Source organism: Shouchella oshimensis, from assembly GCF_002019765.1.
GTDB classification, from domain to species: domain Bacteria; phylum Bacillota; class Bacilli; order Bacillales; family Bacillaceae_D; genus Shouchella; species Shouchella oshimensis.
This window is the reverse complement of the sequence record NZ_KV917380.1, coordinates 2,992,167-3,049,837: the sequence shown is the minus strand read 5'-3', so window position 1 is coordinate 3,049,837 and position 57,671 is coordinate 2,992,167. Positions and strand designations below refer to the sequence as shown.

Below are 57,671 nucleotides of genomic sequence, written 5' to 3'. Positions count from 1 at the left end.
TGAGAGAAATGAAACGCTCTCCGTTCACCGTGCTTCTTATGATTGGTATGACTGTATTTTTTACACTTATTATAAGCGGTGCAGGTTCCTTTCAAATACATGTAATGGTTTACTCCGACTCGCTAGATGAAAACGGCGTGAACGAGCATGTGTCTCTATTAAATCGCAATTATGAACAGTATGTATTTGAAGGAACAAGTAGCCAAGAAGCAAATCGACTTTTACGTGCGCAAGATGTGGAGGCGGTTGTGGAGCTAGAAGCATCATCTTATGTCATTCATAGTGCTTTTGAGAATGCTCCGCTTATGTACATGGTTCAACCAGTACTTGAGTCCCACTATTTACAACAATATGTAGAACAGGCAGGGACAGCCAAAACGAATAAAGAAGTATTTGAATTTGAATCACAGGCAATGGAGGAATATACAGACGTAGATGAGCAGTTACGAAGTTTATTTGGCTTTACCCTTTTCTTTTCCTTCTTCACCATGGGCTTTACAATCTTAACAATTCTTGAATCAAAAGAGGATGGTGTATGGAATCGATTAATCTTAACATCTACCACGAAAACAGAACTCTATCTCGCCAATTTACTTGTTGCATGTATACTAACCTTTGCGCAAATTACCATTGTACTCGTTCTATTTGCGACGGTATTTAATGTAGATTTCTATGGAGGTTTTTGGTCACTCTTTCTTGTCATTATGCCTTATTTATTTGCAACAATGGCATTTGGAATCTTTATGAGTGGAATTGTCACGTCTTCGCAACAGTTAACGGCAGTCATTCCTTTGTTTAGCACGAGCTTTGCTATGTTAGGTGGGGTCTTTTGGCCATTAGACATTGTGGATTCAAAGTGGATGCTCGCATTGTCCTATGGTAGTCCACTTCGATATGGATTAGAAATGATGGCTGGTGCAACCTATGCTAATTGGTCAATAGAAGAATTTTTATTCCCTAGTGCGGTGCTTATTTTTATGGGTCTCGCATTTACTGGAATTGGTATTCGTTTGATGGAGAGGAAGTCTATATAAGAGAGAACCTGAACTTTTAAAAGTTCAGGTTTGTTTCTATTTGTATGATGAATACCTGAACGCTATTAATGTAAACACGGTGCGAGGCGAAGACACGGTCAGAGTCTCACGCCCTCGCCTCGCTCGTGCGTTACTTCTTTGGTAATGTTTTGAAAATTTCTCCACTTTCAAGTATGGTAACAAAGTCATCGATCCAATCATAATAGCCGTTTGCATGCTGGAGTTTTATTAAATCTATTTTAATCTGATCTGTTAAGTGCGGAGCTTTCTCTAAAAGCGAACGTAATTCCTGTTCCATTTCTACACTGGCTTTTCGGTTGCGTTCTATAGCCGTTCGCCACTGTTTTGTGAAAATAGCAATAAAAGAGCTATACCAATCGTCTTCTGATGTATAAAGATCTTTTCGTACACCCTTTTGCCACACCTTTCTGGCCATATTCGCTTCCGTAAGCTGGCGAATACTTGTGCTCATACTGGTCTTGCTCATACCTAAGTGATCACTCATTTCGTCGAGGGTTAGGGCATTCTCTTCAAATAGGAGTGCACCGTAAAGACGACCTGTGGATTCATTCATACCATATAGATGAAGGTTTGTGGATAGCTCATGGATGAATGTTTCACGTATATGTTGGAGTCGTTCATCTAAAGATGGCTCATAGTTTGTTGTCTCCATAATATTCCTCCAAAAGATTGATAAATAAAGTGTAACAAAATACAAAAAAAGAGAACACTAAGAGAAATGAGAGGATTTATTAGGATAATGGAGCATTTCAAAGGAAAGCTACGGTTAAATTCGTTTAATAAAAACTGTACAAACAATACTAACGGATAGAATGCTTTATTCAGTTTGATTAACATTTCAATTATAGGGTATAGTTACATAGTCATAAAGACGCAGGAATTGTATAAAGAGGTGGAAAATTTGTCGAAAATAAAGGTTGAGGGTTTGACTAAAGTGTTTGGCAAAAAACCTAAACGAGCCTTAGATATGTTAAAAGAAGGCAAGAAAAAACCTGAGATATTAGAAAAAACCGGATTGACCGTGGGGGTCGATTGCGCAAGTTTTGAAGTTGAAGATGGCGAAATTTTCGTAATAATGGGACTTTCTGGTAGTGGTAAATCAACGTTAGTACGACTTCTAAATCGATTAATTAATCCGACAGTCGGAAGCGTTATGGTTGATGGGGAAGACTTAGCGAAAATGGATCAGAAGAACCTTCGTGAAGTTCGACGTAAAAAAATGAGCATGGTCTTTCAAAAGTTTGGTCTGTTTCCGAACCGTACCATTCTAAGCAATGTCGAATATGGACTTGAAATACAAGGTATTCCAAAAGAAAAAAGAAAAGAGACAGCTCAAACATCCTTAGAACTAGTTGGATTAAAAGGATATGAAACAAGTTATCCTGATCAACTCTCTGGTGGTATGCAGCAACGTGTAGGTTTAGCACGAGCGCTCGCAAATGATCCAGATATTCTCTTAATGGATGAAGCGTTTTCGGCACTTGATCCACTTATTCGTAAAGATATGCAAGATGAATTACTTGACCTTCAAGAAAAAATGAATCGTACTATTATCTTTATTACACATGATTTGGATGAGGCGCTTAGAATTGGTGACCGCATCATGATTATGAAAGACGGTTCTGTTGTTCAGATTGGAACTCCCGAGGAGATTTTAACAAAGCCAGAAAACGAATACGTTGAGCGCTTTGTTGAAGATGTGGATCGTTCGAAAGTCTTTACTGCTGAAAATGTCATGATCCGTCCCGAAACGGTTAACCTTGAAAAAGACGGTCCTCGAGTGGCGCTGCAACGAATGAAGGATGCAGGTATCTCAAGTATTTACGTAACTAAGCGTAATCGAGATCTTGTTGGTATTATTCATGCCACTGATGTTTCTGAACTTATTAAGCAAAACGTAAACAGTGTAGAATCCATTATTATTGAAGATATTCCAAGTGTAGAAAAGGATACGCCTTTAAATGAATTAATGGACCGTTTAGCAGTGAGCGCTGTACCGCTTGTTGTTAAAGAAGAAAATAGATTAAAAGGTATTATTGTACGAAGCGCAGTTCTAGGTGCGTTATCAGGAAGTGAGGTCGATTTTAATGGATTTTCTACCCCGTCTGGAAGTAGGTGAATGGGTTGAGGTCATTGCCGACTGGTTAAATCGAAATGCAGATTGGTTTTTTAGTGCGATTGTCTTTTTAATTGGTCAATTAATTGATGGAATTTATTGGGTGATATCATTACCGCCTAGTTGGCTTTTTATTATCCTTATTGCTATTGCAACGTATCTGTTAAATCGAGGTAAGTGGGGACTCGTAGCCTTTGTAACCATCGGATTAGTCTTTATTGATAGCCTGAATTTTTGGAATGGAATGCTTGATACATTGTCCATCGTTCTCTCAGCAGGTGTCATTTCAGTCATTTTAGGAGTACCGTTAGGGATTTGGATGGCCAAAAAAGATAGTGTCGAAGCGTTTTTCAAGCCTATACTTGATTTCATGCAAACGATGCCCGCATTCGTATACTTAATACCAGCTGTAACATTTTTTGGTGTCGGAATGGTACCAGGGGTTGTGGCGTCTGTTATATTCGCGATGCCTCCAACTGTCCGAATGACTAATTTAGGGATTCGTCAAGTATCTACCGAGCTTATTGAAGCGTCAGAAGCGTTCGGTTCAACAAGTACACAGAAATTATTTAAAGTCCAATTGCCACTTGCAAAGGGAACAATTATGGCTGGAATAAACCAGACTGTAATGCTTGCTCTTTCTATGGTTGTTATTGCTGCGATGATTGGTGCGTCGGGTATTGGCCGAGATGTATATCGAGCTGTTGGTCAAAATGATATTGGAGCTGGATTTGAATCAGGGATTGCTATCGTAATCGTAGCCATTATTCTTGACCGATTAACACAAAGCTTTAATAAAAAGCAAGAAGTACGAGGTTGATGCGTAGGGGGAGGTTTCCCCCTTCACATAAATAGAGAAAACAAATTTGGAGGTCGATTGACGTATGAATTGGAAGCATATAGGAACGACAACAAGCCTTGCACTAGTTGTAACATTAGCTGCATGTGGTAGTGACGACAATGGTGATGGTAATACAGGTTCAGTTGAAGATGAAGCAGATATGCTATCGCAAGAAGAGATTGCTGAGAACTTAACAGCTATTACAGGGATTGAACCTGGAGCAGGTATCATGACTGCAACAGATGATGCGATTGAGCATTATAATTTAGATTTGGAATTAGATGTTTCAAGTAGCGCGGTTATGACACAACAACTTGCAAATCATATTGAAAATCATGATCCGATTGTTGTGACAGGCTGGTCGCCACACTGGAAGTTCGAATCATTTGACTTAAAATACTTAGACGATCCGGATAATATTTATGGGGATGCAGAGAATATTCATACCATTGCACGTCTAGGTTTGGAAGAGGACATGCCAGAAGCGCATCAAATTCTTACAAATTTCTTCTGGACACCAGAAGATATGGAAGCGGTCATGCTAGAAATTGAAGAAGGAGCAAGCCCAGAAGAAGCTGCACGTAATTGGGTAGATGAGAATCAAGAGACAGTTAGCGAGTGGACTAATGGCGTAGAGGAAGTAGATGGTCAATCCATTACTTTATCTCTTGTAAACTGGGATTCAGAAATTGCTTCTACGAATGTGATCGCTACCGTTCTGACTGATATGGGATTTGAAGCGAATTTAATGGATATGGAAGCACCATACATGTGGCAATCTCTTGCAACTGGTGATTCAGATGCCAGTGTAGCGGCTTGGTTACCTTTAACACATGGTCATTTCATTGAAGATTATGAAGGCGACTTAGAAGATCTAGGTGAAAACCTTGAAGGGACTAAAATCGGTCTTGTAGTGCCTGAATATATGGATATTGACTCTATTACAGATCTACCAACAAATGATTAAGTAAACATCTAAAAAGGCTATGCTTGAAACTAGAGGCATAGCCTTTTTTCTGTCTGTTTTTTTATGAGTTGTTTTCTGCTATACGTGAGTGGCTACCTTTTCTCGTTCTTCCTTAATCTTTACATGACCGGTATAGATAAAGTGTTAAATGAAGAAACTATCAAAAAGCGTCTCTGTATACGAAATTTAAGGAAGGAAGAGTTCATGTTTTTATTTATTGTATTGTTAACGGTCATACCTGCTACCATCGTTATTGTAGTGAGGCAATCAATTGTGGCAGAGAAAGTAATGGCCTTTTTAGCAGTGATTAGCATAATTGTTTTTGCGGCTATTACGATGCTGGCGATTCAACAAATTCTTCTTGATCAAACTGTCTTTATGACGTCTATTCATGGTGTGTTCTTAGACCCACTTTTTCTAACCTCTGGTGGCTACCTGTTGTTTTTCTTTGTGTATCGTTTAATGAATCATCTGCTGGAATGGTAACAGAATGATTTTTGAAAAGAAGAGGCTGGGACATAACGAAAAGTAGTATTTGAAAAGACGAATAGTCTAAAATATGCTGAGTAGCACCAGACACGTGCTGATCCCCCAGGAGTCTTCGGATTCTCCTTCCGCTAATGTTCATAGAAAACAAACGACGAACGTTCCTATTTTCAGGAATGTTCGTCATTTTGGTCTGTCTATCAACTTTTGTCCTAGCCTCCTTTTCCGAGTATTTTTATTTGTATTAAAGATCGTTCTTTGGTACAGTAAAGCTATGACGGATTAATAACATTTGGCTGTGTATGATTTTTCTTTTTTTCTAAGCATAATTCCATCCATTTAATAATACCAAAGAAAATAAGAATAAACCGGATAACGGTTAGTTGTTTAATGGGTTTTGCTGATAGTAAAAGGAACACCATTGTTAGGAAAAATGAAATAAGTGCAAACGGTTGATTCAATCTGTTAATCATAGTGAAAACCTCCAAAAAAAGTTGTGATAAAATGTCACAATTCAACATAAATTTTACCCATATATATGGTAAGATAAGTGAAAGATTGACAGACGAAATGAGTGATATAATGACGACTGAGCGAATACAACGATGGACGAAGACTAGGCTAAGAGAGCATCTAAGTGTCATTCGAGGTGAACGACCACCTACCTTAGTACTCAAACATGCCACTTATTTAAATTTTGCAAGGAGAAAATGGCTTGAAGCTAATATATGGATTGCTGATGATCAGATTGTATACGTTGGACAGGAAATGCCTGAGACTCTAGGCGATGCCGAAGTAGTAGACTGTACAGGTCAATTTATTGTTCCGGGCTATATTGAACATCACGCTCATCCATTTCAATTATATAATCCCCTTAGTTTAGCTCAATATGCATCCGAGCGTGGGACCACCACATTGATTAATGACAATCTGGTTTATTTTTTAAACTTAGAAAAAAAGAAAGCGCTTTCTTTGATTGAGAAACTAGATGAGCTGCCGACAACAATGTATTGGTGGACGAGATACGATTCTCAGTCAGAATTACTTAAAGATGACATGTTTTCAAATTCGAAAATTAAAGCATGGCTTGAGCATCATCTTGTTGTGCAAGGTGGAGAGCTTACATCCTGGCCTCAGGTATTACAAGGTGACGATACGATTTTACATTGGATGCAAGAGACGTCCCGTTTAAGAAAGCCAATAGAAGGGCATCTACCGGGAGCATCAGAGAAAACCCTTTCTCAAATGGCTTTATTAGGCGTTACTTGTGACCATGAGGCGATTACAGGTGAAGAAGTTGTTCGAAGACTAGATGTTGGGTATACAGTGTCGCTTCGTCATTCTTCTATACGACCAGATTTACCAAGACTGTTTGAAGAATTAAAAGAGCTTGATGTTGATTATTTTGGACGATGCTTGATGACAACCGATGGCTCGCCACCATCATTTTATGAAGAGGGTATCATGAATAAATGCATTCAGATTGCTATCGATGCAGGGATCAATCCAATTGATGCTTACGGAATGGCAACGTATTATGTAGCGCGCTATTATAATATCGACCATAAATTAGGAATGATTGGCCCTGGTCGCATTGCTCATTTGAACTTTTTGGCTGCAAAAGATGCGCCTACCCCTGTAAGTGTGCTTGCAAAAGGTCAGTGGATTTTACGCGATGGAGAAGCTGTTACGAAAGAAGCTCGTTTCCCATGGTCTGATTATGGAATTGCTCCCATCGAATTTAATTGGACGCTTTCTGAAAATGAACTTCATTTCTCCATGCCAATGGGCATTGAAATGACGAATGCTGTTATCCTAAAGCCGTACCAAACGATGCTAGAAACAGCTTCCACTGAGTTATCTACGGATCATGATGAATCCTTTTTTGCCATGATTGATAAAAAGGGGAAATGGCTTGTGACGACAACGCTTAAAGGGTTTTCCACATCTGTAATGGGATTAGCAAGTTCCTATTCTTATACTGGGGACGTTATCTTAATAGGCAAATCTCTTAAGGCGATGGTGCAAGCCTTTAATGAACTTAAAAAGCAAGGTGGAGGACTAATTCTTGTAGAAGAAGACCAAGTCATTGACCGAATTGAACTTCCTTTACTCGGAATGATGTCAGATAAACCGATGGACGTTATTATGAAACAAGAACAAAGCTTTACGAAGAAGCTAAGAGAACGTGGCTATAAACATGAAGATCCAATGTACAGTTTACAATTCTTTTCATCCACGCACTTACCTTATATTCGGGTTACACAGAAAGGGATTTACGATGTTCGAAAGAAAAGAATTTTATTTCCGGCAATAATGAGGTAAAATGAAACTACTTTGGTGCTTTACCACTTTAAAAAATAAGCGCATCGTAGAGAAGCACTTAACTCGAAAGGTGTGACGGTTGTTGCAGATTAATAAACTTAGAGGAAAAGAATTGGATCAATTGTTTCAAGCGATTCTTTCTTTAAAAGATGTTGAAGAAGCGTACGAGTTTTTTGACGATCTTTGTACGATTAATGAAATACAGTCGCTCGCTCAACGTCTTGAAGTAGCACGTATGCTAAGAGACGGTTATACGTATCATAAGATTGAAACTGAGACAGGAGCAAGTACTGCGACGATTTCGAGAGTCAAGCGTTGTTTAAATTATGGTAACGATGGCTATCGAATGACGTTAGATCGGATTGACGCTCAGGAGCTTGAAGAAACAAAGGATGTATAAGGATTAAACCGCAGGCAAAAGCCTGCGGTTTTTTGCTGTAGCAATAATCTTCCTAATTAGATTTCAAAAAAAAGATGGTACAACGTGTTGAGATTCGCTACAATAGTCGTTAAAAACAAAAGGAGCCCTTTATGAGTGAATCTACGTCTTTAAAAAACCAATTACGTGCAGCAAGCGGAGAGCAGGCATGTGACCTGCTTTTAGAAAATGCAACCATTGTTGATGTATATACGTGCACAACGTTTCAAGGCAATATTGCGATCACAGATGGTATGATTGTTGGAATTGGTGCGTACACAAATGGGAAGCAAGTAGTAGATGTTAAAGGAAAGTGGATCTGCCCAGGTCTTCTAGATGGGCATGTACATATTGAATCAGGGATGGTTCGTCCAGAAGAGTTAGCTAAGGTGCTCATTCCTAGAGGAATAACAACGATTATTGCCGATCCTCATGAAATTGCTAATGTTGGTGGAACAGATGCAGTACGCTATATGATTGAGGCTTCAAAAAATATTCCTCTAGACATAAAGATGATGATACCATCAAGTGTTCCTGCTGCATGGTTTGAAGAAAACGGCGCAACTCTTTCTAGTCATGATGTGGATGTCCTTTTACAAGAAGGCAACGTTTATGGACTAGGAGAAGTGATGGATTATCCAGCAGTTTGTTCAGGAGACGATGAAATGTTGAGAAAGATCTCCCTTGCAAAAACAGCAGGCTGTCCAATTGATGGGCACGGGTCAGGATTAGATGAAAAAGCGCTTAATGCCTATCGCGTTGTTGGGATTGAAAATGATCACGAAGCCATCACTGGGGAAGAGGCGCTTGAGCGAGTGAGGAAAGGCTTTTATGTCCTCATGCGAGAAGGAACAGCAACACGTGATATGGAAGCGATTTTGCCAGCTGTAACGCCATTTAATAGTAGGCGCTTTGCTTTTGCTACAGACGATAAGCATTTAGATGATTTAATAGAAGAGGGCAGCATTGATTTTAGTGTACGTAAAGCCATTGAGCTTGGTCTTAATCCGTTACAAGCGATACAGCTAGGCAGTTTAAATACTGCAGAATGCTTTCAATTACAAGACCGTGGTGCCATTGCTCCTGGGAAAAAGGCGACCTTTCTTGTTCTAAATGATTTGAATACGTTTGAGGTCAATAGTGTGTACGTTGAAGGTGAGAAAGTAGCGGAAAATGGAAACTTGCTGACCTCTTTGCGTCCCAACATAGAAGTTCCATCACAGCTGTTAAATAGTGTTCGTGTGAAGCCCTTTACAAAACAGGATCTTCAGTTGCCACTAAAAAACAGCAATGAGGCTACCATTATTGAAGCTTCTTTAACATCTATTGTGACGAAAAAAGTTGTTGAAAAAGTAGAAATAGAAAACAACTGCTTCAAACCAAACAAAAACCAGTTAAAGTTAGTTGTGATGGAACGTCATCATCAAAAAGGAACCATCGGGGTTGGAATTTGTAAAGGTATACCAATTCAAAGAGGCGCAATTGTTTCAACGGTTGCACATGATTCACATAACATTATTGCCTGTGGTGTTGATGATGACAGTCTTTACCATGCACTAAACCATATCGTGGACATTGGTGGCGGCATGGCAGTCGTAGACGGTGACCGTGTACTAGCAACCCTTCCACTTGCAATTGGAGGGTTGATGTCAACACAGCCTGCTAGCCAAGTGAAATGGGCGTTAAATCAACTACAAGGAGCGTTAACCGAAATAGGCTATCAAGAGAAGGTAGACCCTTTTCTAACGTTAGCTTTTCTAGCGTTACCTGTTATTCCTTCTATTAAGTTAACCTCTAAAGGATTGTTCGATGTTGAAGCGTTCACCTTTATTGATCAATAAGAGAATAAAAAAATAGTTCTCAAAAGCGAGAACTATTTTTAGGTTATTGCGGTAGTAATGTAAGGTGTTGATGAGATGATTGATAAGACGTAGGATTGGTTGATGTTACATGATACTCACCATTTACCCAAGCTTCTCGCTGGTTATGATACGAATCGCTAAAGACGTGACCAGATTGACCGGGACCGACCAGGTGATGTGTATTCTCTAGATCCTCTAAATCCATTACACCACGCCAGCCAGCTCCATTGGTGACTACGCCAGTATCCGTATGGTAGCTTGCTGCTTTTACGGTGATACGGCTTCCATCAACGGGTAATGGAGAACCGTTAAACAAATAATTTAAAGGAGATATGGCAGCAAGTGGGTGATTAAAAACAACTTGGTGAAACGCACCCCACTCCCAGTCATCAGGCGTTGTCCCTTGAAGTTCTGTTGCCCGCTCAACGGCTTGTTGAAAACTTTCGTAGGCAAGAGTTTCTAATCCACCTGCCTTTTCTATCCAAGGTCCAGGCTGACCTTCATTCGCTGCCCGAATCATTTCATCAACAATGTTTGCTCTTCCTTCGAACAGCCCGTAAAGGTCAGTTGGAATATCGTCATTAAATAGTTGCTTTGTCAGGCCATCCATCCAAAAATGGAACAAAAGTGGTCCTGGTTCTTCTTTACGGTCTTCACGATTCCACGATTGAAGCATTGTTAGAGCTTGTTGTTCAATGTCCGTTAAGTCGCTCATCTCAAGTGCTTCAATAAGAATAGGGACAAATTCTTCTGCCTGCAAGTTTACTACATCCATTTGCAAGTTCATCATATCTTCTGCTGTGTGTTCATTTGAAGCGTATAGGACGTCGATAATTCGTTGATGACGATAGGGTTGTGCCCATGTATGTGTAATGTGGTAAGGATAGTCTTCTCCAACAATTTGGTTATTTGCCGTTGAGATAATGCCTGATTCAGGATTTATAATTGTTGGAAGTTCATCCCAAGGAATGTAGCCTTTCCACTGGTATGTAGGGTCCCAACCTGGAACGGGTAGTAATGCATCGTCCTCATCGGGGCGAATCGGAATGAGGCCATTGGCTCGATAGGCAATTGTTCCATCCTTACTAGCAAACACAAAATTTTGCGCAGGGGCTTGAAAAGACGTTAGCGCATCAGCAAATGTATCCCAATTATTAGCTCGATTGAAATCGAGGACCGCTTGTAATTCGGTGGTTGCCTCGTGGGCTGTCCACCGCATAGAGAGCGCGTATTCTGCTCCCTCTTCAAAGGATGCATATTCTGATAGGAGAGGACCATTCTTGGTAATCGTGATTTCGTGTTCGTATGGCTCTTGATCTGCAACAAGAATGGTTTCGGTAATTACTTCTGCTTCGTACCACTCATCGTCATATAGAAACATGGACGGATGATCAGGATGACGTTGCTCGAAATAAAGTTGCTGGACATCAGGGCCCACATTCGTTACACCCCAAGCGATATCTTCATTTGAGCCGAGAATAATCCCAGGAACACCTGCAAAAATTACCCCTGTTACATTAACAGATGGAGATGTTAAGTGAGTTTCATACCAAATACTTGGTGTCGCTAACCCAAGATGCGGGTCATCCGCAAGGAGTGGCTTACCCGAAGCGGTTCGTTCACCAGCCAAAACCCAGTTGTTACTACCAGAAAAAGGATGGGGCAAGTAGTTTGTCGTTGTTGCAAAGGCCGTTTCAATATCGATAGGTACCGACCTAGCCAAGTCTAATATGACGGGTCCATCAGTTGGGTAAACAGGCATTAAATCAAGGGCCTCTTCTTCAGTTACATGCTGCGCCAACCAATATCTAAATGCTTGACCTTGCCAATTTCCGCTTAAGTCATAGGCCATATATTTGCCGATTGTTAAAGAATCTAATGGTTCCCACGGGGACGGCTCGTATCCAGCTAGCCGAAACTCAATAGGAAGTTCTCCATTATCAATAGCGCTCTTCATAAATGCATTTACCCCAGCTGCGTAGGCTTCTAAATAACTGTATGTTTCCTCATCATAGGCTGCCTCTGATGCTTCTGCTGCTCGCCGTAATCCAAATGTACGGAAGTAACGATCTTGGTCAAGCATGCTTTCGCCGATCACTTCTGCCAATTGACCAGATGCTTGTCTGCGACTAAGATCCATTTGAAACAAGCGATCTTGAGCCGTAACAAAACCTTGCGCGAAATAGAGGTCATGGTCATTTTTTGCTTCAACATGCGGAACGCCTTGATCATCTCGATAGACCGATACTTCTGCGGATAATCCATTTAGCTCTAATGAACCTGACTTTTGTGGAATAGGCTTTTGAATTTGCAGATAGGCCCAAATCACCACCGCTAGTGCGACAATGATCAACCCACCTAACGTAATAAAGATTGTTTTTTTCCAAGGAAACCGTTTTGGTTGTTTTGTTTTTATTGTTTCCATGTAACCCTCCCTTTTCTAAAGAAAACGCTTTCGATTATTCATTTCGAATCAATTCAGTAAACTCCTGCATATTCGTTGCGTTTTTTCCAGACTTCTTCATACTAAAGATACACTATGCTTGATAAAGGGGGAATACGTATCATTATTATTGAGAATGACAGGTTGCAAGTTGAAATTGCACATAAAGGAGCAGAGGTCCAGAAAGTTACTCAAAAGACCACAACTCAAAATAGAATGTGGTCAGGCGATCCAGCTTATTGGGGAAGAGTGTCGCCTATTTTATTTCCTATTGTAGGTGGATTAAAGAATGAAACGTATTCGTATAAAGGAAAGTCGTATACCCTTCCTCGACACGGATTTTTAAGAGATCAAGTATTTGTGACTCATTCGCTATCAAAAACAAAAGCTCGCTTTCACTTTGAATCCTCCGGGCAGTTTGCACACGTGTATCCATTTGAATTTACTGTTTATATCGACTATGAGTTGCATGAAAATACCTTGCATATTCAATGGCGCGTAGTCAATAATTCCGAAGAAGAAATGTTGTTTTCAATTGGGGGACATCCAGCATTTTCACTCCCAATGGAAGAAAATACGAATCTAGAAGACCATGTTCTGACATTGCGATCAGAAAAAGAGGTCACGTCGTATCAATTAACAGACGGCTTATTAAAAGAGGTTGAAGCATTACCTCAGTCGCTTTCACTTGTGCCACGTTGGTTTAAAGACGATGCACTTGTTTACAAGGGAATTCAAACTGTGGAAATTCTTGTGAAGGAAGAGACAAAACTACGTGTTGATCTTCACGGTGCCCCTTATGTTGGTATCTGGTCCCCTTATAAAGAACAAGATCAAGAGCTTGCATTTATTTGTATTGAGCCTTGGTACGGGATTGCTGATAAATGGGATGCTAGTGGAAATTTAGAAGATAAAGAAGGGATTCAGCGAATTAATGCCAATGAATCGTTTAAGGAAGGTTATACGATCCATTTTTGAAGAATAAACAAAGCTTCTCGCTTTATGAGAAGCTTCCTCCATTACCGTTGTTCTGCTAAAGTACTTGTTTTGCCTGCTTTCATAACCATACCAGGCAGGGGCTTAGGGAACCAGTTTTGGATCATCTGAGCTGTTTGAATAAGACGATCAAGGTCTACACCTGTTTCTACACCCATCTCGTGAAACATATGAACCATATCTTCGGTACAAACATTTCCTACTGCCAGTGGAGCGTATGGACAACCTCCTAGACCACCAACTGAAGCATCAAAGTGACGAACGCCAGCCTCGTATCCAGCAAGGGTGTTGGCTAGAGCTAAACCACGCGTATTATGAAAATGGAGACCGAGGTTTAATTCGCTTCCAAACTCATCATACAATGAAGCGACTCGTTTTTTCACCATAGAAGGGTTTGCCATACCAGTTGTATCTCCGAGGACAATTTTACTTGCACCTGCTGTTAAAAAATGCTCAACCATCTTTAAGAGAGGCGATAAAGGAATCATTCCAGTAAACGGGCAGCCAAAGGACGTGGCAAGAATGGCCGTCACTGGCTTCAACTGTTGTGCTTCTTTAATACGGGGCAGTAGATCTTCTAATCCTTCTTGAACCGATCGTTTTGCGTTTTTTAAATTAAATGCATCACTGACAGCAATGGATGTGTGTAAATGGGTAATAGAGGTCATCATGGCACGATCAATACCGCGACTATTAAGAGCAAGTCCAGCTACTTGAATACGAGAAGGTCGATTCCATTGGTCCAGAATCGCTTCCGCATCAGCCATCGCAGGAACGAGCTTTGGATGCACAAAAGAAACCGCTTCCAATTTATCAAGACCCGAATCGACTAAGTGTTCAAGCATCCCGATCTTTTGTTCCGTTGTTAATAGAGTCTTTTCATTCTGTAATCCGTCACGAACACCAACTTCAAAGATTTCAATCATATAAGCAGCTCCTTCATGAATAGACTAGACTAAAAAGAGGGCTATAGGCAATGCCCTCCAATTTAAGCTTGCATAAACAGGTAGCGAAAAAAAGTGACCGCTGCAATAAATCCAATTCCGATTAAATAAATAATCGCCAGCCTGCGCTCACGTGAATCTGACGTTTTAAGCGCATGTAAAATTAAAAGAGCTGCTAAAACGATATTTAAGAGCGATACAATGAAAAAAGGGAAAATACTTTGGTAAAGATTTTGTGACGCGATCCCTACTAGATTTACTAGTGCAACAAGAATGAAAATCCACATGTAAATCATCATTACGAGGGAAGGTCTTTCTTTCTTTTGATTAGTCGTCATTAGGAAGCCTTCCTTTCAATACATGTCTGTCGTATGAACATACGACATAATGAGTATATAGAGAAATAATAAAGAGGGAAAAAGGAAATTGCATGTTCAAACGAGAAAAGAATAAGAAAGAATAAATGTTTCTTATCAACAAATGATTTCTCCTTAAGAGCAGGCGCTCCCTCTTTTGCAAGTGTAGCATATGCTACTACTTTTATGCCTATATTTTAAAGTGATAATCCTTACAATATCTTAACCTTTTATTAAACTGAACAACATGGTTGGCTCATATACTAAAAGTAAGAAAGATAAAGGAGGGTTAAACGATGGAAGAAAAAATGCATAATGAAACAGGCGAAAATTTAGTTGTGGGTGCTCTATGGGCTCTGCTAATGAGTATACCTTTATGGATTGGTATTGCGTACGTCAGTTACAAGCTTTTTCTTTCGTTTTCCTAATGAATGTTCAGAAAAAAATGGTAAATAAAATGAATCAATCACCTTAAAAGGGTAAACAAAGACGAGATTTCTTGTTTTTTGTTTACCCTTTTCTCATAATGATGTATGATAATGATTATCAATAGAATGTAGCAAGTGGAAGAGGAAAATGATCGTATGGGGAGACAATCAGCCGTAACAACTTTAGAAAAAGCAAAAGCGCGCTCAAAACCTAGTCACGCATTCCTTGTGATCGGTCTTGGTCTTGTTCTTTTAACTGTTGCACTGGTTTTTTCCATTTCGTTCGGTGCTGCTAATATAAGTGTTGGGACAATTTGGGATGCAATTACAGCATTTAATCCAACACGAACGGAACATCAAATTATTTACGATATTCGTATACCGAGAGCGTTAGGAGCAGCGTTAGTTGGGAGCTTCTTAGCTGTATCAGGAGCGATTATGCAAGGCATGACGCGAAATCCTCTAGGGGAGCCTTCCATCATGGGTGTAATGGATGGCGCAGCCCTTGCTATTGCCATTATGTTTGCATTTAGTGCAAGTATTTCCGGCACAAGCTTAATGGTGGCAGCGTTTATTGGGGCTGGAGCAGGGGCAGCATTTGTCTTTTTCATTGGTTCCTTTGCCCGAGGCGGACTGACGCCGGCTAAGCTTGCCCTTGCTGGTGTTACAGTTGGAGCCTTTTTAAGTGCAATCTCTTCTGGTATTGCGATTCACTTTAATGTCGCTCAAGATATTAGTTTTTGGTTTGCCGGTGGTTTAGCTGGCATGTCATGGTCAAATTTACAAATGATTGTCCCAGTCGCCATTGGAGGGTTAACCCTTGCTTTAATCCTTTCTCGCTCTGTCACCGTATTAAGTCTAGGAGAAGATGTAGCAAAAGGGTTAGGGCAACGCATTCGCCTCATTAAAACCCTAGGTGTCATTGTTGTGTTATTGCTCACAGGTGCTGGTGTAGCAGTGGCAGGTGCGATTGGGTTTATAGGATTAGTGATACCACATATCACAAGAGGTTTAGTTGGCGTTGATTATCGCTACATTATCCCTTGCTCCGCCGTTCTTGGTGCATTGTTACTGGTGTTAGCCGATTTAGCTGCACGAATGATTAATGCACCGTTTGAAACACCAGTCGGGGCAATGACAGCTTTGATTGGCGTTCCATTCTTCCTGTATCTCGCTAGACGTGACGGGAGGAAATTATAAATGAATGCATTAGTAAAAAAGCCAGCCTTTAAGGTTGTTACCCTTATCTTACTTATTTTTTTAACGTTTATCGCTTCTTTACAAACAGGAGCCATTCAAATTCAGCCTGTAGATGTTCTACGTACATTAGTCGGCCTTGGTTCAGAACGAGATGCCCTTATTTTATTCGAATTCCGACTACCTCGAATGGTTATTGCGCTTCTCGTTGGAGCGGCATTAGCTGTATCAGGAGCTATTTTACAAAGTATTTCTCAGAATGAATTAGCTGATCCTGGGATTCTTGGAATTAATACAGGTGCAGGACTCGCTGTCGTCATTTTCATTTACTTTTTTCAAGGCTCTTTGTCAGGGGTGAGTCAGCTTACCATTTTTATTATGCCGCTTTTCGCTTTTATTGGAGCGGCGTTTGCTGCCTTTTTAATTTATGTATTTGCTTGGAAAAAAGGTATTACACCAGTTCGGCTTATTTTAGTTGGTATTGCTGTTAACGCTGCATTCAGTGCCCTTCTTATCGTCATACAATTGAGGATGGCACCGAATGATTTTATGCAAGCAACGATTTGGCTTACAGGTAGTATTTGGGGATCAACGTGGTCATATGTGCTAACGATTTTACCTTGGTTACTCATTTTAGTCCCTCTAGCTGTTTATAAAGCGAGAACATTAAATGTCATGCAGGTGGGAACCGAATCTGCCATATCATTAGGGGTGTCAATGGAAAAAGAAAGACGTTTGTTACTAATCCTTGCAGTAGCACTAGCAGCCATATCTGTTGCAGTAGCAGGAGGAATCGCCTTTCTAGGGTTAGTTGCCCCACACATTGCGCGTAAGTTAGTTGGGCCCCAGCATCAAATAATGATCCCTACAGCGACTCTTGTTGGAGCGTTCATTTTATTGGCAGCTGATATGATTGGGCGAAATGTGTTAGCACCTTCTGAGATTCCAGTTGGCATTGTCATTGCGATTATTGGTGCACCGTACTTTTTATATCTTTTAATGAGAACACCTTAGGAGGGGAAAACGATTGTCACGATTAACTACTGAACAACTTTCCATTGGATATGAGAAACGAGAAATTGTACGTGATCTCCATTTGAATATACCAGATGGGAAAATAACAACGATTATTGGGCCAAATGGTTGTGGGAAGTCTACCATCTTAAAAACAATTGCTCGCATCTTACAAGCTTCAAAAGGGGCTGTTTATTTAGATGGAAAGTCCATTCATAAGCAGTCCACAAAAGAGATTGCGAAGAAGATGGCCGTGTTACCTCAGTCGCCTGAAGCGCCAAGCGGGTTAACCGTAGAAGAGTTAGTCGCCTATGGTCGTTATCCCCACCAAAAAGGTTTCGGTCAATTAACAGATTACGATAAAGAGTTAATTCGTTGGGCGCTAGAGCAAACGAATATGGAAGAATTCGCAGACCGTTCCATTGAAGCACTGTCTGGAGGACAACGTCAGCGTGTGTGGATTGCGATGGCCCTCGCACAAGAAACAGATATTCTTCTTTTGGACGAACCAACGACGTATTTGGATTTAGCACACCAGCTTGAAGTATTACAAGTTTTGGAGCGTTTAAATCAAGAACAGAATCGGACAATCGTTATGGTTATTCATGATTTAAATCATGCGGCTCGATTTGCAGACTATATGGTTAGTATTCGTTCAGGTGAAATAGTAAAAGAAGGAACACCTGAAGAGGTAATGAATACGAAAGTGTTAAAAGATGTTTTTCAGATTGATGCCAGTATTGTCGCAGACCCCCGCACAGGAAAACCAGTTTGTTTAACGTATGATCTTCTTCAGAAAGAAGCCACGTTAAAGCAAGCAGACAAGATTCCTGCGTTCGCTTAATCCTTTTATTTACAGCTTATCAACCGTTGGTAAGCTGTTTTTGATTTCAATTAGAGAAAGAAAGAGTAAAATAGCTACGCTTCTGTTGTTTTTTTGAAAAAACCATTTTAATCGCTCATAATAAGTTTGTGATTAGCTAGAGATTGATTTAAGGAGGTGCGTATGAGTCTAGCAAGATCGTTTTTAATCGTGACATTGGGATTAACTCTAACCATCACTTTTTTAACGGGTGTATTATCTCCAGCGAATGCAACGATCATTATAGCAGTCTACCTTGTTGCGTCCTTACTCGAAGCACTTCACTTTGGACAGACAAGAAAAGTGAGCCGAAGTATAGCAACCGTTTCCTACGTTATGCTTGTGGTTTCCTCTATCCTATTGTTTCTTCTTTACTTTTCTTAGACCGATGGTGTACAAGACTACAGAATGAAGATTGATAATTGAAAAAAATCAATTTGAATGCTAAGCTCTAGTAAGTAAAGGAGGAGAGCAGAATGATTCGTTTCCAAATGTGAAAAGGCTGATTGAATGTGTTTTTATATAGGCCAACTTGCTCGAAAAACACATTCAGGAGGAATAAAAAATGAATAAATATATGAACTGGACTAGTCTTACTGAAAAACAAAAGGAACTGCAATTCTCTGGGAGTATCCATGTACGTAAGAATGGTACAAATCTAATTTCAGATGGATTCGGTCATGCAATCCGTTCAGAACAAATAAAAAATCAACCACAGACTCGTTTTTCCATTGCGTCTGGTAGCAAAATCTTTACGTCTATTGCTATTTGTAAGCTAGTGGAAGAAGGAAAACTCACATTCGACACAACTATCAAAAACTGCTTACGTGTGGCACTACCATATTTCGACGACGCGATCACCATCCATCATCTTTTAACCCATACATCAGGAATTCCAGACTACTTTGATGAAGATAAAATGGATGACTATGAGGAGCTTTGGGAGACATTCCCTATGTATCAAGTTCGTTCTCCAAAAGACTTCCTACCCATGTTTCAGTTAGAGAAAATGCAAGATAAAGTTGGTCGTACTTTTAAGTACAATAACACAGGCTATATTCTCTTAGGTCTCGTTGTTGAGGCAATAAGTGGAATGGATTTCGATGCCTATATTGCTAAAACGATTTTCACGAAAATCGGTATGACTAATTCAGGCTATTTTTCAGTGGATGAACTTCCTGAGAATGTGGCATGTGGCTATATTGAGAAACCTGATGGAGCAGTGAAAACAAATGTGTTTTCTCTACCTGCTAAAGGCGGACCAGACGGTGGGGCCTATGTGACTGCACATGATATGGGCATTTTTTGGGAAGCGCTCATGAATGGTGAACTGTTATCAGCTGAAATGATGCGGAATTTTATGGCTCCTCAAGAGCCTGTTGATGAGGACATATTCTATGGCTATATCGGATATATGGAATCAAATGAACAGGGAGTCGTTAAGTTTATACAAATGGGCTATGATCCAGGTGTTAATTATCGGTCAGTCTATTATCCAGAGCACGATCTGATCATTATTGTTTGTTCGAATCAATCAGAAGGTGCGTATGAAATGCTTAAAGAGTTGGAGCGTATAACTGTAAACGAGATATGAGTAAATAGAGGCTGGGACAAAAGTAGATAGACAGACCAAAATGACGAACATTCCTGAAAATAGGAACGTTCGTCGTTTATTTTATATGAACATTAGCGAAGGATTCTCCTGTAGCGGTGCTATTCAGCATATTTTAGACTATTCGTCTTTTCAAATACTACTTTTGGTTATGTCCCAGCCTCTATTTTTCTTCAATTAAAACGTTGATGAAATTTTTACAACAGTAGAGACAAAAAAAGAAATAGAAATGCATTGACAATGATAATGATATTCGTTATCATTTAGGTAGAACGTGACACATACACGTCTAGTTAATAGACCCCTTTTGGACCCTTGCAAAGCCTAATGCAGGGGTTTTTTGCTGTTTGAAACGGCTATTTTTTAGTAAGCACATGAATAATGAAACAGTGGGTAATCCTAATCCCATGATGCTAAAAAAGGGGCCTAAACTGATGATTACCGATGATGAACGATTTATTTTTGAGAGAGAATTAGCGCAGCTTGAATTGGAAAAGCAAAGCAACCAGCTCAATGAACGCTATAAAATGTATATAGATGAACAAATCGAGTTGTTAGAGAGTGTAATCTATGGAGATGAAAAAGAATAACTAGAGGCAACCTTCAATTAGCGAAGTGCCTTAGAAAACGGAAAAGCTCTTCTTCTGCTTAAATGCAAATACGAAAGAGCTTTTTTAAATGAAATAAATTCCGTTATTTTCACGCAATGGATACACGACATGCGTGTCTAACTTTGTTATAATAATGTGCAGAACGAACGTGCGTATTTGTGCTCGTTAAAGGGAGGCACGCGTGAATAACGATGATGAATAACATAAATGAGTGGTCGCATGTATTTAAGCTTGACCCTAATAAAGAATTAACAATAGATCATTTAGAGCGTTTATGTGAATCAGGAACCGACGCAGTGATTGTCGGTGGCACTGACGGTGTGACGTTAGATAATACATTAGAATTACTTGTACAAGTGCGACGATATCCGATAACCGTTGCACTGGAAGTCTCGAATATGGATTCCATTACGCCTGGGTTTGATTATTATTTGATTCCAACGGTTTTAAATAGCCGCAATCCCAACTGGATTATTGGTCAACATCACCAGGCGATGAAGGAGTATGGTGAATTAATTGATTGGGATACGTTCATTCCTGAGGGGTATTGTGTACTGAATCCAAATGCTAAGGTAGCAGAGTTGACTGATGCTACTACTGACTTGTCTGTGGAGGATGTAACGGCTTATGCAAGACTGGCAGAAAACATGTTACACTTGCCGTTCTTCTATATAGAATATAGTGGACAGAAAGGTTCTGTTGATGTGGTGAAGGAAGCGAAAGCAGCCCTCTCTTCAACAAAACTAATTTATGGCGGTGGAATTGAAAACGCTGAAGAGGCAAAGCAATATGCGCAGTATGCTGATGTAACAGTTGTCGGTAACGCTATTTATACAAATTTTAAAGAAGCAATAAAGACAGTAAAAGCAGTAAAAGGTGGTGCTTCATAAATGCAAGAGACGATCATTGAACGAATGTTAGAAGGTCTAAACCCAGAACAACGAAAAGCGGTTGTGCACACAGATGGCCCAGTCTTACTTATGGCTGGAGCTGGTAGTGGAAAGACGCGTGTCTTAACACACCGAATTAGCTATTTGTTACGTCACAATCAAACGCCTCCATGGGCAGTGCTTGCCTTAACGTTTACGAATAAAGCAGCACGAGAAATGAAAGATCGAGTTGCACAATTAGTTGGTCCAATTGCTGAAGATATTTGGATTTCCACTTTTCACTCCATGTGTGTTCGTATTTTAAGAAGAGACATTGACCGGATTGGTTACAACCGTAACTTTTCAATTCTAGATTCGTCAGATCAACTTTCTGTTATTAAGCAAATTTTAAAAGCACAGAACATTGACACCAAAAAGTTTGATCCTAAAGCAATACTTAGCATCATTTCTAGTGCGAAAAACGAGCTAAAATCTGCGAAAGCTTTCGCGAAAACAGCTGAGGGCATGTTTGATCAAGTAGCCGCAGACGTCTATCTAGAATTTGAAAAGCGCTTAAAAGTAAACAATGCGTTAGACTTTGATGATTTAATTATGAAGACAATTGAATTGTTCAGCGATGTGCCTGAAGTCCTCGAATTTTATCAACGAAAATTCCAATACATTCATGTTGATGAGTATCAAGATACAAATAAAGCGCAATATAAGCTTATAAAGCTAATGGGCGACCGTCTACAGAATATTTGTGTTGTCGGTGATTCCGATCAGTCAATTTATAAATGGCGAGGAGCGGATATTCAGAATATCCTCTCATTTGAAAAAGACTACCCAGATGCAACGGTCATTATGCTGGAGCAAAACTATCGTTCCACAAAAACGATCTTGCAAGCTGCTAATAAAGTAATTGGAAATAACGGGAACCGGAAGCCGAAAAACCTTTGGACTGAAAATGACCAAGGGGAAAAGATAACTGTTTATGAAGCGGCATCTGAGCAAGCCGAGGCACAATTTGTTGTGGAGAAAATAAAAGAAACAGCGGCAAAAGAGTCAAGTTTTTCTTATGCTGATGTGGCCATTCTTTACCGAACGAACGCCCAATCTCGAATTATTGAGGAATTCTTCATTAAATCGAATCTAGAGTACACGATTGTCGGCGGGACAAAGTTCTATGATCGTAAAGAAATTAAAGATGTTCTTGCTTATCTACGATTAGTGTCTAATCCAGAAGAAGATATTAGTTTAGCGCGAATCGTTAATGTGCCGAAAAGAGGAATTGGGGCAACAACGGTAGATAAAATTGCTGCCTACGCAACTCAAAATGGCTTATCGATGTATCGAGCTTTGGCTGAAATTGATCATATTGGTGTAACCGCTCGGGCTAAAACAAAACTGGTTGAATTTCGTGATCAAGTGAGTGGTTGGGTGCAACAACAAGATTATCTGTCGGTAACAGAACTAGTTGAAGAATTACTAGACAAAGTAGGTTACCGAGATATGTTAAAAGCAGAACAAACGATTGAAGCCCAATCACGTTTAGAGAATATTGATGAGTTTATTTCCGTTACGCAGGAATTTGAAAAGCGTAGCGAGGAAAAAGACTTAGTTTCTTTTCTAACAGACTTAGCACTAGTAGCCGATATTGACCAACTTGATGATGACAAGGTGGAAGCTCCGAAAGAGGCTATCACGCTTATGACTCTTCATTCAGCTAAAGGGCTAGAATTCCCTTATGTGTTTCTAATTGGAATGGAAGAAGGCATTTTTCCTCACAATCGTTCATTATTTGATGATGAAGAAATGGAAGAAGAACGACGTTTAGCATATGTAGGAATAACGAGAGCTGAAAAAGAATTGTATGTAACGAGTGCAAAAATGAGAACATTATACGGACGAACCAATACGAATCCATCGTCACGTTTTATAGCAGAAATTCCAGAAGATTGTAAGGAACCCTACGGTGTGCCTGTCTGGAATAGAGGGAATCAACAAGGGAGTAGCGCAGCTTCTATGGCTGCAAAGCGAACAAGTGCTATGTCTTCAAGAATGACAAATACAGGCGGAGACAGCTTTCAATGGGCTGTTGGTGATAAAGCGTCTCACAAAAAATGGGGCGTCGGTACAGTTGTTAGTATAAAAGGAGAGGGAGACTCAGTCGAACTTGATATTGCGTTTACACCTCCTACAGGCATTAAACGATTGTTCGCTAAGTTTGCCCCGATTACGAAAGTATAAGGTAAAGGAGATACATGAATGGACAAGCAACAAGCTGAGGGCAAGATGAAAGAGTTGAAAGAACAATTAGAGGAGTATGGCTACCATTACTATGTCCTCGATCAACCGAAAGTTCCAGATGCAGAATACGATCGTTTACTTCAGGAGTTAGTTCATCTAGAGGAAGCGTACCCTGAGTTAGCAACTGACGATTCACCTACGATGCGTATTGGGGGAGAACCCGCATCTGCATTTAAAAAAGTAACCCATCGTGTCCCGATGATGAGCTTGTCTAACGCGTTTTCAGCCGATGATTTACGTAGCTTTGACCGACGTGTGCGTCAAGCAGTTGGTGAGCAAGTTTCGTATGTGTGCGAGTTGAAGTTTGATGGTTTGGCGATCTCTCTAACGTATGAAAACGGTTCGCTTGTACGAGGTGCAACAAGAGGAGATGGAACTACAGGAGAAGAGATTACAAGCAATTTGCGCACCATCCCTTCTATCCCATTACGGTTAAAAAAGCCTGTTTCGATTGAGGTTCGTGGCGAAGCCTATATGCCAAAACAATCGTTTGAGCGCTTAAATGAAGCGAAGGAACAAGCTGGAGAAGAAAAATTTGCGAATCCCAGAAATGCGGCAGCTGGATCATTACGACAGCTTGATCCTAAGATTGCGGCTAAACGGAATTTAGCTATGTTTGCTTATTCCATTGGTGAATTACGTGGTCAAACGATTACGAGTCATCATCAAGGGTTGGCGTTGTTAGATGATTTAGGTTTTAAAGTGAATAAAGAAGCGACAGTATGTGAAACCATTGATGAAGTGATAGCATTTACGGAAAAATGGGTTGAAAATCGTCATGAACTCCCTTACGAAATTGATGGGATCGTCATTAAAGTGAATGATCTTGCTCAACACGAAACGTTGGGCTTTACAGCTAAAAGCCCACGCTGGGCAACAGCATACAAATTTCCGGCAGAGGAAGTAATGACCACATTACACAAGATTGAATTGAACGTAGGACGAACAGGGGTTGTAACGCCAACAGCTGTTCTCGAGCCCGTTGTCGTTGCTGGGACAACCGTAAAGCGGGCATCCCTCCACAACGAAGATTTAATTCGGGAAAAAGATGTTAAGCTCGGCGATACGGTGATCGTAAAAAAAGCAGGCGACATTATTCCTGAAGTCGTTGCGGTTATAACAGAAAAGCGTACTGGAAAAGAAATTGATTTTCATATGCCTACAGAATGTCCTGAATGCGATAGCGAACTAGATCGGATTGAAGGAGAAGTAGCGTTGCGCTGTTTGAATCCGAAATGTCCAGCTCAAATTCGAGAAGGGCTTATTCATTTCGTTTCAAGAAATGCCATGAATATTGATGGTTTAGGTGAAAAAGTGATTAGCCAGCTGTTCTCTCATCAATTAATTGCAGATGTAGCCGATCTTTATACGTTAGATCGTGACGAACTACTTGCACTAGAACGAATGGGTGAAAAATCTGTGGACAATTTACTCGACGCTATCCACCGGTCAAAAGACAACTCACTTGAGCGTTTATTATTTGGCTTAGGGATACGCTTTGTTGGCGCGAAAGCAGCCAAAACACTTGCATTGGCGTTTGATTCAATGGATCGCCTTCGTCAAGCTTCTGTGGATGAGCTTTTAAGCATTAATGAAATTGGCGAAAAAATGGCGGATTCAATTGTGTCTTATTTTGATAAACCGGAAGTAGATGAGTTGCTTGAAAAATTGAAGCAAGCGGAAGTGAATATGCAGTATACAGGTGCAAGACCAGTGTTAGAGCAAAGCGACCATGAATCGCCATTTAGTGGGAAGACGATTGTTTTAACAGGTAAATTAAGTCATTGGAATCGTAAAGAAGCCCAAGAAAAAATCGAAGCACTAGGTGGTACTGTAACAGGCAGTGTTAGTAAAAAAACAGATATTGTTATTGCTGGAGAAGATGCTGGTTCAAAGCAGAAAAAGGCAGAAAGTCTTGGCATTACCATTTGGACAGAAGCTGAATTTGTGCAAACTATGGAAGATTTAGATTGAGAAAGGGGTACGTTCAATGAAACGTTGGGGGATCATTGGGCTAAGCACCATGCTTTTAGCAGGCTGTACGATTTTCGGAGGAAATGATGGGGCGGAGCAAGATGTACCAGAAGTGGAGATAACGGATGATTCACTGAGCGTTATACCGCCTGTTGCTTCAGAAGAAAATCATTATTCAAGTGTGTTAAAGGATGGTGCCTATCTACATGGAGAAACACGAGGGTACGGAGTAAACACAATGAATCGTAGTAATTTAGATTGGTTTGAATTAGGGTTAGAAGAAATTGCAAAGGATACGTTTGATCCAGGTTCCTACTATTTTCAGGAGGGACAACATCTAACAAGGGGAACTGTTGTAAACTGGATTAACCGCTATAGTGATACCAATCCAGATGGTTTAAATCCAGAGCTAGGAGTGGATGATGAAGAGGTAGATTTACAAGAATCTATCGATGCTCGTAAGCAAAACCCACTTATTTTAAGAAATATTCTAGAGCATAATTATATGCAGCCAAGCGAGAATGGTACGTATGAGACAGAGGGCATCGTCATTGGTTTAGCGCTCTATAGTGTCTATTCCTTTACGTATGAAGGGACACCTGATTCTCAAGAGATCTCTGCAAGCCAACAGGAACAAGCTGGAAAAGAAGCAGCTGAACAAATTGTGGAACGCTTGCGTAATGGTGCGAGTGCGCTAGAAGAAGATATTCAAGATGTCCCGATTGTTTTTGCTTTATTTGACGATAAACCGAGCAACAACCTTAATGCTGGGAATTTCTTTATGAAAGGCGTATTTGAACCAGGACAAGAGGGGGAGTGGACTGACATTAATGAAACCCATATCCACTTTCCATCTACTGACGCAAACAATGATTACCAATACGACGCGGATCGGTTTTCTAAATTCCAATCAGACATTCAAGGATTCTTTGAAAATCATGTTGGAGTTGTCGGAAAGGCTCGGTATGAAGAGAACCGTTTAGCCAAACTAGTCGTTAACATTAATATTCAATACAAAGGAAAAGCAGAGGTTGTAGCGCTGACCCAGTTTGCAGCTTCTAAAGCAGAAGAATACTTTGAAGAAGTACCGATAGACATTGAAATATCGTCGATGTCGGGTGTGATTGAAGGCATTGTATCTTATTACCCTGATCGAGATCCGTTTATTTACGTGACAAACTAAAAGTGGACCAGTTCTTAAATGAGCTGGCTACTTATCTGTATTTTATTTTCGGAATTTTCATTTCTTATGTTGGGGGTATTTAAATGAATCCGCTACTACGTCATTTACCAGAAGAAATCTATACAGATCGATTACGAATTCGTGTTCCCCAAAAGGGAGATGGTGATACGGTTTATGCAAGTATACAACGTTCAAAAGAAGAGTTAAAAAAATGGCTTCCGTTTGCTATGAAGGAACAGACAGCTGCAGAGGTGGAACAAAATTTACGTGAAGCATATGCAAAATTTCTTCTAAGGCAAGACATTCGATTACTCCTTTTTGAAAAAAGCAGTGGCGCATTCGTAGGTTCCTCTGGACTGCATCAATTAGACTGGGATGTTCCAAAATGTGAAATTGGCTATTGGATTGATTCTCATAAAAGTGGATATGGATTCGTAACAGAAGCAGTCGAGGCAATTACAGCGTATGCTTTTACTCATATTCAAGCAAAACGGGTGTGTATTCGCTGTGACTCAGCGAATCAAAACAGTCGTGCAGTTGCTGTACGAGCAGGCTTTCAACTGGAAGGTATCTTAAAAAATGATGAGTGGTCTGTTGACAAAACCATGCTAACAGATACGGCTATTTATGCAAAAACAGTAGAATAGGGGGGCTTTCATCGATGGAAGTGTTTTTTCACTACAATTGGCAAGTTCGTAAAGAATGGATGAATTGGTGTGAACAATTAAGCCAAGAAACATTTCTAAAAGAGCGAATTGGTGGTGTTGGGAGTTTTGCCAAAACGTTACACCATATTATTGATGTAGAGTGGAGCTGGATTAGACGATTGGAATGTAAGCCAGATCCAGAAGCAACTTTATCACAGGAAACAACACTTCAAGACATACGACAACTTCAGCAAATGTACCAGTATGATGTGCAAGCATTTGTTAAACGTTGGTCGCCTTCATATGAAAATCGGTTATTTGATGATGGGCATCCGCCACTCGATACGTGGGGAGTCATTATGCGGCATATTATTGCCCATGAAATTCATCATATTGGCCAACTGTCGATATGGGCAAGAGAACTTGACTTAAAGCCAATTTCGGCAAATGTCATTGGAAGAAAACTTAGTTGATCCATTCAAGCATGACAATGATTTTACTTGTCAAGCTCTTTCTATCGCACAAATTGGTTGGGCGATGTTGTAATTTGGGAAGGGTAATATCGTCATTGTAGATTAATGATAGGGCTTTACTTCCCAAGGTGGCGGTTTGCTAAGATGCACATTTAATTTATAGGCAAAGGCTTGTGCTGTTTCATAGGAATCGAAAATGAGTGGTTGTTGATTACTAGATCTTAATAGAACTGTGACCGAGTTGTTTGACGTTCGTTCCAGTCGGTACATACATACCTCCTTTTTTTGCTTTTCTACTTAACGTTACTTTCATAAAGTATCGCAGAAAAACTGGCAGAAAGATAGCGTTTTCAGAAATATTGTGAAATTTTTAAGGTGATGCTTTGTTGCTTGAGTGTGTTGAATTTGGTATTATTAATCATATTGTCAAAAGTTCGTTTTGGAGGTGCCGTTATGTCTAGAATTTCACAAGAACAAGTTAAACACGTCGCTCATCTTGCGCGTTTATCCATAACAGAAGAAGAAGCAGAGCGTTTTCAGGGGCAGTTAGAAGCTATTATTACTGCCGCAGAGCAGTTAAATGAAGTTGATACAGAAGGTGTTATCCCTACAACCCATGTGCTAACGATGCATAACGTTATGCGTGAGGATAAGCCAGTTGAAGGGTTAAAAGTAGAAGAAGTGTTAAAAAATGCGCCAGATCACGAAGGCGGACAAGTCCGTGTTCCTTCAGTGTTTTAGTGGTTGTTTAAGAGGAGGACAAGCATGTCATTATTTGATCATTCAATAAAAGAGCTGCATCATAAGTTAGCAGCAAAAGAAATTAATGTGAGTGACCTTGTTGATACGTCGTACAAGCGTATTGGAGAAGTAGACGATAAGGTTAAAGCGTTTCTAACGTTAGATGAAGAACGAGCTCGCACTTTAGCGAAGCAATTAGATGAAGTGGATGCGTCTGCAAAAGATGTATTGTTCGGAATGCCAATTGGAATTAAGGATAATATCGTTACAAAAGACTTACGTACAACATGTTCAAGTAAAATGCTAGAAAACTTTAACCCGATTTACGATGCAACTGTCATGAACAAGCTAAGAGCGGCTGAGACCATTACAATCGGAAAAATTAATATGGATGAGTTTGCGATGGGTTCTTCAAATGAAAACTCAGCGTTCCAAACAACAGCAAATCCTTGGAATACAGACTATGTTCCTGGTGGATCAAGTGGGGGCTCAGCAGCTGCTGTAGCTGCTGGTGAAGTACCATTTTCTCTTGGTTCTGATACAGGTGGTTCGATTCGTCAGCCTGCAGCATATTGTGGAGTTGTTGGTTTAAAACCTACATATGGTCGTGTATCAAGGTATGGTTTAGTTGCGTTTGCATCTTCCCTTGATCAAATTGGTCCAATTACGCGTTCTGTAGAGGACAATGCATATTTGTTTGAAGCAATTGCTGGTCACTGCCCTTCTGATTCTACGTCTGCACAGTTACCGGTTCCTCCGTACCATGAGTCTCTAACTGGTGATATTAAAGGTTTGCGAATCGCAGTGCCGTCTGAATATCTTGGAGAAGGTGTCGATCCAGATGTACGTCAATCGGTACTTGATGCGCTAGCTGTCTTAGAAAAAGAAGGTGCCATATGGGAAGAAGTTTCCTTACCGCACTCGAAGTATGCTCTTGCTGCGTATTATGTGATTGCATCTTCCGAAGCTTCTGCCAACCTTGCTCGTTTTGATGGTGTTCGGTATGGTTATCGTGCTGAAGGAGCTAAAGACTTACTCGACCTTTATAAGAAGACGCGCTCTGAAGGGTTTGGAGATGAAGTGAAGCGTAGAATCATGCTTGGTACATTCGCATTAAGCTCAGGTTACTACGACGCTTATTATAAAAAAGCACAGCAAGTTCGTACACTTATCAAGAAAGATTTTGATGAAGTGTTTGCTTCTTACGATGTTGTTATTGGTCCGACTACACCTACACCTGCATTCCGAATTGGTGATCAATTAAATGATCCAATGACGATGTATGCGAACGATATTTTAACCATTCCTGTTAACCTTTCTGGTGTACCAGCATTATCGGTTCCATGTGGATTTAAAGATGGTTTACCGCTAGGCTTACAAATTATTGGTAAGCACTTCGATGAAGCAACGATTTACCGTGTTGCCGATGTGTACGAAAAAGCAACACCATTTTCTAAAGAAAAGCCAGCATTGTAAGGGAGGGAATTCGTGATGAATTTTGAAACAATTATTGGATTAGAAGTACACGTAGAATTAAAAACAGAATCAAAAATTTTCTCACCGAGCCCTAACCATTTCGGTGCTGATCCTAATACAAATACAAGTGTGATTGACCTTGGCTACCCAGGTGTCTTGCCAGTATTAAATGAACGGGCTGTTGATTTTGCGATGAAAGCTGCTTTAGCCTTAAATTGCCAAATTGCGACCGATACAAAGTTTGATCGGAAAAATTATTTTTATCCGGACAACCCTAAAGCTTATCAAATATCACAATTTGACAAGCCTATTGGTGAAAACGGATGGATTGAAATTGAAGTAAATGGAAAAAAGAAGAAGATTGGTATTACGCGTCTGCATATGGAAGAGGATGCAGGAAAGCTTACTCACGCTGATGATGGCTATTCACTTGTCGATTACAACCGTCAAGGAACGCCACTTGTCGAGATCGTTTCTGAGCCAGACATTCGCACGCCAGAAGAAGCGTATGCTTACTTAGAAAAGTTAAAAGCGATTATCCAATATACAGGTGTATCTGACTGTAAAATGGAGGAGGGCTCTTTGCGTTGTGACGCGAACATTTCTCTTCGTCCAATAGGTCAAGAGAAATTCGGTACGAAAACGGAGTTGAAGAACTTAAATTCATTTAACTTCGTTCGTAAGGGGCTAGAGTACGAAGAAAAGCGTCAAGAACAAGTGTTATTAGCTGGCGGTGTAATTGAGCAAGAAACACGTCGTTATGATGAAGCCGGAAACAAAACCATTCTCATGCGTGTTAAAGAAGGGTCAGATGATTACCGTTACTTCCCTGAGCCTGACTTGCTTAACCTATACATTGATGACAGCTGGAAAGAGCGTGTTCGTCAAGAGATCCCTGAACTTCCTGATGCGCGAAAAGAACGTTATGTACGTGACCTAGGTTTACCTGCGTATGATGCGCATGTATTGACATTAACAAAAGAGATGTCCGATTTCTTCGAAGAGACGTTGGGGCAAGGGGCAGACTCTAAACTTACTTCAAACTACTTAATGGGTGACGTACTGGCTTATTTGAATGCAGAACAGAAGGAATTAGAGGATGTTGCGTTAACACCAGCTGGATTAGCAGGGATGATTAAACTTATTTCAGAAGGTACAATTTCCTCCAAAATTGCTAAAAAAGTATTTAAAGAGTTAATTGAAAACGGTGGCGATGCAGAACAAATCGTTAAAGACAAAGGACTTGTGCAAATCTCTGATGAAGGTGAACTGCGCAAAATGGTTACTGACGTATTAGATGCTAATGAACAGTCCATTATCGATTACAAAAACGGAAAAGATCGCGCACTCGGATTCCTTGTTGGACAAATTATGAAGGCCTCAAAAGGGAAAGCAAATCCACCGATGGTAAATAAGCTATTAGTGGAAGAGATGGACAAACGGTAAGAAATAATCAAAAGCAAGAGGACCAACGTGTTCTCTTGTTTTTTATGACGTAAGCGTTTAGTATGCTAAGTATTAGGGAAAAATAAGGAAGATGTTTACTTGTTTTTACATCTTTTCAGTCATTCTTGCATACGTTTCTTTTGGAAAATAACGTACAATAAGAATGGATAAAGTGAAATGGAAAAGTAGGGATTGCAATGAAACGAGCACGATTAATTTATAATCCGAGCTCTGGTAGAGAGCAATTAAAGAAAAATTTAGCTTATATTTTAAATCGATTAGAACAAGCTGGTTATGAAGCCTCTGCTCATGCAACAACACCTGAAGAAGGTTGTGCGATTCGCGCAGCACGACAAGCAGGAGAGAGAGGGTTCGATTTAGTTATTGCAGCCGGAGGCGATGGAACGATCTTTGAAGTTGTGAACGGCTTAGCTGATTTGGAAACGCGTCCGATGCTTGGCATTATTCCAGCAGGAACAACAAACGACTTTGCTCGTGCACTTGAGATTTCACGTGATATAGAACAAGCGATGAATGTCATATGTGATGGTCATTCTGAGCCAATTGATATTGGTCGAATGAATAATAAATACTTTACAAACATTGCTGCAGCCGGGACACTTACTGAATTAACCTATGAAGTACCAGCTAAGTTAAAAACAATGGTTGGTCAAATGGCTTACTACATAAAAGGGATAGAGAAACTACCTCAAGTAAAACCAACTGCGGTACGAATTGAGTATGATGGCAAGTTATTTGAAGGTGAGATTATGATGTTTCTTGTTGCAAACACAAATTCCGTTGGAGGCTTTGAGAAGCTAGCGCCAAGTGCATCGTTACAAGATGGTATGTTTGATTTCCTTGTAGTGAAAAAAACCTCATTCCCAGAGTTTGTTCATTTAGCATCCCTTGCGTTAAGGGGTGAGCATATCAATCATGCTAAACTTCTCTATGTGAAAGCCAATCGAATTAAGGTTGAGCTGCTTGAAAATCATGAAATGCAATTAAACTTAGATGGTGAACGTGGGGGCGTCCTACCTGCAGAATTTGTAAATATGTATCATCATTTTCAATTATTAATGCCAAAAAACCGAAAAAAGCGTTAGCAATAAAGTATAAAAGTAGAGATGTCAAATAAAAGACATCTCTTTTTTTATTTGCAATTTATTGCTTTTTTTCGTATAGGTTTCATTTTGCAATAATAATAAAAAAATATAGTTTGCTTTTATTGTCATTATTAAGTATAGTATAGAAAAAGGAGTGTGATTTCATGCTTGCAGAGGAAAGACAAAAACAAATTATGCAAGACTTATATGAATTTCAATCTGTTAAAATTTCCGATCTGATTGAACGTCTGCAAGTGACCCGTGAAACAGTCCGCAAAGATTTATATGAATTAGAAGAAAAAGGATTCATTCGAAAAGTTCACGGCGGTGCTGTGTTGAATAAATCGAATATCCAAACAGCTTACACAAATCGAAAATCTGTGAATGAAAAGGAAAAACGCGGGATTGCTAAAGAAGCAGCAGCATTTGTTGGAGAAGGAGACACCGTTTATATTGACTACGGTACAACGGCCCTTTATCTCACTCAAGAATTAATGCTTCATGCGAAGAATCTAACCATTGTCACGAATTCGTTAGCGATCGCAAATGAAGTCGTCGACGGCTCGAATTTTGAACTGATCTTAATTGGTGGAAATGTACGTCGAAATGAACGGTCAACTGTTGGACCAATCGCAACGCGAACGATGCATGATTTATTTGTTGATATTGGCTTCTTTAGTGCCGGTGCATTGCATCCAACACATGGGTATACAAGTGTGCATTTAGGTGAAGCAGAAGTGTCTAAATTGATGCTACAACATACACACAAGCATGTGATGATGATTGATTACTCAAAGTTTGGCACGGTCCATATGAATCGTGTTGCGAAAATAGAAGAAATCGAGCGTCTCATAACAGATGAAAAAGCAAATAACAGCATGCTTAAAGAGATTGAAAAAAAGACAAAAGACGTTGTAATCGCCAAGAGTTCAGAGTAATAAATGGACCATCTCTTATTTGATGCGTCTTTCGTCTATTTGAACCAATCCATACACACAAAAAAAGAATTACTTACAGCTCTCGGTACACTGATGGAAGCTTCAAGATGTGCTACTTCCGGCTATACGCAAGCTTTGCTTGAACGAGAAAAAGACCATCCGACAGGTATTCCGTTTCAACCAACAGGAGTTGCCATTCCACACAGTAATGAGGCATTTATAGTGAAAAGCAAGATAAGTTTGGTTACTTTGAGAAGACCGATTTATTATGAACAAATGGGAACGACAAATGTCTTTATTCCTGTGTCGATTATTTTTTTATTAGGCATTAAAAATGATCACGCAGCTCGTAAAACGGTTCTTACGCTTTTGGAAAAAATACAAGATCATCATTTTTTATCTACCATTCGTTCATTTTCATCACCCTATGAAGCAAGTCGTTATTTAAATAAGCATGTACAAAACCTATAAGGAGGAATAGATGTGAAAACGATTATTGTTGCATGTTCCGGTGCTTTAGCTACTTCCATGGTTGTCGCTAGCAAAGTGGATAGATTGCTTAAAGACCACAAAATTACAGCTACGATTGTAGAATGTCGTCTCACTGAAATTGAAGAAAAACGGGATCAAGTCGATCTAATTATTACCACAACGAATGTTTATCGTTCATATGGAGTGCCGACCCTTCATGGATTGCCTTTTCTATCTGGTGCCGGAGTTAGTAGGGTCTCAGACGAAATACTCTCCTATTTAACGTAACTTGATTAACATGCTCAATAAGACTTGTCTTGTATATTCTTGATATGTTTTCATTCTTCCCGTATATAATAAAGGAAGGAAAAAGAAAGGGGAGATGGGAATGTCAGAAGCAGAGATACGTCATCTTCGATTAAAGAATGGGCTGTGGCAAAACGGATTAATCTTTTTGATGTACATTCTTGGTGTTCTCAGTTTGGTGCCAGTAGAGGGATCTATCTTTATAGGTGTTTATTGTTTTGCTAGCCTGATAGTGCTGGCAAATGGTTTATTGACATTGTTTAAGCGGAAGCGTCTACTTCATTTTCTGCCATCTCTTCAAAAACTTCATCATTTTCATATTCGCCTATTGGGGGCACGTTGGAATCATTGGCTCATGGTTGAAGGCTTGTTGCTGTCTATAATCGGTATAAGTGCTTTGCTTTATTACAGTAGACCATTCCTTATAAATGATTTTCAGCTAACAAAGGGCTATGTCTTTTCGTTTCCCTTTTTCCTTATTATTTTTGCGGTTTTGAGCAATGTTTCCTTGTTTTTAGAAACGACATTTATTAATCATCATCGGGGACATGGAAGTAAAACAAAGCCACTTCTTTTTGCTTTGTTCGTTCCAGTTTTTGTCGTTGCTATTTATTTAATTTGCTACACAGCTATTTTAACGATAGCAGATTATATCGTTTAAAGATTACAACTGCGAGGCTGGAACAAAAGTAGATAGACAGACCAAAACGACGAACATTCCTGAAAATAGGAACGTTCGTCGTTTGTTTTATATGAAAATTAGCAGAAGGATTCTCCTGTAGCGGTGCTACTCAGCATATTTTAGACTATTCGTCTTTTCAAATACTACTTTTCGTTATGTCCCAGCCTCTTTTTTAGCCTACGGTTTTCTAAAGAAGGGAAAATTTGTTATAGTATCTTTAAGGGTTGATAAGGGAGGGAAACGGATTGTTGGATATACGTAAAGAACGACGGTTAGAGTGGATCTTTGAAAATGCCATTATCTTACTAACAATGATCTTTCTTTTCGTCAGTTTTTATTTTAGAATCTTTGAGATGGTGATTCTTCTATTTTTCGTCAGCCTAATCGTAGTTTTGGTTATGAAAACGTTTAGACCAGAATGGCCAAAACCTCTTTTTAACTGGCAGAAAAAGCTTCGTGCTCATGAAATTAATTATTACGGTCATTCAGATTGGAAGAATCGAAAAAGGAGGAAACATGCTTTACTCCTCGTTCTAGTAGTGATTAGTAGCTATTTCATTGGTCTTTATATGCTTAATCCTAGCAATCAGTCCTTCTATAGATATCCTATACGAGTTGAAGTACTTGTCCCCTATCTAATCCTTTTTGTTTTATCCATAAACATTGGACATATCGTTCGCAAAAGCTATATAGATGCTTTCTTTGGTTATAAGGTTAAAGGCTTTAGACTTAAAGGAAAAACGTTGTGGTTGAGTATATCAATGTTGTTGGCTTGGGGATTATTTGGCGTAATCATCTATTTGTTCTTTTCTTAATGTTATAACAAAGGAAATGATTAACAATGAATGACCAAATTCAAAAAGCAAGAAGACAAGAAGTATTATGGCTAAACGTCTATCTTTTCCTGTTCGTCCTCCTATTTGTTTCTCATGTTCAAGGACTAGTAACTATTGTTACACTCGTTCGTGTGACGATCGTCATTCAGCTTGTGTTAGCGGTATGGAAAATGGTTGCCGTTCAAAAGAGTTTGCTCCCATTACGGTGGCAACAGTTATTGGTCGAGCATGAGATTGAACAGTACGGAACAGACGAATGGCTAAGGAAGCAGCGAGTAGATGGCGTGTTCTATATGCTCTCAGCTATCTGCATTCTCTACCTGACAAATCTACAATCATTGCGATTGGATGAGGCGAGTGCGGTAGTGGTGTTTTTCATTTTTATTTGTATTATTGTGCCTATCATAAACATTAGTAAGATCTTAAAAGGACGTGCCATTGATTCATGGCACGTTGAAAAAGAAAAAGGGTTTGGTGTAAAAGGTAAGTTTTTTGTGCTGATTCTATGTCAAAAATCTAAATCTACAAAAAACCGCCTCGTTTAATGGGCGGTTTTCTTGTAATAACGTGGGACACGCTTTGTCAGGGCGCAAACAATCTCGTAGTTTATTGTATCGGTACTGTCGGCCATATGATCAATGGGAAATTCAACCACGTCCCCAGGTTGGACTCCATTTATGTCTGTTACATCAATCATCGTTTGATCCATACAGACACGGCCAAGAATAGGTGCCTGTTGCCCAGAAAACAAGGCATGTCCTTTGTTGGATAGAGCACGAGAAAGTCCGTCTGCATAGCCAATAGCAAGCGTTGCAATTTTTCGATTAGACGCTAATACATGTGTTCGACCATAGCTAATTGTTTCGCCTTTACGGACTAATCGAACAGCGGCTACCATGGCGTATACATGCATAGCTTGTTGCAGTGGTACAGGAAACGTTAGCGCAGTATCAGGTCGTAATCCATACAAACTAATACCAACACGCACCATGTTCATATGCTTCTCTCGATGATAGAGGGTTCCAGCGCTATTGCAGCAATGCTTAATCGGAATCGTCATGCCTTCAGCTTCTACAGCTTCAAGGTATTTACAAAACCTAGAATACTGTTCATCTGTGTAATCAGATTCAAGACAATCGGCTTCCGCAAAATGAGTAAAGATGCCTTCAAGGTGAAGAGAAGGATGTGCGTGAACTTCTTTGGCCGTTTCTACTAATTGATCTGGGGATTGCATACCAATTCGCCCCATACCTGTGTCAACTTTTAAGTGAACGTTTGCTTGTTTTTGTAATGTAGTAGCGGCATGTCCTAATGACTGGACATGTTGTTTATCAAACAACGTAATCGTAATATCTTTATTAATAGCGGTGGAGAAGGCTTCGGGTGGTGTATAGCCAAGCACGAGAATCGGTTCTCTAATTCCTGCTTCTCGAAGTTCAACGGCTTCATCTATTATGGCAACACCTAAATAAGTTGCACCATGTTCAAGTGCTTCTTTGGCAACAGGAATAGCACCATGGCCGTAGCCATTTCCTTTTACAACCGCCATTAGTTGACAATTCTCTGCTAGTAGCTTTTTAAACGTACGGGTATTATGAGCAATGGCACTGAGCTCGATCGTAGCATACGTTTGACGATAACTAGTTTGTGTCATTTCTTTACTCCTTTTTCCTATACAAGAAAGCCCCTCATCATACGATGAAGGGCTTATCTGTGCGGTGGAAGGATATTATGCTTTTGCCGGAGTTTTTGCTAATGCATCTGCAACGGAAACAAGCTCATATCCAAGGTCACGTGCAACAGCACTATACGTAACGTTACCATTTGCAACGTTTAGTCCAAGAGCTAAAGCAGGGTTATCTGCTAATGCTTGTTGAACCCCTTTATTCGCAATTTGCATCGCGTAAGGAATGGTTACGTTGGTAAGTCCAAGTGTTGATGTACGAGGCACAGCACCTGGCATGTTCGCTACAGCGTAATGAACTACACCATGCTTCGTGTATGTTGGGTTATCATGAGTTGTAATTTTATCTACAGTTTCAATAATACCACCTTGGTCAATAGCAACGTCAACTACAACGGATCCAGGACTCATTGATTTGATCATTTCCTCTGTCACAAGCTTAGGTGCTTTTGCGCCCGGAATAAGAACGGCACCAATTACAAGGTCAGAATCTTTGACTGCTTCAGCAATGTTCAGTGGGTTAGACATTAACGTTTGAATGTCGTTTCCAAATTGGTCATCAATTTGACGAAGACGGTCTGCACTTAAGTCAATGAGTGTAACGTCAGCACCTAAACCAACTGCAATTTTCGCAGCATTTGTTCCAACAACACCACCGCCAATAACGGTAACTTTTCCACGTTTTACACCTGGTACACCGGAAAGGAGAATTCCTTTTCCACCTTTTAATTTCTCTAAGAATTGGGCACCGATTTGAGAAGCCATACGCCCAGCTACTTCACTCATAGGTGTAAGAAGTGGAAGCGTGCGGTTTACTTCAACAGTCTCATACGCAATGGCAATCACGCCACTGTCAACTAGTGCTTGAGCAAGCTCAGCTTCAGCTGCAAGGTGTAGATACGTGAATAGAATTAATCCTTCACGAAAGTAGCCGTATTCACTTGAAAGAGGTTCTTTTACTTTCATAATCATGTCCGACTGAGCCCATACCTCTTTTGCTTCTGTAAGTATTGTCGCGCCAGCAGCAACATAATCGGTATCTTCAAAGCTAGATCCGACACCCGCGTTATGTTCAACAATTAGTTGGTGACCGGCTTTAGTTAAGGCAACAACACCGGCAGGAGTCATCGCCACACGGTTTTCATTATTTTTAATTTCTCTAGGGATACCAATAATCATCTATAATTCCTCCAAACAAGGTAGTGTGAATGTGTACGTTTAGTATAAATCCACAAATGAAGGAACGCATTGTTACAAAAAAACAAATTGGAAGCGGTTATTTGTTTAAATCAACAAAAAGGCTCTAGTGTTTTTTTCTAACTAACTTTATATCAAAATAAAGACCAATTTTTTGGACTGGATTTTTAATATCAATCATCGTAATGTCTTTAATTCGCTTTAAACGATAATTTAACGTGTTTACGTGACAGTGAAGTTTTTTAGCAGCTTTAGTTAATTGATCTTCATAATCAAGAACGGTCTCTAGTGTCTCCATTAAATTGGTTTGGTTTTCACGATCATACGTGGCTAGTTTCTCTAATGCTGGGTTTGTCGCTAACTTCTGAAGTTCCGGCGTGCGTTTTAACAAATCAATATAGCGGAATGCACCTAACTCATGATAGAAATAGGCGCTTTTTAATTCCCTAGGAAATAACTGTTTTAATCGCAGAACAGCGGTGGCTTCATTGTAACTTTCATTAATGGTACGCAGATCTTCTTTAGGGTAACCGCAGCCGATTGCCTGAAAGTCTTGATCAAATCGATCGTTTACTTGTTTAAGAAAAGAATGAAGGAATTGTTCCGTTTCTTCTACAAAAGTCCGTTTATCCTTAGGTGCTACTAACAGTATTAACTGATCTTCATCAAATGTATGAATTAAGATTTTCATTTTCTGGGTGGTGTTTGTCAGATACGTCAGTTGCTTCATAAGGTCCTTTGACAGATCTTTTATTGAAAAGATCAGAATGGCAATAGACTGATCTTGTTGGTGCCCTATTCGAAGTAATTGCTCTTTCATTCTTGTGTAGTTGGCAATTTCTCCAGTAATCATTTGCCAGAGTAACTCTTGTTCATTGCGCTCTTTCTTCTTCCTTTGTAAATTGAATTGTAAGAGCTGGTTTCGGGCTTTTCGCGCAGCCATTTTTAATAGAGCTAAGCTTTCCTTGTTAAGAATGCCTCGTACGTCTACAACCCAAATATAACCAAGTACTTCTTCATTTTTTCGAATGGAGATGGCGACGCGGTTACCAAGTCCAATTTCATCAATTGTAGGAATAATAAGTGGTTCGTCGCTGTAATTAAGCTTAGGAATAACACCATCTTTCCAAAAGCGATTAATGACTCGTTCGGGTACTCTACGTCCAATAATGGTAGATACCCTCGCTTGATCGGTTTCATCATCATGTGAACTATAAGCTAGTAAGTAATGGTTGGCATCTTCTATCGTAACGGGACATTGCAAGTAGTCACTAATTAAGTCAGCGAAGTCCTCTAAAGAATCGAATGAGCGATTAAATTGTTGCTGTAAATCATCGAACATAGCTGGTCCTCCTTCATTAGGAAATGGTAGATTGTGTGAAAAAACGAAGGAAACGTTTTCAGATTGTGAAGTTTCACAAATACAAGTATAATCTAGCATGGTAGAATAACTAACAATTAGTAATACTATCATACAATAGCTTTTGGTTCAGGAGTGACAAGATGAGTATTTTAGACATCATAGAAAACATTAACAACTTTTTATGGGGCCCACCAGGATTAATTTTGTTATTCGGTACAGGTCTTTTTTTAACTGTTGCATTAAAAGGGCTCCAATTTCGCCGTTTACTTCATGCATTTAAACTAGCATTCGGAAAGGAAGACGAGAAAGATTCCTCAGCAGAAGGGGATATTAGCCACTTTCGAACGTTAATGACATCTCTTTCAGCAACTATTGGAATCGGTAACATAGCTGGTGTAGCAACAGCAATTAGCTTTGGTGGTCCGGGAGCTATTTTTTGGATGTGGGTTGTTGGTTTACTTGGAATGGCAACTAAATATGCTGAAGCATTGCTTGCTGTAAAATACCGCGTGAAAAATGATCGCGGTGAATATTCAAGTGGCCCTATGTATTATATTGAAAAAGGATTAGGGAGTAAATTTAAATTTTTAGCGATTGGTTTTGCGCTGTTCGGTGCTATCGCTGCGTTAGGAATCGGAAACAGTGTTCAATCAAATACCGTTGCCGATGTAGCGAACAATAGCTTCTCCGTTCCGAATCTATTAACGGCTGTTAGTTTAGTTATACTCGTTGGCCTGATCATTTTTGGCGGCATTCAGCGGATTAGTTTATTATCTACAATTTTTGTTCCTACCATGGCCGTTCTTTATATGGGTGGCGCTTTACTTATTATTTTTCTAAACTATGACATGATTATCCCAGCTTTTGAGCTGATTTTCTACCACGCCTTTAATCCAGTAGCTGCAACAGGTGGTTTTGCAGGTATTATCGTTGCTGAAGCCATTCGAAATGGATTTGCAAGAGGAATCTTTTCTAACGAAGCCGGACTTGGAACAGCAGCGCTAATTGCCGGGAATGCCCGTGCGGATCATCCTGTAAAACAAGCGCTTGTTGCCATGACAGGCACGTTTATTGTAACAATCATTGTCTGCACAGTTACAGGACTTGTACTACTTATGACAGGCTTTTGGGATTCTTCAGGTGGACTTCTATCTGGCGTTCTTCATGATCCATCTCTGGAAGGTGGCGCATTAACAGGTGCGGCGTTTGGATCCGTACTTGGAACATTTGGTGAGTATATCGTAGCACTTTCGGTCATTTTCTTTGGCTTTACAACAATTGTTGGTTGGTATATATACGGTGAAAAATGTTTTGAATACCTTGTTGGCACAAAAGGTATTACCGTGTATCGTCTTATCTATGTAACAGCCTGTGGAATTGGTGCATTAGTAAGTCTTGAAGCTGTATGGGCATTTGCGGATATGGCGAACGCGCTTATGATGATTCCAAACTTAATTGCCTTATTATTACTTTGGAAAATCGTTGTATCGGAAACAAACGATTACTTTACAAACTTTTATAAAAAAGGAAAGGTATAATGAATGGAGGTGCTGTACAGCTGTACAGGCCTCTTTTTTTACCAACTACTACGTGATACAATGAACGGATGACATTAGTGAACAAAGGACGAAACCGTATATGAAACAGACAGTACCTGTACAAAAAAATGAAACCCTCACGGTAACAATAGAAGACTTGACTCATGATGGCTCGGGTGTCGCAAAAGTAAAGGGCTATGCTTTGTTTATTCCACAAGCACTTCCAGGTGAAAAAGCGGAAGTGAAAGTTGTGAAAACGAAAAAAGGCTACGGGTTTGCGCGAGTAATGAACCTTGTTGATGAAAGTCCGAACCGAGTAGAACCACCTTGCCCAATTTTTCATCAATGTGGTGGTTGTCAAATTCAACATATGGACTATGACGCCCAACTGCATATGAAACAGAAGCAAGTTAGTGAGGTTATGACCCGAATTGGTAAATTGCCAGATGTTCCAGTTCATCCGGTTGTAGGAATGGATGAGCCATGGCGCTATCGAAACAAGTCGCAAGTGCCTGTAGCATTCCAACAGGGAGAACTTGTCGCAGGCTTTTATGCAAAGCGAAGCCACCATATTGTTGATATGGATGAATGCATCATTCAGCATAAAGAGAATGACCTTGTTGTTCAAACGGTTAAACGATTAGCAAAAGAATTACGGATTCCTGCTTATAATGAAGAGAAACATAATGGCATTTTGCGGCATATTGTGGCAAGGTACGGCAAGACAACGGATCAAGTAATGGTTGTTTTAGTAACAAGAGGTAAAAAGCTCCCACAAAAGGACGAGCTGATAGCGGGGATACGAGAGGCAATTCCAACTGTTGTATCGGTTGTCCAAAACATAAACAATGAACGTACCAATGTGATCTTCGGAAAGCAAACGGATGTGTTATGGGGAGAAACGTATTTATACGATGAGATTAACGGCATCCGCTTTGCCATATCGGCACGCTCGTTTTATCAAGTGAACCCAGATCAAACAAACCGACTGTATCAGAAAGCACTTGATTACGCAGAACTCACTGGTAGCGAAACCGTTATAGACGCTTACTGTGGAATCGGAACCATTTCTCTTTTTCTCGCTCAAAAAGCAAAGCACGTGTATGGGGTTGAAATTGTTCCTGAAGCGATTACCGATGCAAAGCGAAATGCAAAACTCAACCATATTGACAATGCAACCTTTGCAGTTGGAGAAGCAGAAAAAGTGATTCCATGGTGGCATGCTCAAGGCGTTACAGCCGATGTCATTGTCGTAGATCCACCAAGAAAAGGTTGCGATGAAGCATTGCTTAGCACAATGCTTAAGATGAAACCAGAACGAATTGTCTATGTCTCGTGTAACCCAGCCACTCTTGCTAGAGACTTACGCATTTTAGAAGACGGCGGCTACCGGACAAAAGAAGTTACACCAGTTGACATGTTCCCACAAACAAATCACGTGGAGTGTGTGGCGGTTTTAACATTGATTTAACAGGGTTTTACGTGCCGATATGATGTGAATGACCACATTTTGACCACATTGCTCAGGAATTGAATGCTTGTTCGATTTTCTGAGCGACATCATTGAGACTAAAAACTTTTTAAACAAAATTAAACAAAAGTAGATTTTTTTACAGTTGCGAAATTAAAAACGTATTTTTGTTCTCCGTGTTAAGGGACTATGAAGTTGCATTTTAATTATTAAAAAGAGAACTGCCTTATGAGGGAGTTCTCTTTTTTTCATCGAAAAGGGTATGTGATAACTTTTTAGTTTAAAACGGTGGACGTCATTCACTCAAAATCGCAAACGATACTACAAAAAAACACCCACTCAAATGAGCGGGTGTGAATGATTTCGTTATTCTGTTGTCTCAACTACATGTTCGAAAGAACTATCGCCATTAAAAGTAAATTCTTTTAACGTTACTGGCTCACCTGGGTATAAGATTTCAAATCCAATCACTGCATCAACAGTAGCGCCTGGTTTAACATTTGTATCGCCCATTTCGACTAATTCCGTTTTGTAGTCTTCAGGATATAGGCCATTTGAACCCATTAACGTTTCTACAGTCGTATCCGTTTCTTGTTCAGCGGTAATGCCTTGGGATATCCAAGGGCTAATTGCATCTTCACTATTATTCGTAAAGGTTAATTCAACTGCCAAGATTTGTGTGCTTGCATCGTATTGGCTATCTAATTGCTCAATTTCTTTAATTTCATAAACAAATTCGCCGGTATCGAGTGTAGTATCATTGGTTGCGCTATCATTTTCTTCTTGTGTATCTTCTTCAGTTTCGTCAGTATCCTCAGTGCTCTCATCTGAAGTCTCTGTACTATCTGTACTATCCGCAGACGTTTCCTCTACTGGATCCGTTGTTGTTTCTTCATTTCCATCCCCACATGCACTTAATACAACTAAACTCACTAAAGCGCTAGATAATAAAAGCTTTTTCATAAATAAAACCCCTTTTTATGTAATGAGTCTCTATTATAAAGGTCTTATTTCTATAGATATATAGCTTCGACATAATTAGACAATCGCCGAATGAATGTTTAAGTTTTCTGTAAGTTTATAGGTAGTGAGTCTTTAAGAAATTTGTTCATACTGATTGATTTTTTATAAAGCTCTTCTCTTTAAGAAGTAGAGAGGTCTCTATTTAGGAAAGGAGGTTTTTGCGATGTTAAGTATTCAACAGAATGGAAACAACACGACAGATGTATATAAAGGATTAACGATTGTAGCTCGATTCATTCGTCAAGATAATGGGCAAGTTGCTGTAAAGGTTCTAACAGACGGTCATGATGAGATGACGGATAATGAACAGAAGGCTTTATTAATTGTGAAAGAAAGAATTTAGCAGGAGTTATGTTGGGGGAGCTAAAGATAGGAGGGAGCAATGCCTGTACTCATGTTTTGCAGCAAATGTGGAGGACCAAAGAAATTGTCCGAATATGTGTTAAGCCAATACGTAACAAAAGCGCCTCATATTTATTGTGATCTATGCGATTCGACTAATTTAGTTACAGAGGAATTGAGGCAATATGCCTTTCAAGTGAAGGAGAATGACAACTGGTAAACAATACATGTGGGCAGGAAAGATTAATAGTCTACTAGTTGAATAACAGAACGAAGAAGAACAGAGAGTGTTAGTGCTCTCTGTTAAGATCGACAATGGCTTATAAGGTGGTTATGATAGGACCTGTTTTTGTTAGAATAATGGTGTGTTCATATTGAGCCACATAACTATTTTTTGTTGCGAATGTCCAGCCGTCGTTCTTCTGAAAGACTTCCTCTTCAGAAGTGGATATAAATGGCTCAAAGGCAATTACCATCCCTTCTTTAAGAAGTTCGTCATCCAACGTGTCGTTGTAATTGTAAATATGATCAGGTGATTCGTGAATCGCACGACCAATACCGTGTCCGGTCAAATTCTTGATGACGGTAAAACCGTTTGCTTGCGCAGTTTGATTGACGATTTTTCCTAATCTGCTTTTCTTAGAACCAGGGACCGCTTTTTTTAACCCTTCTTCAAAAGCCTGCTTAGCTACGCTACATAGCTTCTCTAACTGTTTGTTCCCTTTACCAACCACAAACGATATTCCTGTGTCTGCAAAATAGCCGTTTTTTGAACCAGACACATCAATGTTAACCAAATCTCCTTCACGAAGAACACGCTTACTCGGAATGCCATGAGCCGCTTCATCGTTGACACTGATACACGTATAACCAGGAAATTGATATTCACTTTTCGGTGCCGAAACAGCACCTTCCTTCTCAAAGTAAGTCCCGGCAAGTCCATCGAGCTCTTTCGTTGAAATTCCAGGAATTGATTGACGAACAAGCTCGTCTCTTATAGACGCGACAATACGGCCAATCTCTTTTAATCCGTTAAAATCTTCTTCTGTTTTTGCAATCATTTGATGTCATCACCTAATTTTAGAATATATCATGTAAATCATTTATGTAAATTCTATCATATAAAAGCGACTTTATGCAGTTACCGCATTTGTATAATGCGGTAAAACACAATCTTTCAAGCAGGTTCAGAAATTAGTATCGGTTTGTTTGGAATAATTGAGTTTTCTGTATTTCAAATTCTTCTGGCATAATGGCTTCGATATTGAGATAACTATGCATTTACAGAACTACTTTTTTATATTCGTAAAATTAGAAAAAAGATAATTCACCAATAACAGACAAAGATCAACTCCTATTAAAAAAGAGCCTATTTAGAGGCTCAGCGATAGTAGCGATCGTCTGGATGATTATGTTGTCTGTGGTGTCCATGAGTCGCTGGATATTGATGATGATAACGAGGGTCATAGTTAAAATGAAAGTTGCTATAAGATTGATTATAATAATCTCTTCTATACATTAACACTTGATCAATTACTTGATATTCTAATACATCTTTAAGAAAATTAAGCCTTTTCTCAATAAGCAACAGGTCAATTATCCACCATGCTCCAAAGCCTCCGAGGGTTACAGTCATTCCAACAGCATAACGAGTATCCCCCATATAATAGCGATGTCCTCCAACAAAACCAGTAAAAAGCCATAATATGTATGTAATGACCTTATTCTTTTGGTGCTTTTGCATAATGCGATTAACGAGGGCTTGTTCTTCGCTTGATAAATCTTGCCTTAACAGTTCATTCTCCAATAGATTGCCTCCTAACTATTTTAAACTAATAAAAGTATACTTTATTTTTAAGCGTTAGAAAACACTTCCGACAAAGAAAGACATAAGTCGAAGGGAATTGTACCTATCCCTTTCGTTGTGCCCTTGACATCAATTTGTCCATTTTATTAAGATCAACACATTGATTTGGAGGCGCACTATTTCAAAAACTGGAGGGGGAAATGACAAAAAAGCGTAGGCTAGCTAGAGTATTTGCCCAAGATGGAAAGTCTTTAACATTGGCTTTAGATGGTTCTTATTTTTCGTCAAAAATAGAAGGGATTGACAAGGTCATTCCACTCATTCCTACGTTTGTTAAACACGGACTTGATGCAGTCCTTTGTACGTACGGAATGGTCAAACGTTATCCAGACGCATTTCAAGATGTTGGGATGATGTTGAGAGCAGATATGTCAACAAATGTATTTGATGCTTCTGTTCCTGATACAACTACTGTATTAAGTGTTAAAGAGGCACTGCGTCTTAGTGCAGATGGGGTAATCGTCATGACGTTTCCAGGTGCACATAATGAAAAGCATACACATCAAGCTGTACGAGAATTAGCGAGTCAAGCAGATGAATGGAACGTTCCTTTGATAGTGGAATCACTGCCATATGGGTATGCAGTAACAACAGAATCTTCGAACCATGCACCTATTCTTGCAACTGCGGCAAATATGGCGGTTGAGTTAGGGGCGGATGTGGTTAAAACCCGCTATTCAGGTGAACCGGACGATCTGTTAATTGCTCAATATGCCAAAGTTCCGGTGCTTGCCTTAGGTGGACCAAAAACAGATGATGTAAAGGCATATCTATCATTCGTAAACCACTGTTTGGCAAACGGTGCGAAGGGTGTAGCGGTCGGACGAAACATTGTTCAGAATAAGTCTCCAGTTGCAATGGTGGCAGCGCTAAATGCGCTTATTCATAAAGGAGATTCAGTAGAGAGTGCATACCAGCTATATCAAACCATGTGCTTAGAAACCATGTAGTCGTTATCATAACGTTTTAGGGAGGATAATGATGAAATATGTATTAGGCATTGATAATGGCGGTACGATGACGAAGGCTACGCTGTTTTCATTGAAAGGTGAAGAAATTGTAACAGCGGTAAGCAAGACAGAGATGTTAACGCCAAGACCGTATTATACGGAGAGAGATTGTGAAGAACTTTGGCAAGCCAATCTTGCTGTTATTCGTGAGGTTTTGACCCGTTCGGCGATAGCAGCTGTTGAACTAGTAGGTATCTCTATTACAGGGCATGGAAATGGCTTATACGTTATGAATAAAGCGGGAGAGACGACGTATAACGGGATCATATCTACGGACCAAAGAGCTCAAAAGTACGTTCATCAATGGAGAGCGGATCCTCGCTATGACGAGGAAATCCTACCGAAGACGATGCAATCGGTTTGGGCAGGTCAGCCAGTCGCATTGTTAGCTTGGTTGAAAGAGAACGAAAAAGAGGTATATACGAAAACAGATTTTATTCTCATGGTGAAAGACTACATTCGGTATAAACTAACGGGAGATGTTTTCTTTGAACAAACCGATGCCTCAGGAACAAGTTTACTGAATGTCCGCGACCGATGTTATGACAAGGAGCTATTAGCGTTTTTTGGGATAGAAGAGGTATTTGATAAATTACCGCCTTTACGAAACGCTACAGCTTGTTGCGGTAGCGTTACAGAAGAAGTAGCTACACTCACTGGATTACGAGCTGGCACGCCGGTTGCTGGCGGGATGTTCGACATATCCGCTTCTGCTATTGCATCTGGCTTGGTCTCAGAAGATCATTTATGTATTGTTGCTGGTACTTGGAGTATTAATGAGTACATCACAAAAAAGCCAGTAGTCGATAAACATTTATTTATGACGTCCATTTATTGTATAGATGGATTCTGGTTAACAACTGAAGCGAGCCCAACCTCAGCAAGTAATTTAGAGTGGTATATCAATCAATGTATGCCATTGGAAAAAAATGAAGCGAAGGCAAAGAACCAATCAATTTACCATCTTTGCAATGAGCTTGTTTCTCAAACAGAACCAGAAGAAAGTGAGCTACTGTTTTTGCCATTTTTATTTGGCTCAAATACAGTATCTCATGCTAGCTCCTGCTTTATTGGATTGTTGAGCTGGCACCAGCGATCTCACCTCTTACGTGCCATTTATGAAGGTGTCGTTTTTAGCCATATGGCGCATGTTGAGCGCTTGCTTCAATTTAGGGAAAAGCCAACGATCGTTCGGCTTGCAGGCGGTGTTACAAAATCAGATGTTTGGGTTCAACTGTTTGCAGATGCCTTGCAGTTACCGGTAGAGGTTATTAACGTGCAGGAGCATGGAACACTTGGAACAGCTATTTGTGCGGCTGTTATGACCGGTGAATATGAGTCTATTCAACAAGCTTCTGAAGCTATGGTCCAAGTAAAAACAACGATTCAGCCCAATCCATTAAAAGCAGCTATTTATGAGCAGAAATTCAAGCGCTACCAGGAGACTGTTCACAAGATGGCGGATGTTTGGGCGTTAGGAGAAAAACAATGAATTTAGGCTTACAAGGAAAGCATGCCATTGTTACCGGTGGATCAAGAGGCGTAGGGAGAGAAATGGCTTTATGCTTAGCGGATGAAGGAGCACAAGTAACATTAACCTACCATGGACATAAGGAAAAAGCAGATGAAGTTGTAAAAGCGATTAAAGGGAAGGGGAAAGTGGCCAACGCCGTGCAAATGAATCTCGCTGACCCAACAAGCATTAAAGAGATGGTTAAACAGGCACTTCAATTTGGGGTTGTTGATATTTTAGTAAACAATGCCGCCGTGTGGCCAACATGTTACATCAAAGATATGTCTTTACTTGAATGGAATGAAACCTTGCAAACCAATTTAACAAGTGTCTTTTTAGTAAGCCAGCTTTTTGTTCAACATTGTGTGCAACAAAAGCGTGCAGGAACACTGTTAAATATCATCTCTCAAGCGGCCTTTCATGGTTCAACCACAGGCCATGCTCATTATGCCGCAAGCAAATCTGGCATAGTAGGATTTGCTAAATCGTTAGCGAGAGAACATGCAAAAGACAAGATTACTGTGAACAATCTCGCTCTAGGCATCGTGGAGACAGATATGATTCAAAAATCTTTACAAGAAAAAGAAGAGTATTACATTAACAGAATTCCCATTGGTCGTGTAGCTCAACCACGAGAAATGGCAGAGATTGCAACCTTTTTAGTGTCAGAAAAAGCCAATTATGTAACCGGTTCAACGTTTGATGCTACAGGAGGAATGTTAATGCGTTAACATTGTCTAAGGAGTGGAGATATGAAATGTTTGGCTATTGCTGATTTATTAATCTCCGAGCATGTAATGAAAGAAGGGCTAGCTAGTCTTGAAAAAAAAGGCATTGAGTTAACCATACGTAAGTGGCACCATAATCAAGTAGAGGACTTACAAAAGGATAATTTATTAATCGAACAAACAGGCTCGAACGCTGTTTTATTGCCTCATGCCATCACTCATGACATCCATCAATATGAGATCATTTTGACTCAATTTGCACCGTTGAACCGCTTTGTTCTTGCGGCAGCACGAAAAGTAACTCTCATTGGTGTACTCCGAGGAGGTATTGAAAACATTGATGTAAAAGAAGCAGAAGCAAGAGGCATTAAAATACTGAATACACCTGGTCGAAATGCACGAAGTGTAGCAGAATTTACAGTAGGAATGATCATTGCAGAAATGCGAAACATCGGTCGGTCTCATGCTTCCATTATGAAAGGAAATTGGCAAAAAGACTTTGCCAATCAAGACTACCTCCCAGAGTTAGGCCGGAGAACAGTCGGAATTATCGGTTTCGGTCACATCGGTCAACTTGTAGCGAAATTTCTAAGTGGGTTTAATACAAGGATTTTATTTTATGATCCATTTTTTAAAGGGCAAACGACGTGTACCCAAGTAGAGCTAGAAGAATTATTAAGAGCTTCGGATGTCGTCAGTTTACATAGTCGGCTAACAGCAGAAACAAAGGGGATGTTAGGCTATGAACAGTTTAAGAAAATGAAACAGACGGCAATCTTAATTAATACCGCTCGTTCTGGCCTTGTAAAAGAAGGAGAGCTGATAAGAGCTTTGCGGGAAAACATCATAGCTGGGGCGGCATTAGATACGTTTGACCATGAGCCTATAACAAAAGACAGTCCTTTACTTTCGTTAAAGAATGTTACATTAACCGCCCATTTAGCAGGGAGCACGATTGATGCTTTTCACAACTCTCCTACATTACTAGCAGAGCGAATTCATTCCTATTTAGATAGCGATAGTGTATGAGTTGGTCAGAGTAATCACATCATTTTGAGATACTCTGCGCGTTGATAGGACGAAGATATATATGGAAAGGGTTTTGCGTCATAACGATTAAGCTCCTTTAGGGTTTTTTTCTATAATTCTAACGTTACACTTAGTGCTTTTATCCATTTAGGAATGTTTTTATTAAATAAAGGTAGATGTTTTACGCGGTTTAGATTATTAAGTTCTCTGAGAGATAAAAATAAAGTGTCCCATATCATTGTTTCTTTCATAAGACTGTATCTTGTAATTACTTGAGAGGGGTCATGTGAAAATAATAAGAAGAGTGTCTTATCATAATACTTTGAGCGTATTCCTGCCCATTCCCAATCAATAAAGGTAATGTCGTTCTTGGAGTAAAAAATGTTCATCGGTAATAGATCTCCATGAGAAAATACAAATGTAGAGTTGGCTGGTGTTGTTTTTAAAAGCGCTGTAAGCTTTTGTTTGATAGGTATTTGTAAGAAGCTCTGAACATTAAATATATAGCGTTCAATTTTTTCTTGTCTGTTATCGGTGACATTCCATGTTGTGGGGATCGGGATATGTGAGATGGTTTTTATTTTCTCTATAATTAGATTTACGTTTACTGATTGGTTTAAGCAATATGCGTCCCTCTTAGTAGCTAGTGGAGAATCTTTAAGATTAGCCATTATAAACATACTTAATGAAGAGTCTTCATAGAACCATAGAATAGGAGGAATGATGTTTAAGTGGTTTTTTAAATAGTTATAGACAAAAATTTCATGTTTCATTAATTTAAAAGACTCTAAATCTTCATGTCGAGAAGCTTTTATAAAAAATTGATCGTTATAAAACGTTATACGATTCTTGTTTTTTAATTCGTTACCTATAAAATTGATTTCTTTATATGTAAAAAAATTATTTAAATGTAGGGGGAGTGAAAACATTACGTCGAACCTCCTATTAACAACAAAAAGGTGAGTGCGTTTGCCACGGCGTTATTAGAAAAAAACTAGAACGCAATGTATTCTAGTTTAGTGCAGACCTATGTATGAAGTAACCACTAATTTATTACTTATTGTTCATTTATTTTGGCTACAGACCAAGGGTGACGAGGGTTTAATGTATTCAGCTTTTTTGCATATTCAAGGGCATTTTCAAATTCTACAAATACCCGATCAGTCACAGAATGGATGTTTTTTAAAATAAAGGTCTGTCCGTCTACAAGTCTTTTAAGGTGATACATTATTATTCCTCCTCAAACGATTAGGATACATCTATTATACACGCTTTAGCGCAATTACGTATATGCAAAAATCATGTAAAGGATGCGAAATTTATGAGAGATTTTTATTCTTTATAAAGCGATAAAGTGACTGTGTCATCAATCGAGTCATTAGTTGTCCAAATAGGATGGGTAGGGAAGATAATAGAATAACGACATTCATAGTAAATGGGTTGAACCAACTTTCATTAGGAGGATTAATAAAAAGCTGTGCAAGGATAATGGAGCAAACGATCATAAAGCTATGCATGAGAAAGAAAACACGCAACGAGACTCGTATGGATAAAATCCCTGACAAAATCAACCAGATAAGGAGAAATCCGTTAATAAAGATATAAGAAATATCGGTTTCATCATTTCGCATAGTGGTTTCATAGAAATGAAACAAAAAAGGACCAGGAATTAGCATCATACAGAACCATAAGAGTTTCATAAATCAAATCACTCCTTCATTTAACAATAGTTTACCAAATGTTTTGACTCTATAACGTATAGAAGGTAAACTATAATTATATTGAAAGCGCTTACTTTATCTGAAAGAGGAGGAATGAGAATGATTTATGCCAACCCAAATCAAGAAGGTTCACTCGTTTCATTTAAGCAAACGTACGATAATTTTATTAATGGTGAATGGACAGCCCCTGTAAAGGGTCAATATTTTGACAACGTTACGCCGGTAACAGGTGACGTGTTCTGTACATTAGCTCGTTCCACATCGGAAGATATCGAGCTAGCACTTGATGCTGCCCATGAGGCGAAAGATCGTTGGGGCAAAACACCACCTGCTGAGCGGGCTAATCTCTTAAATAAAATTGCTGACCGGATTGAAGAAAATAGCGAGATGCTTGCAGTAGCAGAAACGTGGGATAATGGAAAAGCCGTTCGTGAAACATTAGCGGCTGATATACCTTTAATGGTCGATCATTTTCGTTATTTTGCTGCCACTATTCGAGCACAGGAAGGTAGTTTAAGTCAACTTGATGATGATACGGTCGCTTATCACTTCCATGAGCCATTAGGTGTAGTTGGTCAAATTATCCCTTGGAATTTTCCATTATTAATGGCAACGTGGAAGCTTGCACCTGCCTTGGCTGCCGGAAATTGTGTCGTTTTAAAACCGGCAGAACAGACCCCTGCTTCGATCATGGTGTTACTTGAATTAATTGAAGACCTCTTGCCAAAGGGTGTTGTAAATGTCGTGAACGGTTTTGGAGTAGAAGCAGGAAAACCGCTTGCGTCGAATCCTCGTATCGCAAAAATTGCTTTTACTGGGGAGACAACAACTGGGCGTTTAATTATGCAGTATGCGTCACAAAATATCATTCCAGTAACCCTTGAATTAGGTGGTAAGTCGCCAAATATATTCTTTAAAGACATTATGGATGAAGACGATGAGTTTTTAGATAAAGCAGTAGAGGGTTTTGTTATGTTCGCCCTAAATCAAGGTGAGGTATGCACATGTCCATCTAGAGCGTTAATTCATGAATCCATCTATGATGCATTTATGGAACGGGCGCTCAAACGAGTGAACGAAATAAAAATTGGCAATCCACTTGATACGGAAACAATGATGGGAGCTCAGGCGTCTTCTGAACAAATGGAAAAAATCCTCTCCTACATTGATATTGGCAAGCAAGAAGGTGCTGAGGTCTTAACAGGTGGGGAGCAAAATAAAATTGAAGGTAGTGAAAACGGCTACTACATTCAGCCAACCGTTTTTAAAGGGACAAATAACATGCGTATTTTCCAAGAAGAGATCTTTGGACCAGTTGTCTCCGTTACAACATTTAAATCAGATGAAGAGGCATTAGACATTGCCAATGACACACTGTATGGGTTAGGTGCAGGTGTATGGACCAGGAATATGAATCAAGCTTACCGCTTTGGGAGAAACATTGAAGCGGGACGAGTTTGGACGAATTGTTATCATGCCTATCCTGCTCACGCTGCATTCGGAGGTTATAAAAACTCAGGTATTGGTAGGGAAAATCATAAAATGATGCTGGATCATTACCAGCAGACAAAGAACTTGCTTGTCAGCTATGGCACGAGTCCAATGGGGCTTTTCTAATTCGTTTAATGAAGAGGAGATGAGCGCGTGGTTGAGAAAGTAACAGCAACAGAAACAGCAATCGCCTTTTTAGAACAATTAAAAGAAAAGCATGGTCCTTTGATGTTTCATCAGTCAGGTGGGTGTTGTGATGGTAGTTCACCAATGTGTTATCCAGCAGGAGAATTTCTTGTTGGAGAAAGTGATATCCTCCTTGGTACCATTGCTAGTACACCTTTTTATATGAGTAAAGTTCAGTATGAGTATTGGAAACATACGCAAATTATCGTAGACGTTGTTGAGGGACGTGGTGGGATGTTTTCTGTAGAGGGACCAGAAGGAAAGCGTTTCTTAACGAGATCAAGAGTGTTTACAGATGAAGAGCGAGCGGCTTTATAAAGACTAAAAAAAGGAGATCGTTTTAAGCGTCTCCTTTTTCTTGTGCTTGCTTTGATTCGTTTCCAAAATAATCAACAGTTTTAACGGTATAGCGGGCGTTGCCGTGTTCAATTAAAAACGATTTTCGTTCTTGTTGTGAAATACTAGCGACGAGCGTCTCTTTTCCGTTCTCGCTTACTTCATACACACGATAGCCGGCGATGTAATCATCTCTAACAGCATACCAGGATAACAAATTCCCCTGAACTGTTAATTCTGTCGGTTCTTTAGGGGTTTCATCTGTATCTTCAACTAACGACGTATACACAACGAGTCGTTCATCATGATTGCCTGTCTGGCGATCAAATGTGCCGGTACACGTAATTAAATTTAGTTGTTTGTGATCAGTAGAACCAAAAATTTCTGTTAATGGTGCATCGTTATAGGGATATTTTTCAATACGATCAACAGTAAATTCTAATTCTTCTCCGTTATCGTCTGTTACGAAGATCGAATCATTCTCTTCTAAATCACCCAAATAAAAAAAAACTGCTGGGCCATTTTTATCATCAACATGCCCCGCTAGCACAGCATTTCCACGTCCGCCAGGCTTTGTTCCTGGCTCGTACCAACCGACATCTGTTCCGTTGTCAGGAACGCCCATTTGACCATTTTCTAAAAGCCCAACTTCTGTAATAGGCGCTTCAACATCCAAAGCAGGGATTCTTAATTTAGAAGGGAAAAGCTCGCTTTGTTTGTTTAAATCATGATAAGCTTCTTCAATTTTGTCAGCATGGATCGTGAATTCTTCTGCAATCGTTTGTTCCTGATCAAGGTGAACAGGGGGCTCAATTTCATTTTGTGTAGCAGGTTGGGAAGAGAATGATTCTTCAGCAGAACTGCTACAGCCGATTAGGGTTAATAGGGAAAGAAAGAGAACAAGAAGTGGTCTAATTTGCACGACAGATCAACCTCCTTAAACATGAAAAAGTGTTACCGGTAACCTTTTGTTGAATAGAACAACATCGCTCATTGCTTTAGAACAATGAGCGAGCGTTCTATTGACTGGAGCCTCTCTCACTTGCTAGAGAAAAGGCTTTATTCACACGCCGTTTCCGTAAAATTTGCTATTTATTATCAGTTCTTTAGTAGTGTTTACTTTTTCAAACATTAAGCATTTGTGCGGAATTTACGTACTCCGAAATAGCCAGTGAATGCGACTGTTGCACCTGCTAGAATCCATGCCATCCATTGTAGAGAAACACCTTGCTGGCTTCCACCCATACCTGTTTGCGGCATGTCAGGCATTGCAGCTTCCTCTTCGAACATTTCAGGATTTTGTTCAACAATGGCACCAGCTAAACCGGAACCAATATCAAATGTAAAGGCAAAGCCTTCTCGGAATGTTTCAAATGAACCAGCATAGTCACCATCTATATAACGGTCAAAGGTTGTAAATACTTGATCTTCGTGCATGTTAACGAGTTCTGTAGCATCAGCTGCAGGTAAGATTCCTTCTGTTGCTGTATCTAAAAACATTCCGAACTCATCAGCAAATGTGCTTAATTTGCTTTTTGCAGCCTCTTTAGCTTCATCATCTTCATTTTTTACAGCGTTTACGTATTCACTTTGAGCTAAAATATGATTTCCTTGCCAAATTTGTTCGAACTGCTCTCCGCCTTCATCTCCATATACAGACGCAATGGTTGCTTTTAAGTCGGCTGTATTCTCATCTTCTGCCCAGCTAACAAAATCGAAATCTTCGCTATCTTTGAATTCTTTAGACATAGAAAGGGTTGCTAGAGCAAAATGTTCGGCAACAAGATTACTCAAATCAGATCGTAAGTTTCCAGCGTCTGTTAAAGGTGTGGTACCTTCAAACATATCAGGATTTTGTTCAACAATGGCGTTAGATAAAGCAGCACTGATATCAAACATATGTGAGAGTCCTTCACGATACGTCATGTACGCAGTCTCATAATCGCCTTCTACATAAGCATTAAACGCATCCTCTACTTGTTGCTCATGAATGTCTAATACTTCAATTGCTGCGTCGCTTGGAAGTGCCCCTTCGGTTGCGCCTTCAAGAAATTCACCAAATTCTACATAAAATCCATCAATCATTTTAGATGCTTCTTCTTGCGCTTCTGTGTCGCCATCTTTTACAGCTTGAACATAATCAGCTGTGTATTCGTTATGTCCAGAGAAGATACGGTCAAACTCTTCAGCACCTTCGTCACCATACAGTGATGCGATGGCAGGTTTCATATCTGCTGCATTTTGCATAAGTGCTTCTTGTGCGGCTTCAGCACCGTCGTCTCCATCGTATTGCTTTTGCATAGAAAGAACAGCAAGCGCAAAGTGTTCAGATAAAAGGTGGTCGAGTGTTCCTCTTAATTCAACTGCTGGTGTGGTTACTTGAGACGTGCTTTCTTGTGCTTGAGCTCCTTGAACAAATGATGGGGCAATTAATGATGCACCTAGTACGGGAATTAATGCTTTTTTTATTTTCATTTTGAACACTCCTTTTGTGTTTTGATTTCACTAAGCTAACGCAAGGGATGTTAAAATGGATCACTTTTTTTAAAAAACTTTTTTGAATGAATCAATTTTATAACTGTTTTTAAAACATAATGAATGTATTAGTAATAGTCATTATATACACGTATGAAAGTGGCGACGGCTCCCGTGGGAGTAGCATATGCTTGAAGACATTGTGCAGAGAATTTACGCGGAAATGGCTGAGATAATGCCTAGGGAAAGTGTTCAGAAATTGGGTGAATGTTGGTATGTATAAAGCGATAGATGGGTTAGGAAATTCGTTCATTTCATATAATTATTGGTTTATCTAAATTAGCTATAACAGCAATCATGAAATGGACTCGAATAAAAAACATACTAAGATTAGTGGGTAAGATCATCGACGGATGAATCTTACCCACTATTTTTCGTTTAGGCGTATAGTGAGAGGTGAAAGAAAGCTCGACCTAAGCCTCAAGGATCTAGAATCCGTATTAAAAACCGAGCTTCTTCACTTTCATTACTGAATCAGGTTTAAGTATGTTGGGGCCATTGAGCTCGTGTAGAGGAAATTAGAATCGGAATGATTAAGTGAAGACCTTTCAATGCTAAATGAAAAGAGGAACAATGATGGAGTTTGTAGTCGCTTTAGATGTATCAATGGGGAAAAGTTACTCGGTCATTTATCAAGACCAAAGAT

At 39.7% G+C, this 57,671-nt stretch carries 59 protein-coding genes (1 of these 59 only partly in view); 42 read left to right on the top strand and 17 right to left on the bottom strand.

What is annotated here, in order from left to right; genetic code table 11:
- Positions 1-1,034, top strand: the 3' portion of a protein-coding gene (locus BK583_RS15460; protein ID WP_055736981.1) for an ABC transporter permease. It extends 25 nt beyond the left edge of the window; the window shows 1,034 of its 1,059 coding nt (coding positions 26-1,059); the start codon falls outside the window, past its left edge; its stop codon occupies positions 1,032-1,034.
- 130 nt (positions 1,035-1,164) lie between these two features.
- On the opposite strand, the gene BK583_RS15455 is transcribed toward BK583_RS15460, so the two are convergent.
- The gene (locus BK583_RS15455) at positions 1,165-1,707 is read right to left on the bottom strand and encodes a GbsR/MarR family transcriptional regulator (RefSeq protein WP_038477921.1); all 543 of its coding nucleotides are present in this window, start codon (positions 1,705-1,707) and stop codon (positions 1,165-1,167) included.
- 249 nt (positions 1,708-1,956) lie between these two features.
- Between BK583_RS15455 and BK583_RS15450 the strand changes: the two genes are divergently transcribed.
- The 4 genes from BK583_RS15450 (at position 1,957) to BK583_RS15435 (ending at position 5,465) form a co-directional block, all read left to right on the top strand.
- Positions 1,957-3,174: a quaternary amine ABC transporter ATP-binding protein gene (locus BK583_RS15450; RefSeq protein ID WP_055736982.1), complete on the top strand. Its 1,218-nt coding sequence runs from the start codon at positions 1,957-1,959 to the stop codon at positions 3,172-3,174.
- Positions 3,143-3,991, top strand: a complete 849-nt coding sequence (locus BK583_RS15445; RefSeq protein WP_038477927.1) for an ABC transporter permease — start codon at positions 3,143-3,145, stop codon at positions 3,989-3,991. Before BK583_RS15450 ends, BK583_RS15445 begins: the two co-directional genes overlap by 32 nt.
- Before the next feature lie 64 nt (positions 3,992-4,055).
- Complete coding sequence (locus tag BK583_RS15440) at positions 4,056-4,979, top strand: glycine betaine ABC transporter substrate-binding protein (protein WP_055736983.1); 924 nt, start codon at positions 4,056-4,058, stop codon at positions 4,977-4,979.
- A gap of 204 nt (positions 4,980-5,183) precedes the next feature.
- Positions 5,184-5,465: a hypothetical protein gene (locus tag BK583_RS15435; RefSeq protein WP_038477930.1), complete on the top strand. Its 282-nt coding sequence runs from the start codon at positions 5,184-5,186 to the stop codon at positions 5,463-5,465.
- 272 nt (positions 5,466-5,737) lie between these two features.
- On the opposite strand, the gene BK583_RS15430 is transcribed toward BK583_RS15435, so the two are convergent.
- The gene (locus BK583_RS15430) at positions 5,738-5,938 is read right to left on the bottom strand and encodes a hypothetical protein (protein ID WP_038477933.1); all 201 of its coding nucleotides are present in this window, start codon (positions 5,936-5,938) and stop codon (positions 5,738-5,740) included.
- A gap of 109 nt (positions 5,939-6,047) precedes the next feature.
- On the opposite strand from BK583_RS15430, the gene BK583_RS15425 reads away from it, so the two are divergent.
- The 3 genes from BK583_RS15425 to ade all read left to right on the top strand — a co-directional run bounded on the left by BK583_RS15425 (position 6,048) and on the right by ade (position 10,049).
- Complete coding sequence (locus BK583_RS15425) at positions 6,048-7,790, top strand: adenine deaminase C-terminal domain-containing protein (RefSeq protein ID WP_038477936.1); 1,743 nt, start codon at positions 6,048-6,050, stop codon at positions 7,788-7,790.
- Positions 7,791-7,872: 82 nt separating this feature from the next.
- Complete coding sequence (locus tag BK583_RS15420) at positions 7,873-8,190, top strand: YerC/YecD family TrpR-related protein (protein ID WP_038477939.1); 318 nt, start codon at positions 7,873-7,875, stop codon at positions 8,188-8,190.
- Between the two features lie 131 nt (positions 8,191-8,321).
- Entirely contained in the window at positions 8,322-10,049 is a 1,728-nt protein-coding gene (gene ade / locus BK583_RS15415; RefSeq protein WP_055736984.1) for an adenine deaminase, read from the top strand.
- A gap of 43 nt (positions 10,050-10,092) precedes the next feature.
- On the opposite strand, the gene BK583_RS15410 is transcribed toward ade, so the two are convergent.
- Positions 10,093-12,495, bottom strand: coding sequence for a penicillin acylase family protein (locus tag BK583_RS15410; RefSeq protein WP_055736985.1), 2,403 nt, complete (start codon positions 12,493-12,495; stop codon positions 10,093-10,095).
- Between the two features lie 114 nt (positions 12,496-12,609).
- Here BK583_RS15410 and BK583_RS15405 point away from each other — a divergent pair, with 114 nt between their 5' ends.
- Positions 12,610-13,491 (top strand): aldose 1-epimerase family protein, encoded by an 882-nt coding sequence (locus BK583_RS15405; protein ID WP_038477948.1) that lies wholly within the window; start codon positions 12,610-12,612, stop codon positions 13,489-13,491.
- Between the two features lie 41 nt (positions 13,492-13,532).
- Here the strand turns inward: BK583_RS15405 and BK583_RS15400 are convergent, their stop codons facing one another.
- Both BK583_RS15400 and BK583_RS15395 read right to left on the bottom strand, forming a co-directional pair.
- Positions 13,533-14,435, bottom strand: coding sequence for a hydroxymethylglutaryl-CoA lyase (locus tag BK583_RS15400; protein WP_038477951.1), 903 nt, complete (start codon positions 14,433-14,435; stop codon positions 13,533-13,535).
- Between the two features lie 62 nt (positions 14,436-14,497).
- Positions 14,498-14,791, bottom strand: coding sequence for a hypothetical protein (locus BK583_RS15395; RefSeq protein WP_055736986.1), 294 nt, complete (start codon positions 14,789-14,791; stop codon positions 14,498-14,500).
- Positions 14,792-15,105: 314 nt separating this feature from the next.
- On the opposite strand from BK583_RS15395, the gene BK583_RS21315 reads away from it, so the two are divergent.
- From BK583_RS21315 to BK583_RS15340, 13 genes are all read left to right on the top strand, one after another.
- Positions 15,106-15,237, top strand: a complete 132-nt coding sequence (locus tag BK583_RS21315) for a hypothetical protein (protein ID WP_269083176.1) — start codon at positions 15,106-15,108, stop codon at positions 15,235-15,237.
- A gap of 156 nt (positions 15,238-15,393) precedes the next feature.
- On the top strand, positions 15,394-16,437 hold the full coding sequence (locus tag BK583_RS20495; RefSeq protein WP_038477954.1) for a FecCD family ABC transporter permease: 1,044 nt from the start codon (positions 15,394-15,396) through the stop codon (positions 16,435-16,437).
- The gene (locus BK583_RS20490; RefSeq protein ID WP_055736987.1) at positions 16,438-17,448 is read left to right on the top strand and encodes a FecCD family ABC transporter permease; all 1,011 of its coding nucleotides are present in this window, start codon (positions 16,438-16,440) and stop codon (positions 17,446-17,448) included.
- A 13-nt stretch (positions 17,449-17,461) separates the two neighbouring features.
- Positions 17,462-18,292: an ABC transporter ATP-binding protein gene (locus BK583_RS15385; RefSeq protein WP_038477960.1), complete on the top strand. Its 831-nt coding sequence runs from the start codon at positions 17,462-17,464 to the stop codon at positions 18,290-18,292.
- Between the two features lie 162 nt (positions 18,293-18,454).
- Positions 18,455-18,694, top strand: a complete 240-nt coding sequence (locus BK583_RS15380; RefSeq protein ID WP_055736988.1) for a hypothetical protein — start codon at positions 18,455-18,457, stop codon at positions 18,692-18,694.
- Between the two features lie 181 nt (positions 18,695-18,875).
- Positions 18,876-19,904 carry a serine hydrolase domain-containing protein gene (locus BK583_RS15375; RefSeq protein ID WP_055736989.1) on the top strand — a complete coding sequence of 343 codons (1,029 nt, stop codon included), beginning with the start codon at positions 18,876-18,878 and terminating at the stop codon, positions 19,902-19,904.
- A gap of 452 nt (positions 19,905-20,356) precedes the next feature.
- Positions 20,357-20,512 carry a hypothetical protein gene (locus BK583_RS20840; protein ID WP_158318496.1) on the top strand — a complete coding sequence of 52 codons (156 nt, stop codon included), beginning with the start codon at positions 20,357-20,359 and terminating at the stop codon, positions 20,510-20,512.
- 215 nt (positions 20,513-20,727) lie between these two features.
- Complete coding sequence (gene pcrB / locus BK583_RS15365) at positions 20,728-21,423, top strand: heptaprenylglyceryl phosphate synthase (RefSeq protein ID WP_055737020.1); 696 nt, start codon at positions 20,728-20,730, stop codon at positions 21,421-21,423.
- Positions 21,424-23,652 carry a DNA helicase PcrA gene (gene pcrA / locus BK583_RS15360; RefSeq protein ID WP_055736991.1) on the top strand — a complete coding sequence of 743 codons (2,229 nt, stop codon included), beginning with the start codon at positions 21,424-21,426 and terminating at the stop codon, positions 23,650-23,652.
- Between the two features lie 18 nt (positions 23,653-23,670).
- Positions 23,671-25,686: an NAD-dependent DNA ligase LigA gene (ligA, locus tag BK583_RS15355; protein ID WP_055736992.1), complete on the top strand. Its 2,016-nt coding sequence runs from the start codon at positions 23,671-23,673 to the stop codon at positions 25,684-25,686.
- A gap of 16 nt (positions 25,687-25,702) precedes the next feature.
- Complete coding sequence (locus BK583_RS15350) at positions 25,703-26,869, top strand: CamS family sex pheromone protein (protein ID WP_055736993.1); 1,167 nt, start codon at positions 25,703-25,705, stop codon at positions 26,867-26,869.
- A gap of 83 nt (positions 26,870-26,952) precedes the next feature.
- The gene (locus BK583_RS15345) at positions 26,953-27,516 is read left to right on the top strand and encodes a GNAT family N-acetyltransferase (RefSeq protein WP_055736994.1); all 564 of its coding nucleotides are present in this window, start codon (positions 26,953-26,955) and stop codon (positions 27,514-27,516) included.
- Between the two features lie 14 nt (positions 27,517-27,530).
- Positions 27,531-27,989, top strand: coding sequence for a DinB family protein (locus BK583_RS15340; protein ID WP_055736995.1), 459 nt, complete (start codon positions 27,531-27,533; stop codon positions 27,987-27,989).
- A gap of 102 nt (positions 27,990-28,091) precedes the next feature.
- Here the strand turns inward: BK583_RS15340 and BK583_RS20835 are convergent, their stop codons facing one another.
- Complete coding sequence (locus BK583_RS20835) at positions 28,092-28,259, bottom strand: hypothetical protein (RefSeq protein ID WP_158318497.1); 168 nt, start codon at positions 28,257-28,259, stop codon at positions 28,092-28,094.
- A 183-nt stretch (positions 28,260-28,442) separates the two neighbouring features.
- On the opposite strand from BK583_RS20835, the gene gatC reads away from it, so the two are divergent.
- From gatC to BK583_RS15290, 10 genes are all read left to right on the top strand, one after another.
- Complete coding sequence (gatC, locus tag BK583_RS15335) at positions 28,443-28,730, top strand: Asp-tRNA(Asn)/Glu-tRNA(Gln) amidotransferase subunit GatC (RefSeq protein WP_038477980.1); 288 nt, start codon at positions 28,443-28,445, stop codon at positions 28,728-28,730.
- A 24-nt stretch (positions 28,731-28,754) separates the two neighbouring features.
- Positions 28,755-30,206 carry an Asp-tRNA(Asn)/Glu-tRNA(Gln) amidotransferase subunit GatA gene (gene gatA / locus BK583_RS15330; RefSeq protein WP_055736996.1) on the top strand — a complete coding sequence of 484 codons (1,452 nt, stop codon included), beginning with the start codon at positions 28,755-28,757 and terminating at the stop codon, positions 30,204-30,206.
- Positions 30,207-30,221: 15 nt separating this feature from the next.
- Entirely contained in the window at positions 30,222-31,652 is a 1,431-nt protein-coding gene (gene gatB, locus BK583_RS15325; RefSeq protein ID WP_055736997.1) for an Asp-tRNA(Asn)/Glu-tRNA(Gln) amidotransferase subunit GatB, read from the top strand.
- A 197-nt stretch (positions 31,653-31,849) separates the two neighbouring features.
- Entirely contained in the window at positions 31,850-32,758 is a 909-nt protein-coding gene (locus BK583_RS15320) for a diacylglycerol kinase (protein WP_038477989.1), read from the top strand.
- A gap of 164 nt (positions 32,759-32,922) precedes the next feature.
- Positions 32,923-33,696, top strand: coding sequence for a DeoR/GlpR family DNA-binding transcription regulator (locus BK583_RS15315; RefSeq protein WP_038477992.1), 774 nt, complete (start codon positions 32,923-32,925; stop codon positions 33,694-33,696).
- A 3-nt stretch (positions 33,697-33,699) separates the two neighbouring features.
- Positions 33,700-34,167 carry a PTS sugar transporter subunit IIA gene (locus tag BK583_RS15310; RefSeq protein WP_055736998.1) on the top strand — a complete coding sequence of 156 codons (468 nt, stop codon included), beginning with the start codon at positions 33,700-33,702 and terminating at the stop codon, positions 34,165-34,167.
- 12 nt (positions 34,168-34,179) lie between these two features.
- Positions 34,180-34,455 carry a PTS sugar transporter subunit IIB gene (locus tag BK583_RS15305; RefSeq protein ID WP_038477998.1) on the top strand — a complete coding sequence of 92 codons (276 nt, stop codon included), beginning with the start codon at positions 34,180-34,182 and terminating at the stop codon, positions 34,453-34,455.
- Between the two features lie 100 nt (positions 34,456-34,555).
- On the top strand, positions 34,556-35,134 hold the full coding sequence (locus tag BK583_RS15300) for a hypothetical protein (RefSeq protein WP_055736999.1): 579 nt from the start codon (positions 34,556-34,558) through the stop codon (positions 35,132-35,134).
- A gap of 266 nt (positions 35,135-35,400) precedes the next feature.
- A complete protein-coding gene (locus BK583_RS15295; protein ID WP_055737000.1) occupies positions 35,401-35,970 on the top strand; it encodes a hypothetical protein in 570 nt (189 codons plus the stop codon).
- Positions 35,971-35,996: 26 nt separating this feature from the next.
- Positions 35,997-36,536, top strand: coding sequence for a hypothetical protein (locus tag BK583_RS15290; RefSeq protein WP_055737001.1), 540 nt, complete (start codon positions 35,997-35,999; stop codon positions 36,534-36,536).
- Here the strand turns inward: BK583_RS15290 and alr are convergent.
- The 3 genes from alr to BK583_RS15275 all read right to left on the bottom strand — a co-directional run bounded on the left by alr (position 36,533) and on the right by BK583_RS15275 (position 40,214).
- Positions 36,533-37,645 (bottom strand): alanine racemase, encoded by a 1,113-nt coding sequence (gene alr, locus BK583_RS15285; RefSeq protein WP_038478009.1) that lies wholly within the window; start codon positions 37,643-37,645, stop codon positions 36,533-36,535. The two genes, BK583_RS15290 and alr, sit on opposite strands and share 4 nt — an antisense overlap.
- 75 nt (positions 37,646-37,720) lie before the next feature.
- Positions 37,721-38,854 (bottom strand): alanine dehydrogenase, encoded by a 1,134-nt coding sequence (ald, locus tag BK583_RS15280; protein WP_038478012.1) that lies wholly within the window; start codon positions 38,852-38,854, stop codon positions 37,721-37,723.
- A gap of 124 nt (positions 38,855-38,978) precedes the next feature.
- A complete protein-coding gene (locus tag BK583_RS15275) occupies positions 38,979-40,214 on the bottom strand; it encodes a PucR family transcriptional regulator (protein ID WP_055737002.1) in 1,236 nt (411 codons plus the stop codon).
- A 161-nt stretch (positions 40,215-40,375) separates the two neighbouring features.
- Between BK583_RS15275 and BK583_RS15270 the strand changes: the two genes are divergently transcribed.
- Both BK583_RS15270 and rlmD read left to right on the top strand, forming a co-directional pair.
- Positions 40,376-41,773, top strand: coding sequence for an alanine/glycine:cation symporter family protein (locus tag BK583_RS15270; protein ID WP_055737003.1), 1,398 nt, complete (start codon positions 40,376-40,378; stop codon positions 41,771-41,773).
- A gap of 100 nt (positions 41,774-41,873) precedes the next feature.
- Positions 41,874-43,244 (top strand): 23S rRNA (uracil(1939)-C(5))-methyltransferase RlmD, encoded by a 1,371-nt coding sequence (gene rlmD, locus BK583_RS15265; protein WP_055737004.1) that lies wholly within the window; start codon positions 41,874-41,876, stop codon positions 43,242-43,244.
- A 366-nt stretch (positions 43,245-43,610) separates the two neighbouring features.
- Here the strand turns inward: rlmD and BK583_RS15260 are convergent, their stop codons facing one another.
- Positions 43,611-44,207: a DUF5067 domain-containing protein gene (locus BK583_RS15260; RefSeq protein ID WP_038478023.1), complete on the bottom strand. Its 597-nt coding sequence runs from the start codon at positions 44,205-44,207 to the stop codon at positions 43,611-43,613.
- 223 nt (positions 44,208-44,430) lie between these two features.
- On the opposite strand from BK583_RS15260, the gene BK583_RS15255 reads away from it, so the two are divergent.
- A complete protein-coding gene (locus tag BK583_RS15255) occupies positions 44,431-44,610 on the top strand; it encodes a hypothetical protein (protein WP_038478026.1) in 180 nt (59 codons plus the stop codon).
- Between the two features lie 39 nt (positions 44,611-44,649).
- Positions 44,650-44,829 carry a hypothetical protein gene (locus tag BK583_RS15250; protein WP_055737005.1) on the top strand — a complete coding sequence of 60 codons (180 nt, stop codon included), beginning with the start codon at positions 44,650-44,652 and terminating at the stop codon, positions 44,827-44,829.
- Positions 44,830-44,929: 100 nt separating this feature from the next.
- Here the strand turns inward: BK583_RS15250 and map are convergent, their stop codons facing one another.
- Entirely contained in the window at positions 44,930-45,670 is a 741-nt protein-coding gene (gene map / locus BK583_RS15245) for a type I methionyl aminopeptidase (RefSeq protein ID WP_055737006.1), read from the bottom strand.
- A 320-nt stretch (positions 45,671-45,990) separates the two neighbouring features.
- Positions 45,991-46,416 (bottom strand): TM2 domain-containing protein, encoded by a 426-nt coding sequence (locus tag BK583_RS15240; RefSeq protein WP_055737007.1) that lies wholly within the window; start codon positions 46,414-46,416, stop codon positions 45,991-45,993.
- Positions 46,417-46,616: 200 nt separating this feature from the next.
- On the opposite strand from BK583_RS15240, the gene BK583_RS15235 reads away from it, so the two are divergent.
- The 4 genes from BK583_RS15235 to BK583_RS15220 are packed head-to-tail and all read left to right on the top strand — an operon-like array spanning position 46,617 to position 50,756.
- A complete protein-coding gene (locus BK583_RS15235; RefSeq protein WP_055737008.1) occupies positions 46,617-47,426 on the top strand; it encodes a class I fructose-bisphosphate aldolase in 810 nt (269 codons plus the stop codon).
- Between the two features lie 31 nt (positions 47,427-47,457).
- Positions 47,458-48,978 (top strand): FGGY-family carbohydrate kinase, encoded by a 1,521-nt coding sequence (locus tag BK583_RS15230; protein WP_236702440.1) that lies wholly within the window; start codon positions 47,458-47,460, stop codon positions 48,976-48,978.
- Positions 48,975-49,730: an SDR family NAD(P)-dependent oxidoreductase gene (locus BK583_RS15225; RefSeq protein WP_055737010.1), complete on the top strand. Its 756-nt coding sequence runs from the start codon at positions 48,975-48,977 to the stop codon at positions 49,728-49,730. The genes BK583_RS15230 and BK583_RS15225 overlap by 4 nt, the downstream gene beginning before the upstream one ends.
- Before the next feature lie 21 nt (positions 49,731-49,751).
- The gene (locus BK583_RS15220) at positions 49,752-50,756 is read left to right on the top strand and encodes a 2-hydroxyacid dehydrogenase (protein ID WP_055737011.1); all 1,005 of its coding nucleotides are present in this window, start codon (positions 49,752-49,754) and stop codon (positions 50,754-50,756) included.
- A 110-nt stretch (positions 50,757-50,866) separates the two neighbouring features.
- Here the strand turns inward: BK583_RS15220 and BK583_RS15215 are convergent, their stop codons facing one another.
- The 3 genes from BK583_RS15215 to BK583_RS15210 all read right to left on the bottom strand — a co-directional run bounded on the left by BK583_RS15215 (position 50,867) and on the right by BK583_RS15210 (position 52,456).
- Positions 50,867-51,685 (bottom strand): phosphotransferase family protein, encoded by an 819-nt coding sequence (locus BK583_RS15215; protein ID WP_055737012.1) that lies wholly within the window; start codon positions 51,683-51,685, stop codon positions 50,867-50,869.
- A 128-nt stretch (positions 51,686-51,813) separates the two neighbouring features.
- The gene (locus BK583_RS20830) at positions 51,814-51,984 is read right to left on the bottom strand and encodes a hypothetical protein (protein ID WP_158318498.1); all 171 of its coding nucleotides are present in this window, start codon (positions 51,982-51,984) and stop codon (positions 51,814-51,816) included.
- Positions 51,985-52,075: 91 nt separating this feature from the next.
- A complete protein-coding gene (locus BK583_RS15210) occupies positions 52,076-52,456 on the bottom strand; it encodes a hypothetical protein (RefSeq protein WP_038478048.1) in 381 nt (126 codons plus the stop codon).
- A 120-nt stretch (positions 52,457-52,576) separates the two neighbouring features.
- On the opposite strand from BK583_RS15210, the gene exaC reads away from it, so the two are divergent.
- Together exaC and BK583_RS15200 are read left to right on the top strand one after the other, a co-directional pair.
- Positions 52,577-54,094 carry an acetaldehyde dehydrogenase ExaC gene (gene exaC, locus BK583_RS15205; protein WP_055737013.1) on the top strand — a complete coding sequence of 506 codons (1,518 nt, stop codon included), beginning with the start codon at positions 52,577-52,579 and terminating at the stop codon, positions 54,092-54,094.
- A gap of 27 nt (positions 54,095-54,121) precedes the next feature.
- Complete coding sequence (locus BK583_RS15200; protein WP_038478054.1) at positions 54,122-54,472, top strand: DUF779 domain-containing protein; 351 nt, start codon at positions 54,122-54,124, stop codon at positions 54,470-54,472.
- 22 nt (positions 54,473-54,494) lie between these two features.
- Here the strand turns inward: BK583_RS15200 and BK583_RS15195 are convergent, their stop codons facing one another.
- Positions 54,495-55,412: a class F sortase gene (locus BK583_RS15195; RefSeq protein WP_055737014.1), complete on the bottom strand. Its 918-nt coding sequence runs from the start codon at positions 55,410-55,412 to the stop codon at positions 54,495-54,497.
- A gap of 209 nt (positions 55,413-55,621) precedes the next feature.
- Complete coding sequence (locus BK583_RS15190) at positions 55,622-56,965, bottom strand: hypothetical protein (RefSeq protein ID WP_055737015.1); 1,344 nt, start codon at positions 56,963-56,965, stop codon at positions 55,622-55,624.
- Positions 56,966-57,671: the final 706 nt, after the last annotated feature.

Excerpts from the sequence above, each read along its gene's own strand:
- BK583_RS15310 (WP_055736998.1), top strand. The coding sequence starts at position 33,700 with ATGGACCATCTCTTATTTGATGCGTCTTTCGTCTATTTGAACCAATCC.
- gatB (WP_055736997.1), top strand. The coding sequence starts at position 30,222 with ATGAATTTTGAAACAATTATTGGATTAGAAGTACACGTAGAATTAAAA.
- BK583_RS15395 (WP_055736986.1), bottom strand. The coding sequence starts at position 14,791 with ATGACGACTAATCAAAAGAAAGAAAGACCTTCCCTCGTAATGATGATT.
- ald (WP_038478012.1), bottom strand. The coding sequence starts at position 38,854 with ATGATTATTGGTATCCCTAGAGAAATTAAAAATAATGAAAACCGTGTG.
- BK583_RS15220 (WP_055737011.1), top strand. The coding sequence starts at position 49,752 with ATGAAATGTTTGGCTATTGCTGATTTATTAATCTCCGAGCATGTAATG.
- BK583_RS15260 (WP_038478023.1), bottom strand. The coding sequence starts at position 44,207 with ATGAAAAAGCTTTTATTATCTAGCGCTTTAGTGAGTTTAGTTGTATTA.
- BK583_RS15210 (WP_038478048.1), bottom strand. The coding sequence starts at position 52,456 with ATGAAACTCTTATGGTTCTGTATGATGCTAATTCCTGGTCCTTTTTTG.
- BK583_RS15375 (WP_055736989.1), top strand. The coding sequence starts at position 18,876 with ATGAATAAATATATGAACTGGACTAGTCTTACTGAAAAACAAAAGGAA.
- BK583_RS15380 (WP_055736988.1), top strand. The coding sequence starts at position 18,455 with ATGAGTCTAGCAAGATCGTTTTTAATCGTGACATTGGGATTAACTCTA.
- BK583_RS15340 (WP_055736995.1), top strand. The coding sequence starts at position 27,531 with ATGGAAGTGTTTTTTCACTACAATTGGCAAGTTCGTAAAGAATGGATG.
- BK583_RS15190 (WP_055737015.1), bottom strand. The coding sequence starts at position 56,965 with ATGAAAATAAAAAAAGCATTAATTCCCGTACTAGGTGCATCATTAATT.
- BK583_RS15400 (WP_038477951.1), bottom strand. The coding sequence starts at position 14,435 with ATGATTGAAATCTTTGAAGTTGGTGTTCGTGACGGATTACAGAATGAA.
- ade (WP_055736984.1), top strand. The coding sequence starts at position 8,322 with ATGAGTGAATCTACGTCTTTAAAAAACCAATTACGTGCAGCAAGCGGA.
- BK583_RS15230 (WP_236702440.1), top strand. The coding sequence starts at position 47,458 with ATGAAATATGTATTAGGCATTGATAATGGCGGTACGATGACGAAGGCT.
- rlmD (WP_055737004.1), top strand. The coding sequence starts at position 41,874 with ATGAAACAGACAGTACCTGTACAAAAAAATGAAACCCTCACGGTAACA.
- BK583_RS15425 (WP_038477936.1), top strand. The coding sequence starts at position 6,048 with ATGACGACTGAGCGAATACAACGATGGACGAAGACTAGGCTAAGAGAG.
- BK583_RS15315 (WP_038477992.1), top strand. The coding sequence starts at position 32,923 with ATGCTTGCAGAGGAAAGACAAAAACAAATTATGCAAGACTTATATGAA.
- BK583_RS20495 (WP_038477954.1), top strand. The coding sequence starts at position 15,394 with ATGGGGAGACAATCAGCCGTAACAACTTTAGAAAAAGCAAAAGCGCGC.
- BK583_RS15440 (WP_055736983.1), top strand. The coding sequence starts at position 4,056 with ATGAATTGGAAGCATATAGGAACGACAACAAGCCTTGCACTAGTTGTA.
- BK583_RS15270 (WP_055737003.1), top strand. The coding sequence starts at position 40,376 with ATGAGTATTTTAGACATCATAGAAAACATTAACAACTTTTTATGGGGC.
- BK583_RS15235 (WP_055737008.1), top strand. The coding sequence starts at position 46,617 with ATGACAAAAAAGCGTAGGCTAGCTAGAGTATTTGCCCAAGATGGAAAG.
- ligA (WP_055736992.1), top strand. The coding sequence starts at position 23,671 with ATGGACAAGCAACAAGCTGAGGGCAAGATGAAAGAGTTGAAAGAACAA.
- exaC (WP_055737013.1), top strand. The coding sequence starts at position 52,577 with ATGATTTATGCCAACCCAAATCAAGAAGGTTCACTCGTTTCATTTAAG.
- BK583_RS15320 (WP_038477989.1), top strand. The coding sequence starts at position 31,850 with ATGAAACGAGCACGATTAATTTATAATCCGAGCTCTGGTAGAGAGCAA.
- gatA (WP_055736996.1), top strand. The coding sequence starts at position 28,755 with ATGTCATTATTTGATCATTCAATAAAAGAGCTGCATCATAAGTTAGCA.
- BK583_RS15430 (WP_038477933.1), bottom strand. The coding sequence starts at position 5,938 with ATGATTAACAGATTGAATCAACCGTTTGCACTTATTTCATTTTTCCTA.
- gatC (WP_038477980.1), top strand. The coding sequence starts at position 28,443 with ATGTCTAGAATTTCACAAGAACAAGTTAAACACGTCGCTCATCTTGCG.
- BK583_RS21315 (WP_269083176.1), top strand. The coding sequence starts at position 15,106 with ATGGAAGAAAAAATGCATAATGAAACAGGCGAAAATTTAGTTGTGGGT.
- BK583_RS15215 (WP_055737012.1), bottom strand. The coding sequence starts at position 51,685 with ATGTTTTCACTCCCCCTACATTTAAATAATTTTTTTACATATAAAGAA.
- BK583_RS15255 (WP_038478026.1), top strand. The coding sequence starts at position 44,431 with ATGTTAAGTATTCAACAGAATGGAAACAACACGACAGATGTATATAAA.
- BK583_RS20840 (WP_158318496.1), top strand. The coding sequence starts at position 20,357 with ATGATTACCGATGATGAACGATTTATTTTTGAGAGAGAATTAGCGCAG.
- pcrB (WP_055737020.1), top strand. The coding sequence starts at position 20,728 with ATGAATAACATAAATGAGTGGTCGCATGTATTTAAGCTTGACCCTAAT.
- BK583_RS15405 (WP_038477948.1), top strand. The coding sequence starts at position 12,610 with ATGCTTGATAAAGGGGGAATACGTATCATTATTATTGAGAATGACAGG.
- BK583_RS15250 (WP_055737005.1), top strand. The coding sequence starts at position 44,650 with ATGCCTGTACTCATGTTTTGCAGCAAATGTGGAGGACCAAAGAAATTG.
- BK583_RS15225 (WP_055737010.1), top strand. The coding sequence starts at position 48,975 with ATGAATTTAGGCTTACAAGGAAAGCATGCCATTGTTACCGGTGGATCA.
- BK583_RS15435 (WP_038477930.1), top strand. The coding sequence starts at position 5,184 with ATGTTTTTATTTATTGTATTGTTAACGGTCATACCTGCTACCATCGTT.
- BK583_RS15290 (WP_055737001.1), top strand. The coding sequence starts at position 35,997 with ATGAATGACCAAATTCAAAAAGCAAGAAGACAAGAAGTATTATGGCTA.
- map (WP_055737006.1), bottom strand. The coding sequence starts at position 45,670 with ATGATTGCAAAAACAGAAGAAGATTTTAACGGATTAAAAGAGATTGGC.
- BK583_RS15275 (WP_055737002.1), bottom strand. The coding sequence starts at position 40,214 with ATGTTCGATGATTTACAGCAACAATTTAATCGCTCATTCGATTCTTTA.
- BK583_RS20835 (WP_158318497.1), bottom strand. The coding sequence starts at position 28,259 with ATGTACCGACTGGAACGAACGTCAAACAACTCGGTCACAGTTCTATTA.
- BK583_RS15350 (WP_055736993.1), top strand. The coding sequence starts at position 25,703 with ATGAAACGTTGGGGGATCATTGGGCTAAGCACCATGCTTTTAGCAGGC.
- BK583_RS15300 (WP_055736999.1), top strand. The coding sequence starts at position 34,556 with ATGTCAGAAGCAGAGATACGTCATCTTCGATTAAAGAATGGGCTGTGG.
- BK583_RS15445 (WP_038477927.1), top strand. The coding sequence starts at position 3,143 with ATGGATTTTCTACCCCGTCTGGAAGTAGGTGAATGGGTTGAGGTCATT.
- BK583_RS15345 (WP_055736994.1), top strand. The coding sequence starts at position 26,953 with ATGAATCCGCTACTACGTCATTTACCAGAAGAAATCTATACAGATCGA.
- BK583_RS20830 (WP_158318498.1), bottom strand. The coding sequence starts at position 51,984 with ATGTATCACCTTAAAAGACTTGTAGACGGACAGACCTTTATTTTAAAA.
- BK583_RS15455 (WP_038477921.1), bottom strand. The coding sequence starts at position 1,707 with ATGGAGACAACAAACTATGAGCCATCTTTAGATGAACGACTCCAACAT.
- BK583_RS20490 (WP_055736987.1), top strand. The coding sequence starts at position 16,438 with ATGAATGCATTAGTAAAAAAGCCAGCCTTTAAGGTTGTTACCCTTATC.
- pcrA (WP_055736991.1), top strand. The coding sequence starts at position 21,424 with ATGCAAGAGACGATCATTGAACGAATGTTAGAAGGTCTAAACCCAGAA.
- alr (WP_038478009.1), bottom strand. The coding sequence starts at position 37,645 with ATGACACAAACTAGTTATCGTCAAACGTATGCTACGATCGAGCTCAGT.
- BK583_RS15410 (WP_055736985.1), bottom strand. The coding sequence starts at position 12,495 with ATGGAAACAATAAAAACAAAACAACCAAAACGGTTTCCTTGGAAAAAA.